This window comes from Bradyrhizobium sp. UFLA06-06 (genome assembly GCF_054820065.1).
On sequence record NZ_JADFUD010000005.1, the window covers coordinates 1 to 55,771 of the forward strand.

The 55,771-nt window shown below is 65.4% G+C and carries 55 protein-coding genes and 1 riboswitch (1 of these 56 cut by a window edge); of the genes, 30 read left to right on the forward strand and 25 right to left on the reverse strand.

Features of this window, described 5'->3' with window-relative positions:
• Window positions 1-95 precede the first annotated feature (95 nt).
• Both IF803_RS05565 and queF read left to right on the forward strand, forming a co-directional pair.
• The gene (locus tag IF803_RS05565) at window positions 96-1,079 is read left to right on the forward strand and encodes a Vgb family protein (RefSeq protein WP_028339706.1); all 984 of its coding nucleotides are present in this window, start codon (window positions 96-98) and stop codon (window positions 1,077-1,079) included.
• Window positions 1,080-1,148: 69 nt separating this feature from the next.
• A complete protein-coding gene (queF, locus tag IF803_RS05570; protein WP_155258392.1) occupies window positions 1,149-1,610 on the forward strand; it encodes a preQ(1) synthase in 462 nt (153 codons plus the stop codon).
• Window positions 1,611-1,640: 30 nt separating this feature from the next.
• On the opposite strand, the gene IF803_RS05575 is transcribed toward queF, so the two are convergent.
• The 3 genes from IF803_RS05575 to kdsA form a co-directional block, all read right to left on the reverse strand.
• The gene (locus IF803_RS05575) at window positions 1,641-2,180 is read right to left on the reverse strand and encodes a hypothetical protein (RefSeq protein ID WP_461191542.1); all 540 of its coding nucleotides are present in this window, start codon (window positions 2,178-2,180) and stop codon (window positions 1,641-1,643) included.
• Between the two features lie 67 nt (window positions 2,181-2,247).
• Window positions 2,248-3,456 (reverse strand): MFS transporter, encoded by a 1,209-nt coding sequence (locus IF803_RS05580; protein WP_461191543.1) that lies wholly within the window; start codon window positions 3,454-3,456, stop codon window positions 2,248-2,250.
• Between the two features lie 15 nt (window positions 3,457-3,471).
• On the reverse strand, window positions 3,472-4,329 hold the full coding sequence (gene kdsA / locus IF803_RS05585) for a 3-deoxy-8-phosphooctulonate synthase (RefSeq protein ID WP_461191544.1): 858 nt from the start codon (window positions 4,327-4,329) through the stop codon (window positions 3,472-3,474).
• 166 nt (window positions 4,330-4,495) lie between these two features.
• Here kdsA and IF803_RS05590 point away from each other — a divergent pair, with 166 nt between their 5' ends.
• Window positions 4,496-4,831, forward strand: coding sequence for a PAAR domain-containing protein (locus IF803_RS05590; RefSeq protein WP_461191545.1), 336 nt, complete (start codon window positions 4,496-4,498; stop codon window positions 4,829-4,831).
• A 58-nt stretch (window positions 4,832-4,889) separates the two neighbouring features.
• Here the strand turns inward: IF803_RS05590 and IF803_RS05595 are convergent, their stop codons facing one another.
• Complete coding sequence (locus IF803_RS05595) at window positions 4,890-5,216, reverse strand: NIPSNAP family protein (protein WP_018271819.1); 327 nt, start codon at window positions 5,214-5,216, stop codon at window positions 4,890-4,892.
• A 169-nt stretch (window positions 5,217-5,385) separates the two neighbouring features.
• Here IF803_RS05595 and IF803_RS05600 point away from each other — a divergent pair, with 169 nt between their 5' ends.
• From IF803_RS05600 to IF803_RS05610, 3 genes are all read left to right on the forward strand, one after another.
• Window positions 5,386-6,060 carry a response regulator gene (locus IF803_RS05600; protein WP_304495503.1) on the forward strand — a complete coding sequence of 225 codons (675 nt, stop codon included), beginning with the start codon at window positions 5,386-5,388 and terminating at the stop codon, window positions 6,058-6,060.
• Window positions 6,057-7,436 (forward strand): sensor histidine kinase, encoded by a 1,380-nt coding sequence (locus IF803_RS05605; RefSeq protein ID WP_461191546.1) that lies wholly within the window; start codon window positions 6,057-6,059, stop codon window positions 7,434-7,436. Before IF803_RS05600 ends, IF803_RS05605 begins: the two co-directional genes overlap by 4 nt.
• Window positions 7,437-7,652: 216 nt before the next feature.
• Window positions 7,653-8,315, forward strand: a complete 663-nt coding sequence (locus IF803_RS05610) for a class I SAM-dependent methyltransferase (protein ID WP_461191547.1) — start codon at window positions 7,653-7,655, stop codon at window positions 8,313-8,315.
• Window positions 8,316-8,338: 23 nt separating this feature from the next.
• Here the strand turns inward: IF803_RS05610 and IF803_RS05615 are convergent, their stop codons facing one another.
• A complete protein-coding gene (locus IF803_RS05615) occupies window positions 8,339-9,970 on the reverse strand; it encodes a CTP synthase (protein ID WP_057016524.1) in 1,632 nt (543 codons plus the stop codon).
• Window positions 9,971-10,137: 167 nt separating this feature from the next.
• Window positions 10,138-10,527, reverse strand: coding sequence for a preprotein translocase subunit SecG (secG, locus tag IF803_RS05620; RefSeq protein ID WP_461191548.1), 390 nt, complete (start codon window positions 10,525-10,527; stop codon window positions 10,138-10,140).
• Between the two features lie 205 nt (window positions 10,528-10,732).
• Here secG and IF803_RS05625 point away from each other — a divergent pair, with 205 nt between their 5' ends.
• Together IF803_RS05625 and IF803_RS05630 are read left to right on the forward strand one after the other, a co-directional pair.
• On the forward strand, window positions 10,733-11,299 hold the full coding sequence (locus IF803_RS05625; RefSeq protein WP_461191549.1) for a helix-turn-helix domain-containing protein: 567 nt from the start codon (window positions 10,733-10,735) through the stop codon (window positions 11,297-11,299).
• Between the two features lie 3 nt (window positions 11,300-11,302).
• Window positions 11,303-11,833, forward strand: a complete 531-nt coding sequence (locus tag IF803_RS05630; protein WP_461191550.1) for a GNAT family N-acetyltransferase — start codon at window positions 11,303-11,305, stop codon at window positions 11,831-11,833.
• Between the two features lie 239 nt (window positions 11,834-12,072).
• Here IF803_RS05630 and tpiA read toward each other — a convergent pair whose 3' ends face one another.
• Entirely contained in the window at window positions 12,073-12,825 is a 753-nt protein-coding gene (tpiA, locus tag IF803_RS05635; RefSeq protein ID WP_461191551.1) for a triose-phosphate isomerase, read from the reverse strand.
• A 241-nt stretch (window positions 12,826-13,066) separates the two neighbouring features.
• On the opposite strand from tpiA, the gene IF803_RS05640 reads away from it, so the two are divergent.
• The 5 genes from IF803_RS05640 to IF803_RS05660 all read left to right on the forward strand — a co-directional run bounded on the left by IF803_RS05640 (window position 13,067) and on the right by IF803_RS05660 (window position 20,310).
• Entirely contained in the window at window positions 13,067-14,968 is a 1,902-nt protein-coding gene (locus IF803_RS05640; protein ID WP_461191552.1) for a peptidylprolyl isomerase, read from the forward strand.
• 70 nt (window positions 14,969-15,038) lie between these two features.
• The gene (gene trpD, locus IF803_RS05645) at window positions 15,039-16,052 is read left to right on the forward strand and encodes an anthranilate phosphoribosyltransferase (RefSeq protein ID WP_461191553.1); all 1,014 of its coding nucleotides are present in this window, start codon (window positions 15,039-15,041) and stop codon (window positions 16,050-16,052) included.
• 11 nt (window positions 16,053-16,063) lie between these two features.
• Window positions 16,064-16,885, forward strand: a complete 822-nt coding sequence (trpC, locus tag IF803_RS05650) for an indole-3-glycerol phosphate synthase TrpC (RefSeq protein WP_461191554.1) — start codon at window positions 16,064-16,066, stop codon at window positions 16,883-16,885.
• Window positions 16,886-16,889: 4 nt separating this feature from the next.
• Window positions 16,890-17,417: a cyclic pyranopterin monophosphate synthase MoaC gene (gene moaC, locus IF803_RS05655; protein WP_461191555.1), complete on the forward strand. Its 528-nt coding sequence runs from the start codon at window positions 16,890-16,892 to the stop codon at window positions 17,415-17,417.
• Between the two features lie 160 nt (window positions 17,418-17,577).
• The gene (locus IF803_RS05660) at window positions 17,578-20,310 is read left to right on the forward strand and encodes a bifunctional diguanylate cyclase/phosphodiesterase (protein ID WP_461191556.1); all 2,733 of its coding nucleotides are present in this window, start codon (window positions 17,578-17,580) and stop codon (window positions 20,308-20,310) included.
• 187 nt (window positions 20,311-20,497) lie between these two features.
• Here the strand turns inward: IF803_RS05660 and IF803_RS05665 are convergent, their stop codons facing one another.
• A complete protein-coding gene (locus IF803_RS05665; RefSeq protein ID WP_461191557.1) occupies window positions 20,498-21,856 on the reverse strand; it encodes a S41 family peptidase in 1,359 nt (452 codons plus the stop codon).
• Window positions 21,857-22,009: 153 nt separating this feature from the next.
• Window positions 22,010-23,203, reverse strand: coding sequence for an NADH:flavin oxidoreductase/NADH oxidase (locus IF803_RS05670; protein WP_461191558.1), 1,194 nt, complete (start codon window positions 23,201-23,203; stop codon window positions 22,010-22,012).
• 257 nt (window positions 23,204-23,460) lie between these two features.
• On the opposite strand from IF803_RS05670, the gene IF803_RS05675 reads away from it, so the two are divergent.
• Entirely contained in the window at window positions 23,461-23,865 is a 405-nt protein-coding gene (locus IF803_RS05675; protein WP_461191559.1) for a hypothetical protein, read from the forward strand.
• 87 nt (window positions 23,866-23,952) lie between these two features.
• Here IF803_RS05675 and IF803_RS05680 read toward each other — a convergent pair whose 3' ends face one another.
• The 4 genes from IF803_RS05680 to IF803_RS05695 all read right to left on the reverse strand — a co-directional run bounded on the left by IF803_RS05680 (window position 23,953) and on the right by IF803_RS05695 (window position 27,803).
• Window positions 23,953-24,102 (reverse strand): hypothetical protein, encoded by a 150-nt coding sequence (locus IF803_RS05680; protein ID WP_018271828.1) that lies wholly within the window; start codon window positions 24,100-24,102, stop codon window positions 23,953-23,955.
• A 439-nt stretch (window positions 24,103-24,541) separates the two neighbouring features.
• A complete protein-coding gene (locus tag IF803_RS05685) occupies window positions 24,542-25,558 on the reverse strand; it encodes an ABC transporter substrate-binding protein (protein WP_244435814.1) in 1,017 nt (338 codons plus the stop codon).
• A gap of 260 nt (window positions 25,559-25,818) precedes the next feature.
• On the reverse strand, window positions 25,819-26,730 hold the full coding sequence (locus IF803_RS05690; protein ID WP_461191560.1) for an amino acid ABC transporter substrate-binding protein: 912 nt from the start codon (window positions 26,728-26,730) through the stop codon (window positions 25,819-25,821).
• A 137-nt stretch (window positions 26,731-26,867) separates the two neighbouring features.
• Window positions 26,868-27,803 carry a DUF3280 domain-containing protein gene (locus tag IF803_RS05695; protein ID WP_461191561.1) on the reverse strand — a complete coding sequence of 312 codons (936 nt, stop codon included), beginning with the start codon at window positions 27,801-27,803 and terminating at the stop codon, window positions 26,868-26,870.
• 226 nt (window positions 27,804-28,029) lie between these two features.
• Between IF803_RS05695 and IF803_RS05700 the strand changes: the two genes are divergently transcribed.
• The 11 genes from IF803_RS05700 (at window position 28,030) to IF803_RS05750 (ending at window position 37,673) form a co-directional block, all read left to right on the forward strand.
• Entirely contained in the window at window positions 28,030-29,448 is a 1,419-nt protein-coding gene (locus tag IF803_RS05700) for a sensor histidine kinase (protein ID WP_411782609.1), read from the forward strand.
• Entirely contained in the window at window positions 29,445-30,107 is a 663-nt protein-coding gene (locus IF803_RS05705) for a response regulator (RefSeq protein ID WP_461191562.1), read from the forward strand. Before IF803_RS05700 ends, IF803_RS05705 begins: the two co-directional genes overlap by 4 nt.
• 213 nt (window positions 30,108-30,320) lie before the next feature.
• Complete coding sequence (locus IF803_RS05710; RefSeq protein ID WP_028339681.1) at window positions 30,321-31,013, forward strand: winged helix-turn-helix transcriptional regulator; 693 nt, start codon at window positions 30,321-30,323, stop codon at window positions 31,011-31,013.
• Window positions 31,014-31,120: 107 nt separating this feature from the next.
• Window positions 31,121-31,567, forward strand: a complete 447-nt coding sequence (locus tag IF803_RS05715) for a YybH family protein (protein WP_461191563.1) — start codon at window positions 31,121-31,123, stop codon at window positions 31,565-31,567.
• Between the two features lie 131 nt (window positions 31,568-31,698).
• Window positions 31,699-31,784, forward strand: a riboswitch (ZMP/ZTP riboswitch).
• 36 nt (window positions 31,785-31,820) lie between these two features.
• Window positions 31,821-33,092, forward strand: a complete 1,272-nt coding sequence (locus IF803_RS05720) for a serine hydroxymethyltransferase (RefSeq protein WP_461191564.1) — start codon at window positions 31,821-31,823, stop codon at window positions 33,090-33,092.
• Window positions 33,093-33,200: 108 nt separating this feature from the next.
• The gene (locus tag IF803_RS05725; protein WP_168855882.1) at window positions 33,201-33,356 is read left to right on the forward strand and encodes a hypothetical protein; all 156 of its coding nucleotides are present in this window, start codon (window positions 33,201-33,203) and stop codon (window positions 33,354-33,356) included.
• A 441-nt stretch (window positions 33,357-33,797) separates the two neighbouring features.
• Window positions 33,798-34,424, forward strand: coding sequence for an HAD family hydrolase (locus IF803_RS05730; RefSeq protein ID WP_461191565.1), 627 nt, complete (start codon window positions 33,798-33,800; stop codon window positions 34,422-34,424).
• A gap of 26 nt (window positions 34,425-34,450) precedes the next feature.
• Complete coding sequence (locus IF803_RS05735; RefSeq protein ID WP_461191566.1) at window positions 34,451-35,665, forward strand: molybdopterin molybdotransferase MoeA; 1,215 nt, start codon at window positions 34,451-34,453, stop codon at window positions 35,663-35,665.
• A 244-nt stretch (window positions 35,666-35,909) separates the two neighbouring features.
• Complete coding sequence (gene lexA / locus IF803_RS05740) at window positions 35,910-36,614, forward strand: transcriptional repressor LexA (protein WP_016841600.1); 705 nt, start codon at window positions 35,910-35,912, stop codon at window positions 36,612-36,614.
• Window positions 36,615-36,871: 257 nt separating this feature from the next.
• Window positions 36,872-37,300, forward strand: a complete 429-nt coding sequence (locus tag IF803_RS05745) for a hypothetical protein (protein WP_411782555.1) — start codon at window positions 36,872-36,874, stop codon at window positions 37,298-37,300.
• Between the two features lie 145 nt (window positions 37,301-37,445).
• Complete coding sequence (locus IF803_RS05750; protein WP_028339676.1) at window positions 37,446-37,673, forward strand: hypothetical protein; 228 nt, start codon at window positions 37,446-37,448, stop codon at window positions 37,671-37,673.
• Here the strand turns inward: IF803_RS05750 and IF803_RS05755 are convergent.
• A complete protein-coding gene (locus IF803_RS05755; RefSeq protein ID WP_461191567.1) occupies window positions 37,670-39,955 on the reverse strand; it encodes a ComEC/Rec2 family competence protein in 2,286 nt (761 codons plus the stop codon). The genes IF803_RS05750 and IF803_RS05755 overlap by 4 nt on opposite strands.
• A 434-nt stretch (window positions 39,956-40,389) precedes the next feature.
• Here IF803_RS05755 and IF803_RS05760 point away from each other — a divergent pair, with 434 nt between their 5' ends.
• Complete coding sequence (locus IF803_RS05760; protein WP_461191568.1) at window positions 40,390-41,718, forward strand: MFS transporter; 1,329 nt, start codon at window positions 40,390-40,392, stop codon at window positions 41,716-41,718.
• Window positions 41,719-42,051: 333 nt separating this feature from the next.
• On the opposite strand, the gene IF803_RS05765 is transcribed toward IF803_RS05760, so the two are convergent.
• Window positions 42,052-42,414 carry an SPW repeat domain-containing protein gene (locus IF803_RS05765; RefSeq protein ID WP_461191569.1) on the reverse strand — a complete coding sequence of 121 codons (363 nt, stop codon included), beginning with the start codon at window positions 42,412-42,414 and terminating at the stop codon, window positions 42,052-42,054.
• 456 nt (window positions 42,415-42,870) lie between these two features.
• Here IF803_RS05765 and glnA point away from each other — a divergent pair, with 456 nt between their 5' ends.
• A complete protein-coding gene (glnA, locus tag IF803_RS05770) occupies window positions 42,871-44,301 on the forward strand; it encodes a type I glutamate--ammonia ligase (protein ID WP_304500315.1) in 1,431 nt (476 codons plus the stop codon).
• On the opposite strand, the gene IF803_RS05775 is transcribed toward glnA, so the two are convergent.
• Together IF803_RS05775 and IF803_RS05780 are read right to left on the reverse strand one after the other, a co-directional pair.
• Window positions 44,298-44,684: a YybH family protein gene (locus tag IF803_RS05775; protein ID WP_461191570.1), complete on the reverse strand. Its 387-nt coding sequence runs from the start codon at window positions 44,682-44,684 to the stop codon at window positions 44,298-44,300. The genes glnA and IF803_RS05775 overlap by 4 nt on opposite strands.
• A 35-nt stretch (window positions 44,685-44,719) precedes the next feature.
• Window positions 44,720-46,399, reverse strand: coding sequence for a glutamine--tRNA ligase/YqeY domain fusion protein (locus tag IF803_RS05780; protein WP_028339669.1), 1,680 nt, complete (start codon window positions 46,397-46,399; stop codon window positions 44,720-44,722).
• 178 nt (window positions 46,400-46,577) lie between these two features.
• Here IF803_RS05780 and gltX point away from each other — a divergent pair, with 178 nt between their 5' ends.
• Together gltX and gltA are read left to right on the forward strand one after the other, a co-directional pair.
• Entirely contained in the window at window positions 46,578-47,999 is a 1,422-nt protein-coding gene (gene gltX / locus IF803_RS05785; RefSeq protein ID WP_304495525.1) for a glutamate--tRNA ligase, read from the forward strand.
• Between the two features lie 160 nt (window positions 48,000-48,159).
• On the forward strand, window positions 48,160-49,461 hold the full coding sequence (gene gltA, locus IF803_RS05790; RefSeq protein WP_028339667.1) for a citrate synthase: 1,302 nt from the start codon (window positions 48,160-48,162) through the stop codon (window positions 49,459-49,461).
• 34 nt (window positions 49,462-49,495) lie between these two features.
• On the opposite strand, the gene IF803_RS05795 is transcribed toward gltA, so the two are convergent.
• The 5 genes from IF803_RS05795 to lpxA form a co-directional block, all read right to left on the reverse strand.
• Window positions 49,496-49,864 carry an ArsR/SmtB family transcription factor gene (locus IF803_RS05795; protein ID WP_283061296.1) on the reverse strand — a complete coding sequence of 123 codons (369 nt, stop codon included), beginning with the start codon at window positions 49,862-49,864 and terminating at the stop codon, window positions 49,496-49,498.
• A gap of 93 nt (window positions 49,865-49,957) precedes the next feature.
• Window positions 49,958-50,617: an SRPBCC family protein gene (locus tag IF803_RS05800; protein ID WP_461191571.1), complete on the reverse strand. Its 660-nt coding sequence runs from the start codon at window positions 50,615-50,617 to the stop codon at window positions 49,958-49,960.
• 114 nt (window positions 50,618-50,731) lie between these two features.
• Window positions 50,732-51,910, reverse strand: a complete 1,179-nt coding sequence (lpxB, locus tag IF803_RS05805) for a lipid-A-disaccharide synthase (RefSeq protein WP_461191572.1) — start codon at window positions 51,908-51,910, stop codon at window positions 50,732-50,734.
• Window positions 51,910-52,767 carry an LpxI family protein gene (locus IF803_RS05810; protein WP_461191573.1) on the reverse strand — a complete coding sequence of 286 codons (858 nt, stop codon included), beginning with the start codon at window positions 52,765-52,767 and terminating at the stop codon, window positions 51,910-51,912. The genes lpxB and IF803_RS05810 overlap by 1 nt, the downstream gene beginning before the upstream one ends.
• Window positions 52,768-52,786: 19 nt before the next feature.
• Entirely contained in the window at window positions 52,787-53,581 is a 795-nt protein-coding gene (lpxA, locus tag IF803_RS05815; RefSeq protein WP_461191574.1) for an acyl-ACP--UDP-N-acetylglucosamine O-acyltransferase, read from the reverse strand.
• A 148-nt stretch (window positions 53,582-53,729) separates the two neighbouring features.
• Between lpxA and IF803_RS05820 the strand changes: the two genes are divergently transcribed.
• Window positions 53,730-54,053 (forward strand): KTSC domain-containing protein, encoded by a 324-nt coding sequence (locus IF803_RS05820; RefSeq protein WP_411782546.1) that lies wholly within the window; start codon window positions 53,730-53,732, stop codon window positions 54,051-54,053.
• 12 nt (window positions 54,054-54,065) lie between these two features.
• Here the strand turns inward: IF803_RS05820 and fabZ are convergent, their stop codons facing one another.
• The 3 genes in view from fabZ to bamA are tightly spaced (at most 32 nt apart) and all read right to left on the reverse strand, a layout consistent with a single transcriptional unit that may run on beyond the window.
• Window positions 54,066-54,524: a 3-hydroxyacyl-ACP dehydratase FabZ gene (fabZ, locus tag IF803_RS05825; protein ID WP_016841580.1), complete on the reverse strand. Its 459-nt coding sequence runs from the start codon at window positions 54,522-54,524 to the stop codon at window positions 54,066-54,068.
• Window positions 54,524-55,585: a UDP-3-O-(3-hydroxymyristoyl)glucosamine N-acyltransferase gene (lpxD, locus tag IF803_RS05830; protein ID WP_461191575.1), complete on the reverse strand. Its 1,062-nt coding sequence runs from the start codon at window positions 55,583-55,585 to the stop codon at window positions 54,524-54,526. Before lpxD ends, fabZ begins: the two co-directional genes overlap by 1 nt.
• Before the next feature lie 32 nt (window positions 55,586-55,617).
• Window positions 55,618-55,771, reverse strand: partial view of an outer membrane protein assembly factor BamA gene (bamA, locus tag IF803_RS05835; protein ID WP_304495532.1) — the 3' end only. The gene runs 2,387 nt beyond the window's last position; 154 of the gene's 2,541 nt are visible here — the last part of the coding sequence; its start codon lies beyond the right edge, outside the window; the stop codon is at window positions 55,618-55,620.

The window sequence follows — 55,771 nt, forward strand, 5'->3', positions numbered from 1 at the left end:
ATGTGTATAAGAGACAGGTGCAATGTGGTGGGTTTATGCTGTCAGGGATTACCTTCGCGTGCTGGCCCATTGTTTCACGAAGCCGGGATAACGCAATGAACCGTCGCCAGTTTCTCGCCTCCACCACTGCCGCGATTTTGACCACGAGAGCGCAGGCGCAGGATGCCCAGACGCCGTTCCGGGTGAAATATTTCAACGTCGACGCCGGGACCGGCCTGCACGATGTCACTCCGGCGCCCGATGGCACCGTCTGGTTCACGGGCCAGCGCAGCGGTGCGCTGGGCCGGCTCAATCCGCGCGACAGTGCGTTCAAGCTGGTCAGCCTCGGCAAGGGTGCGGCCCCGCACGGCGTCACGATCGGCCCCGACGGCGCGCCGTGGGTAACCGAGGGCGGGCAGAATGCGATCGCCCGCGTCGACCCCGGCGACCACAAGGTGACGCTGTTCCGCCTGCCTGAGAAAGCCGCTGACGCCAATCTCAATACCGGCGTGTTCGACAAGCGCGGCGTCTACTGGTTCACCGGCCAGTCCGGTTTCTACGGCCGGCTCGATCCGAAATCCGGTGAGATGAAGGTGTTCGAGGCACCGCGCGGCGTCGGCCCCTACGGCATCACCGTGACCCCAAACGGCGACATCTGGTACGCCTCGCTTGCCGGCAGCTATATCGCACGGATTGACCTTGCGACCGGCAACGCCAGCGTGGTCCAGCCGCCGACGCCGAAACAGGGCGCGCGACGGGTGTGGTCGGATTCGCGGGGGCGGATCTGGGTCAGCGAGTGGAACAGCGGCAACGTGTCAGTGCACGATCCCGCCGACGGGACGTGGAGGGCCTGGAAGCTGCCCGGCAGCAATCCACGGACCTATGCCGTCTATGTCGACGACAAGGACAAGGTCTGGCTCACCGATTTCTCGGCCAACGCGATCATGCGCTTCGATCCGGTGGGCGCGACCTTCAACGCCTTTCCGAGCGACCGCGCCGGCGCGAATGTCCGGCAACTCGATGGCCGGCCCGGCGAGGTCTGGGGCTGTGAATCCGGCCAAGACCGCTTGGTCCTGATCCAGACTGCCGCGCCCGCGTAGCACCCTGCCCCCGCACGCGGACGGTTGACGAACCGCCCGCTTCCGTTCATTTCGGCCGCTCCCAAAAGGATGAGGCCCATGGCGAAGAAAACCCTGCAACTCGGCCGTGCCGTCGCGTGGCCGGATAGCCCGGACAAGGCGGTGCTCGACCGCGTCCCCAATCCGCAGGCCGGCACGGATTATCTGGTGCGCTTCGCTATCCCGGAATTCACCTCGGTCTGCCCGATCACCGGCCAGCCGGACTTCGCCCATCTGGTGCTCGACTATGTGCCGGGCCGGTGGCTCCTGGAATCTAAGTCGCTGAAACTCTATGCGGCGAGCTTCCGCAATCACGGCGCCTTCCACGAGGATTGCACCGTCATGATCGGGAAGCGCATCGTCGGGGAAATCAAACCGAAATGGCTGCGGATCGGCGGTTACTGGTATCCGCGCGGCGGCATCCCGATCGACGTGTTCTTCCAGACCGGCCGGCTGCCGAAGGGCGTCTGGGTTCCCGATCAGGGCGTCGCGCCCTATCGCGGGCGGGGTTAGTGGGGTCGATGGAACGCCGCTGCCTGGAAGCTAAGTACCGCCTTTGGGATGGATGCGACGAACTTCCAGCTCTTCCCAACGTGTCATGACTTTCTCGTTGAAGCGCCGCTGGTGAAACCTGACCTGACCGTCGTCCTGAATCAGAAAGATATCGTCCTGGGACGCGACCGCGTCCAGAAAGTGAGGCGATCGACTGTGAAGATAGACCTCCCCGCGGAATTCAGAAGGACTATGCAGCACCTCGAAAGAGGACATTGCAACGCAATAGTTGTCGAAAGTTTCGAATTTCGAGAAGTCGGCAACGGAGCATTCATCCAAAGTCATCACGGGATAGAAATTCGGCCCCCACAGGCCGCGCGTTGGTTGGAGAATCCTGAGAACACCGAGTTGCTCCAGCACACCACCCGGCCACTCCCAGTTACTTGAGAATTCATGATGGAAGGCCTCGCGTAGCGTGCCATTTTCATCAGGGAGCGACCTGATGTTCCCGCGCTTTCGGTCGAGATCCATCTTCCGATAAACCTCGAACAGAAATTCGTACGCAAGCGCGGCCACTGACGCGTTTTGCATTCCTCAGCCTCTCGATACCCGCGTCCCTGAAGAGGCGACGCTTATATTCATCAAATATGTACCATCACTACGGCTCGACGTCCGGCCGCGCGGCGGCATCCGCCGGCCGCGTCTGCTTCAGGAATCTCGCGCAGATAAAGCCGAGCACCACCATCACGGCAGCGGCCGAGACCAGCGTCGCGGTCTTGCCGGCGTGTTGCAGCCCAAAACCGTAGGCGATCGGGCCGACGGTCTGGCCCATGAAGAAGAAGAACGAGTGCAGCGACAGCGCGGTGGCGCGCGCTTCGACCGACAGTTCGCTGGCGAACACCTGCAGGCAGCCGTGGATCATGTAGAAGCCGAGGCCCATCACCAGCAGGCCCGCCATCTGCAGCTTCCAGTGCGGCCCGAAGGCGACGCCAACCAGCTGGATCGCGACCAGCGTCGCGCCGACGACCATCATGCCCCGCACACCCATCCACGGCAGCAGGCGCGACACCGTCAGCGTGTAGAGCAATCCGCCGATCGCAAAGCCCGCGATCACGATGCCGGCGATCGACAGCGAGGTCTCGCCGAGCTCGAACAGGAACGAGGCAATGAAGGGAAACAGCCCGAGCACGCAGCAGCCTTCGACGAAGACCGCCGAATAGCAGATGCGCGCATTCGGATTGGTGAAGATGGTGCGATAGCCGTGGCGAAGCGCCTTCAGGCTGGTGCGCGGCGGACGGTCCAGCGCGGCGCCGCGGAAACCGGCCGCGACCGCCAGCGCGACGATGATCACGAGGCCGCCGAGCACCGCGAGCACGCCGCGCCAGCCGAGGAAGTCGCCGATCAGGCCGGATGCCGTCGCACCAAGCAGATTGCCGGTCATCGACCCCGCGAGGGTTCGCCCGATCGCGAGCTGCCGCTTGTCCGGGCCGACCAGATCGCTGGTCAGCGACAGCGCCACCGGAAACACGCCGCCCGAGCCGATGCCGGCGAGGATGCGGGTCACGAACAGCATCGGGAACGAGGTCGACAGCGCGCCGAGGATGTTGGCGACGCCGAGCAGTCCGAGGCAGATCGTCATCAGCCGCGCCTTGCCGAACAGGTCGGCGGCGGCGCCGATTGCCGGCTGCACCGCGGCAAAGGTGAAGGCGAACACTGCGGCAAAGCTCGCCGCGGTCGCGATGCTGACGCCGAAATCCTCGGCGACATGCGGCAGCACCGGATCGAGCGCGCGGACCGACAGGCTCGCCGCGAAGGTCGCCAGCGTGATCACGTTGAGGGCCGGCGGCATGCCGCTGGTTGCGGTCATGTCGTTGTCCGCCGGTCAGGCTGCCGTCTTCGCCAGCGCGTCGAACTGCATCAGCCGCCTGACGAGCGACTCGAAGTCACGGAGCGGCACCATGTTGGGGCCATCGGACGGCGCGTGATCCGGATCTGGATGGGTCTCGATGAACACGCCGGCGACGCCGACCGCGACCGCGGCCCGCGCCAGCACCGGCACGAATTCACGCTCGCCGCCCGACGACGTACCCTTACCGCCCGGCTGCTGCACCGAATGGGTGGCGTCGAAGATGACAGGCGCGCCGGTGGTGCGCGAAAGAATCGGCAGCGCGCGCATGTCCGAGACCAGCGTGTTGTAGCCGAACGACGCACCGCGCTCGGTGACCAGCACATTGGCGTTGCCGGCGCCGGTGATCTTGCTGACCACATTGGCCATGTCCCACGGCGCCAGGAACTGGCCCTTCTTGACATTGACGACCTTGCCGGTCGCGGCCGCGGCCAGCAGGAGATCGGTCTGCCGGCACAGGAAGGCCGGGATCTGCAGCACGTCGACCGCCTGTGCCACATCGGCGCACTGGGTCGCCTCATGCACGTCGGTGAGCACGGGCAGCCCGAGCGAAGACCGGATCTCGGCGAAGATCGGCAGCGCCTGCGCCAAGCCGATGCCGCGCGCCGCCGTCGCGCTGGTGCGGTTCGCCTTGTCGAACGAGGTCTTGTACACCAGACCGATCTTGAGCCGCGCTGCGATCTCCTTCAGCGCGGACGCTACTTCAAGCGCATGCGCGCGGCTCTCGAGCTGGCAGGGACCGGCGATGATCGAGATGGGCAAGGCATTGCCGAATTTGGCCGATCCGATGGCAACGATCGGCGCGGCGGCTGGCGCGGAAACCTGATTGGTCAAAATTGCTGCATCCTTTTGCCGGCGACCATGCAGTCCCGCGCGGGACGGATCAAGCCATCCCGCACGATGAGGGGGTTGCGCTGACGCCGTGGGTGCGCTGTGCTAACACAATCCCGCCCAAACAGCGCCTATAAACTGGCGCGGAACAGATTCCCATGAGGAAGACATGCGCATCCCGCTGATGATCGGAGCCGTCGCCGCCCTGTCGGCGATGTCGAGCCTCGCCTACGGCCAGACCAGCAGCCAGCCCGGGGTCGTCACCAGCGGCGCCACCGGCGTGACCGTCAATGGCAAGCCGGCGGCGCGCAGCGGCGACACCACCAGCAATGGCGGCGCGCTCGTCGAGGGCGTGCCCAATGTCCTTATCAACGGCAAGCCGGCGGTGGTCATGGGCGATCGCACGCATTGCGGCGGCAAGACGACCTCCGGCAGCCACGGCGTCTTCATCAACGGCAAGCCGATGGTGACCCAGGGCGATCAGACGTCCGGCTGCCCGCAATAGCCGCGCCGGTTATAGGGCGCGACGAAGTCGCGTCATCGCGCCCCCTGCGGCCACCGCGTCACTTGACCGACGAAAACGCCGTCGGCACCAGAAGCTGGTTGACGATGTTGAGAACGATTTGGCCGTCCTCCTCGGTCTTGGCACGCGCGGTGATCCACTCCGGATCGGTCTGGAATGCGGTCCACTTCTTCTCGCGCTCGGCGAGCGATTCCCAGGCCAGCAGATAGGTCAGCTCCTGGTTGGATTCCCCGACCAGCGTCGTGAAGAAGCCGGCCTGCCTGATGCCGTGCTTGTCCCAGAGCTTCAGCGTGATGGTCTCGAAGCGCTTGAGCAGCGCCGGCAGGCGTCCCGGCAGGCAGCGATAGACGCGGGTCTCGTAGATCATTGGCAGTCCTCCCAGATTTGTGTGCGGGCGGTTATAGCCAGCGCCTTCCGGACTGTCTTGAGGGGGTGACAACATGGCACCCCTGCTCGCCACAGGCGGCCATTTCCGCAATGTTGTTGCAATGTTACTTGCCCTAGAACCTGCCTTCAGGAGTTGGACCTACAAGGACATGCGGATACTGCTGGTTGAGGACGAGGCCGAAATGGCGGCGGCGCTGTCGCAGGCGCTGAAGGGCTACGACATGGTGGTCGACCACGTGCCGAACCTTGCCGAGGCCGAGGAAGCGATCTGTGCCGACGTGCATGGCGCGGTCCTGCTCGACCGCCAGCTTCCGGACGGCGACGGTCTCACCCTGATCCCGAAGCTGCGCGCCAAGGCCGACGGCGTTCCGATCATCGTGCTGACCGCGCGCGGCGACCTCACCGACCGCATCACCGGCCTCGACAGTGGCGCCGACGACTACCTGGCCAAGCCGTTCGCCGTCGAGGAGCTGCTGGCGCGGCTGCGCGCCGTGCTGCGCCGCCCCGCCGGACTGCAGCTCGAGATCATCAGGGCCGGCCGCGTGGCGTTCGATTGCAGCCATCGCGAGGCCAGCGTCGACGGCCATCCGCTCGAGCTGCCGCGGCGCGAGCTGCTGGTGCTGGAGACGCTGCTGCGCCGCATGGGCCGCACCGTGCTGCGCGCGACGCTGGAGGAAGCGGTCTATAATTTTGAGGACGAGATCCAGTCCAACGCGCTCGACGCCCACGTCTCGCGGCTGCGCCGCAAACTCGCGGACGCCAACGCCGGCGTCGAGATCCACAGCATCCGCGGCGTCGGCTATCTCTTGAAGCAAACGTCATGAGCGAACAGGCCGAGCACTATTGCCTGCGCTCGCAACTGAGCTGGCGGCTGGTGACGCTGCAGGCGCTGCTGCTTGCCATGCTGATCGTCTGCCTGATCAGCGCGTTGTGTGCCACCGGCTTCCTGATCGTTCCGCGCGATGAGGATCATGTGATTTCCATCGTGCAGGGCGCGGTCGCACGCGACGGCAAGGGCGAGCTGATCTTGCGCCCGACCGCCGAACTGCAAAAGCTTCGTGACGACACGCCCGACCTCTGGTTCCTGGTGCGCGACCGGCAAGGCCGTTCGCTGACGGAAGGCGCGGTGCCGCCGGAATTCGCCAGGATCGGTGGCGCGCTCGACCAGATCAGCCAGGCGCGGCTCGGCTGGCAGATGTTCGAGGATGATCCGCGCAAGCCGCCGGCGCGGCTGAAGCGCGTCAATTCCGATGCCGGCCCCGTGCAGGTGCTCACCGCGACGCAAGGGCCGATGTCGAGCGTCAAGACCGCGCTCGCCACGACGCTGGCGTTCCTCGCCATTGCCCTGCCCGGCCTTTTCCTGATGGCATGCGCCACCTTCATCGCGACGCCGATGGTGGTGAAGCGCGCCTTCGCCGGTCTCGATACCACCGCCGACGAAGCGCGCCGGATCGATTTCCGCCAGCGCGGCAGCCGGCTGTCGGCGGATCATCTGCCGCTCGAGGTGGCGCCGCTGGTAACCGCCATCAACGATGCGCTGAAGCGGCTCGACGACGGCTATTCCCGGCACCAGCGCTTCGTCGCCGACGCGGCACATGAATTGCGCACGCCGATCGCGATCCTCAACACGCGGCTGGAGTCGCTGCCGCCGGGCCCGGAGAAAACCCGCCTGCTCGAGGACTCGGCGCGGCTTGCGACATTGGCCGAGCAACTGCTCGACATCCAGCGCTTCGACCAGTGCCGCAATCCGTTCGTCCGCGTCGATCTCGTCGCGGTCGCACGCAATGTCGCGGCCGACCTTGCGCCGCTGGCGATCGCGGCCGGCTACGAGCTGTCGCTCGATACTTCGGTCGATCGCGTCGAAACCTCCGGCGATCGCGCCGCGCTGGAGCGCGCGCTCACCAATCTGGTGCAGAACGCCATCCAGCATGGCGGCCGCCGCGGCACCATCACCATCCATGTCGGCAGCGCCGCGACGATCGACGTATCGGATGAAGGCGACGGCATTCCCCAGGACCAGCGCACGCGGATCTTCGACCCGTTCTATCGGCTCGCGCCGCTCGACCGCGGCGCCGGCCTCGGCCTCAACATGGTGCGCGAGATCGCAAGGCTGCACGGCGGTCACGTCTCCGTGCTCGATGGTCCGAAGGGCGGCGCGTGCTTCCGCCTCACATTACCGCCGGCGCCGTTCGCGCCGTGATGCCAGAGCGTTTTCGAGCGAAGCCTGTCCTGCACTCGATGCGGGATGGGCACCGGTTCGCGTGAAGAAAACGCGTCAAACTAGAGTTGAGAGCCCCGTTCCGATTCAATCGGAACGGGGCTCTCGCGCAATGTTGTCGCAATGCAGCTCCCGCAAACAAGGCGTCACGCTTCGCATCTTGAGTCGAAGCGCCGCGACACTTTGCTGGGAATCCCAATGTCACATGATCTGCTGTCTTTCTTCACGGCGTGGATGGCGGCCCCCGGCCGCGTCGGCGCCATCGCGCCGTCGGGCGCCGCGCTCGCCGAACTCATCACGCGCGACATCAGCGCCGACACCGGCCCGGTGCTCGAACTCGGTCCGGGCACCGGCGCGTTCACTTATCAGCTGTTGAAGCGCGGCGTGCGCCAGCAGGATCTTACGCTGATCGAGTACGGCTCGGATTTCATGCGGCTGTTGCAGCTCCGTTTTCCCGGCGCGCGCGTGCTGTGGATGGACGCAGCGCGCCTCGCCTCGGAACGGCTGTATGAGGGCGCGCCAGTCGGCGCCGTCGTCAGCGGACTGCCGCTGCTCAACATGTCGCCGCGCAAGGTCATCTCGATCGTCGGCGGCGCGTTCAGCTATCTGCGTCCCGGCGGCGCGTTCTATCAATTCACCTACGGCATGCGCTGCCCGGTGCCGCGGCCGATCCTCGACCGGCTCGGCCTGCGCGCCACGCTGGTCGATCGCGCCATCCTCAACGTGCCGCCGGCCGCGGTCTACCGGCTGACGCGCCGTCCGCAATACAAGCTGATGACGCGCGACGGCACGCCGGCGGCTGGTGCAAACGTTTCACCGATCAAGAAAGAACGCCGGGCCAACGAGGACTGCGCCGTGTAGCGGCGCAGCGGACGGCCGCTTGGTTAGACCAGCCGGCTCTGCTTCGCTGCGGCCTCGATGAACGAGGCAAACAGCGGATGCGGCTCGAACGGCCGCGACTTCAGCTCGGGATGGAACTGGACGCCGATGAACCAGGGATGGTCCTCGTACTCCACGATCTCCGGCAGCACGCCGTCGGGCGACATGCCGGAGAAGCGCAGGCCGTGCTGCTCGAGGCGGTCCTTGTAGGCGGTGTTGACCTCGTAGCGATGGCGGTGCCGCTCGGAGATCTCGGTCGCGCCGCCATAGACCTGCGAGACGCGGCTGCCGCGGTTGAGCGCCGCGGGATAGGCCCCGAGCCGCATCGTGCCGCCGAGATCGCCGCTCTGCGAGCGCTTCTCGAGCTCGTTGCCGCGCAGCCATTCCGTCATCAGGCCGACCAGCGGCTCCTTGGTCGGGCCGAACTCGGTCGAGTTGGCGTCCTCGATGCCGACCAGATTGCGCGCCGCCTCGATCACCGCCATCTGCATGCCGAAGCAGATGCCGAAATACGGCACGTCGCGCTCACGCGCGAACTGCGCCGCGCGGATCTTGCCCTCGGCGCCGCGCTGGCCGAAGCCGCCGGGCACCAGGATGCCGTTGACGTGCTCGAGGAACGGCGCCGGGTCCTCGTTCTCGAACACCTCGCTCTCGATCCAGTCGAGATTGACCTTCACCTTGTTGGCGATGCCGCCGTGCGACAGCGCCTCGATCAGCGATTTGTAGGCGTCCTTCATGCCGGTGTATTTGCCGACGATGGCGATCGTCACCGCACCTTCCGGATTGCGGACGCGCTCGTTGATGACGTGCCAGCTCTGCAGCGCCGGCGGAATCTTCGCGGTGATGCCGAACGCGGCCAGCACCTCGTCGTCGAGGCCGGCGGCGTGATAGGCCTCCGGCACGGCGTAGATGTTGTCGACGTCGCGCGCCTCGATCACGGCGCTCTCGCGCACGTTACAGAACAGGCCGAGCTTGCGCCGCTCCTCCTTGGGAATCTCGCGGTCGGTGCGGCACAGCAGGATGTCCGGCTGGATGCCGATCGAGCGCAGCTCCTTCACCGAGTGCTGCGTCGGCTTTGTCTTGAGTTCGCCGGCACTTGGAATGTACGGCAGAAGCGTCAGGTGAATGTAGACGGCATGATCGCGCGGCAGCTCGTTCTTGAGCTGGCGGATCGCCTCGAAGAACGGCAGGCCCTCGATGTCGCCGACGGTGCCGCCGATCTCGACCAGCACGAAATCGAACTCGTCGTTACCCGACAGCACGAACTCCTTGATCGCGTTGGTGACGTGCGGGACCACCTGGATGGTGGCGCCGAGATAGTCGCCGCGGCGCTCCTTGGTGATGATGTCCTGGTAGATTCGCCCGGTCGTGATGTTGTCGGCCTTGGTGGCCGGACGACCGGTGAAGCGCTCGTAATGGCCGAGATCGAGATCGGTCTCGGCGCCGTCGTCGGTCACGAACACTTCGCCGTGCTGATACGGCGACATCGTTCCGGGATCGAGGTTGAGATAGGGATCGAGCTTGCGAAGGCGGACTTTGTAGCCCCTGGCCTGCAGCAGAGCGCCGAGCGCCGCTGAAGCCAGACCCTTGCCGAGCGAGGAGACCACGCCGCCGGTGATGAATATGTACCGCGCCATGGGACTTTACCTTTAATCCGACTCCGGCGATTCGCAAAACGAATCGGCTGTTCCCGGCAAACAATTCGCCGGGCTGTGGGTTGCATCAAACTGGAAGCGATTTCAAAGCATTGATGGGGGTTTCTGATGCAGGATGCCAGCGGTGCATCTTGCATGGCCACCCTGCTTTATTGCGACCGTGGCGCCTGCGGGCCGCTCGGGGCCTGCTGGCCCTGCTGCTCGTCGGCCTTCTTCAGCGAATCGAGGATACCGCCCGAGGTCGGCGCGTTCATCGGCGTGCCTCCGGCCGGCTGCGTCTGCGCCGGCGCGCCGGTGCCGATGATCGAGCTCGGCTTGCGGTCGTAGCCTGCGTACCAGGACAGGAACAGGCTGGTCAGGAAGAAGCCCACCGCGAGGATCGCCGTGGTCCGCGTCAGCAAATTGGCGGTGCCGCGGCTCGACATGAAGCCGGCGCCGCCACCCATGCCAAGGCCGCCGCCTTCGGATTTCTGCAGCAGCACCGCGCCGATCATGACGCTGATGATCATGAGATGAATAATGATAACGACAGTCTGCATCGCAAGCCTTCCGTCACAAGCCGCCAAGCGGCCAGACAAACGGCGCTATCGGCTTTACGGGTTTTCGTGAAGTCGCGCCCTGTTACACGATTGCACCGGGCATTGTCACCCCCGAGATAGTCGCACTGTCGATGATCACAAGCCGCGCCGATCGCGGCCCGGCCGGGCCTTGCCCGGAACCGGCGACTTCTATTATAATAGACACATGGATACTTTGGTAGACGATCTGAGCCAACGACTGGCACAGCGGATCAGGCTCGAACGCGATAGCCGCGGCTGGTCGCTGGCCGACCTCGCCGAACGTGCAGGCGTCTCGAAGGCCACGATCAGCAAGATCGAGCGCGCCGAGGTCAGCCCCACCGCGGTGGTGCTGGTGCGCCTCGCCTCGGCTTTCGATCTCACTTTGGCCGGGCTGATGTTGCGCGCCGAAGGCCAGGGCGAACGGCTGTCGCGCGCCGCCGCGCAACCGGTCTGGCGCGATCCGGAAACCGGTTATCTGCGCCGCCAGGTGTTCAGCCGTCCCGACCATCCGGTCGAGCTGGTGCGGGTCGAGCTGCCGCCGAAGCAGACCGTGACCCTGCCCGCCTCCTCCTACGCGCATATCCGCCAACTGGTCTGGGTGCTTAGCGGCAGCCTCGTCATCACCGAAGGCGGCGCACGCCACGTGCTCGCCGCCGGCGATTGCCTCGGTTTTGGCCCGCCGGCCGAGACGACCTTCGCCAACGAGACCAACGCCTCCTGCACCTATGTGGTCACCCTGGCCCGGAGCTGATGCATGTCGCACCTTGCCATCAAGCCGCTCGAGGATGCGCCTGCGATTCGCAGCGCGCTTCGCGAGCTGTTGATCGAGACCGTCGCCGGCGGCGGCTCGGTGAGCTTCATGCATCCGCTGTCGCCGGATGACGCCGATGCGTTCTGGCAGGACTCGCTCGGCGCCGCCGCGCGCGGCGAACGCGTTGTGCTCGGCGCATTCACTGGCAATGATCTGGTCGGCACCGTGACGCTTCTGCTCAAACTGCCGCCGAACCAGCCGCATCGGGCGGAGATTGCAAAGATGATGACGCGCCTCGCCCATCGCCATCGCGGCGTGGCGACCGAATTGATGCGCGCGGCTGAGCAGCTTGCGATCGCGCGCGGACGCACACTACTCGTGCTCGACACCGCCGAAGAGGATGGCGCCGCGCCGCTCTATGAACGACTGGGATTTCAGCTCACCGGTATTATCCCGGACTACGCGCTGAAGCCGCATGGCGGCCTCACCGGGACGATGGTCTACTGGAAGCGGATCGGCGCCGCCGCGGCCTGAATCCGTAGCCAAGCAGAGATGCCGATGGCAGCTGTCTGCGCAACACTGCCAATCCCGTCACCCCCGCGCAAAGGCGAAGCCTTTGTCGCTGGAGGAGCGCGTAGCGCGTCTCGAAGGCTGCACGGCCACCAGCCGGGCCGTCGACCCTTCGAGGCTCGCCCAGCGGCGCAATTGCGCCGCAAGGCTCGCACCTCAGGGTGACGGTAAGCGAGCCCAATTCGAGGCACGGCCGCGGCCGCCTAACACCCCGCGGCGATCGCCAAAAAGTCCGACGCCTTCAGGCTGGCGCCGCCGACCAGCGCGCCGTTGACATTGGCGACGGCCATCAGCTCGGCCGCGTTCGACGGCTTGACCGAGCCGCCATAGAGGATCCTGATCCTGTTTCCCTCGTCCTTGAAGCGATCGGTGAGCTGACCTCGGATAAACCTGTGAACTTCCTCGACATCCTTGGCCGTCGGGGTCAGGCCGGTGCCGATCGCCCAGACCGGCTCATAGGCCACGACGAGGTTGGCCGCAGTCGAGCCGTCGGGCAGCGAGCCCGCAAGCTGGGTGCCGCAGACATCGAGCGTCTTGCCGGCGTCGCGCTGCTCGCGTGTCTCGCCGATGCAGACGATCGCGGTCAACCCGGCGCGCCGGGCGGCCTCCGCCTTCTGCCGAATCAAGGCGTCGGTCTCGCCGTGGTCGGCGCGCCGCTCGGAATGGCCGACGATGATCGCGACCGCGCCGAGATCCTTGAACATCTCCGCCGAGAGATCGCCGGTGTGGGCACCCGATGCCTTGGGGTGGCAATCCTGGGCGCCGACCGCGACCTTCGAGCCGCGCGCCCTGTCGGCAAAGGCCCCGACCAGCGTCGCCGGCGGACAGACCAGGAGATCGGCCTTTCCGGCCACATCGCCCGCGCCCGCCAGCATCGCGTCGAACTCGACAAAAGAGGATTTCAGGCCGTTCATTTTCCAGTTGCCGGCGATCAGCGGCCGGATGGCGTCGGTCATGTCGGATGTCCCATCGTTCAAGCGTGTCCCTGCGCTATCAGAGCCGGGCGGCGACTTCCAGAGCGCGGCTTCGCGCCCACCGTGCGACGCTTCCACCCGCGCGGCCAAGGTTGCGGGGGCGCTTCGGCCACTTTATGATGGGTTTTCAATCCGGTGACGCCCTGCTGCGGGACAAAAGCCTCGACTTTTAGCTCCCCATTGGGCACGACCCGGTTCCCCTCCTGTAAAACAAGTTGGACCCATGCTTCGAGGAATGCGGAAAGCCTCATCAAACTGGCTCGGCAAGACGATTATGGCCGTGGTGATGGGCGTTTTGATCGTCAGTTTCGGAATTTGGGGCATTGCCGACATTTTCAAGGGGTTTGGCCAGTCGACCTTCGCCAAGGTGGGCGGGACCGAGATTTCGGCCGAGCAGTTCCGCCAGATCTATACCGACCGCCTGCAGCAACTTGGCCGTCAGTTCGGCCGTCCGCTGACGCCGGACCAGGCGCGCGCCTTCGGCATCGACCGCCAGGTGCTGCAGCAGACGCTCGCGGAAGCCGCACTGGACGAGGAAGCGCGCCGCATGGGCCTCAATGTGTCCGACGCCGAGGTGCTGCGCGCGATCTACAACGATCCGAACTTCAAGGGCCTCAACAACCAGTTCGACCCGCAGCGCTTCCAGGCCGTGATCCGCAACTATGGCTATACCGAAGGCCGCTACATCGCCGAGCAGCGCCGCGTTGGCCTCAGGCGGCAGATCGCAGGCACCATCTCGTCCGGGATCGAGCCACCGAAATCGCTGGTCGAGGCGCTGACCCGGTTCCAGAACGAGCAGCGTTCGATCGACTACATCACGCTCGGCGCCGCGCAGGCCGGCACTATCGATCCGCCCTCGCCCGAGGCGCTCGCCGCCTATTTCGAGGACCACAAGGTCCAGTTCCGCGCGCCCGAATACCGCAAGATCTCCTTCGTCGCGATCACGCCCGAGGAGATCGGCAAGTGGGAAACGGTGTCGGACGAGGACGCCAGGAAGATCTTCGAGGAGCGCAAGGACCGGCTCAGCACGCCGGAGAAGCGCGAGGTCTCGCAGATCGTGTTTCCGGACGCCGGCGAGGCGCAGGCCGCGCGCGGGCGGATTGGGTCGGGCGCGTCGTTCGACGACATCGCCAAGGAGCGCAACCTCAATCTGGCCGACGTCAATCTCGGCCTGGTCGCGAAGTCGGCGATCCTCGATCCGGCCGTCGCCGATGCCGCCTTCTCGCTGGCCGCAGGCGAAGTCAGCCAGCCGGTGCAGGGCCGCTTCGGCGTCGCGCTGGTCAAGGTCGGCAAGGTCGAGCCCGGCGTGACCCCGAGCTATGAGAGCCTCGCCCAGCAGGTGAAGAACGAGATCGCCTCCGAGCGCGCCCGCACCAAGGTCGCCGAGCTGCGCGACAAGATGGAAGACGAGCGCGGCGGCGGCGCCAGCGTCGTCGAAGCCGCACAGAAGCTGAAGCTGACGCCCGTCACCATCGACGCGGTCGATCGCTCCGGGCGGCTGCCGAACGGCCAGGTCGCGACCAACATCCCGCGCGGTCTCGACGTGGTGTCGCAGGCCTTCAACAGCGACGTCGGCGTCGACAACGACCCGATCCAGTTCAACGGCGGCTATGTCTGGTACGATGTGCTCGGCATCACGCCGTCGCGCGAGCGCAGCCTCGACGAGGTTCGCGACCAGGTCGAGGCCAAGTGGCGCGAGGACCAGATCTCCAGCAAGCTGCGCGCCAAGGCGACCGAGATCGTCCAGAAGCTCGACAGCGGCGCCAAGCTCGCCGACGAAGCCGCCGCTGTCGGCGTCAAGGTCGAAAGCGCGGCGAATTTCAACCGCGAGGCCTCGCTGCCTGCCGTGCCGGCAGGCGTGATTGCGGCCGCATTCCGGGCCGCCAAGGACGGCGACGGACAGACCTCCGTCGCCGGCGGCAGCCAGTGGGTGGTCTTCCGCGTCACCAACGTGACGGTGCCGCCGGTCGACTTCGCGTCGGATGCGGCCAAGCAGCTCACCGAGGCGCTGCGGCGGTCGCTCAGCGACGAGCAGGTCGCGCAATATGTCACAAAGATCGAGTCCGATATCGGCGTGACCATCAACCAGGCAGCCTTCGCACAAGTGACAGGCGCAAATAATTGAGCATGATCGGGACAGCGCGACGACGCGCTGCGCGGCGATCAAGCTCCAACAACAGACCCTGAGCCAGCGAATGGACGACCTGAAATCGATCATCGGAAAAGTCGCCACCGGCGCCACGCTGACGCGTGAAGAGGCCGCGTCCGCCTTCGACAGCATGATGTCGGGCGAAGCCACGCCCTCGCAGATGGGCGGACTGCTGATGGCGCTGCGGGTGCGCGGCGAGACCGTCGAGGAGATCACCGGCGCCGTCACTGCGATGCGCGGCAAGATGCTGCCGGTCACGGCGCCGGCGGAGGCCGTCGACATCGTCGGCACCGGCGGCGACGGCTCCGGCTCGGTCAACGTCTCGACCTGCGCGGCCTTTATCGTGGCCGGCGCCGGCGTGCCCGTGGCGAAGCACGGCAACCGCGCATTGTCGTCGCGCTCGGGCGCCGCCGACGTGCTGGCCTCGCTCGGCGTCAAGCTCGATTTGACGCCCCAACAAGTCGGGCGCTGCGTCAAGGAAGCCGGCATCGGCTTCATGTTCGCGCCCGCGCATCATCCGGCGATGAAGAATGTCGGTCCGACCCGGGTCGAGCTCGCCACCCGCACCATCTTCAACCTGCTCGGGCCGCTGTCGAACCCGGCCGGCGTCAAGCGGCAGATGGTCGGCGTGTTCTCGCGGCAATGGGTGCAGCCGCTGGCGCAGGTGCTGAAGAACCTCGGCTCGGACAAGGTCTGGGTCGTGCACGGCTCCGATGGCCTCGACGAGATCACCCTCACCGGCCCGACCTTCGTTGCGACGCTCGAGAACGGCGAGATCAGGACATCTGAGGTGACGCCCGAGGACGCCGGCCTTGGCCGCGTCGGCGGCGAGGCGCTGAAGGGCGGTGACGCCGATGCCAATGCGATCGCGCTCTCCAGCGTGCTGCAGGGCAAGCCGAGCGCCTATCGCGACGTCGCGCTGCTCAACGCCGCCGCCGCGCTGATCGTGGCCGGCCGCGCCAAGGACCTCAAGGAAGGCGTCGCGATCGGCACGCAGTCGCTCGACAGCGGCGCCGCCGCCGCGCGGTTGAAGCATCTGGTCGCGGTTTCCAACGGCTGAGAGCGCGAAACATGTCCGACATCCTGACCAAGATCGAGGCCTACAAGCGCGAGGAGATCGCCGCCGCGAAGCGTGCCAAACCGCTCGCCGAGGTCGAGGCGCAGGCCAGATCGGCCTCGGCCCCGCGCGGCTTCGTCCGCGCCCTCAAGGACAAGCATGCGCGCGGCGACTACGCGCTGATCGCGGAAGTGAAGAAGGCCTCGCCCTCGAAGGGATTGATCCGTGCCGATTTCGATCCGCCCGCGCTCGCGAAAGCCTATGAGGCCGGCGGCGCGGCCTGCCTGTCGGTGCTGACCGACGCGCCCTCGTTCCAGGGCCATCTCGACTTCATGGTTGCGGCCCGCGCGGCGACCAGCCTGCCGGTGCTGCGCAAGGATTTCATGTTCGACACCTACCAGGTGGCGGAAGCGCGCGCCCATGGCGCCGACTGCATCCTGATCATCATGGCCGCGCTCGACGACGCGGCGGCCGGTGAGATCGAGGACGCCGCTCTCGGCTACGGCATGGACGTGCTGGTCGAGATCCATGATCGCGCCGAGCTTGACCGTGCCTTGAAACTTCGCTCGCCGATGATCGGCGTCAACAACCGTAATCTGCGTACCTTCGAGACCACGCTCGCGACCAGCGAGGCGCTGGCGCCGCTGATCCCGCGCGACCGCCTGATGGTCGGCGAGAGCGGCATCTTCACGCCTGACGATCTCGCCCGGCTCGAACGGGTCGGGATGTCGACCTTCCTGGTCGGCGAAAGCCTGATGCGCCAGCAGGACGTCACCGCGGCCACCCGCACCTTGCTGACGCGGCAGGCCGCCCCGCGCGCCACCGGCACGCGCTGACCCGATGGCGCGGAAGAGCAAGGGCAAGACCAAGGCCGAGCAGTCCGGCCCCGGCACCGCCCTCACCCACATCGACGCCAAGGGCGAGGCGCGCATGGTCGACGTGTCGGCCAAGCCCGCGACCGAACGGACCGCCGTCGCCGAAGGCCGCGTCGTGATGAGCAAGGCGACGCTGGCGCTGATCGAGACCGGCCAGGCCAAGAAGGGCGACGTGCTGGCGACCGCGCGGATATCCGGCATCATGGCCGCGAAGCGGACCTCGGAATTGATCCCGCTCTGCCATCCGCTGGCGCTGACCAAGGTCACGATCGACATCACACCCGACCGCAAGGTGCCCGGCTGCATCGTCCGCGCCAGCGTCAAGGTGACGGGGCCGACCGGCGTCGAAATGGAGGCGCTGACCGCGGTCTCGGTCGCATGCCTGACGATCTACGACATGGTCAAGGCGGTCGACCGCGGCATCCGCATCGAGGGCATCCACCTCGTCGAGAAGATCGGCGGCAAGTCCGGGCACTATCGCGCCGGCGCGTGATCGCGACCGATGCACAAGCGACGGCCTGCCGCGACCGTCCGCAAGATTTCGTTAACCAATCTCGCTAACCCGCGCTCCATTTCGATTGGATACGACTTTCGCGGGCCGGGGGTGCACGAAACCTACTTCCGGGTGAAACGCCTGGAAGCGATTGCGGCACATGAATCCAAACGGCAGCGCCTCGTTCAACATCACCTCGGTGATCGGCAGCGGTCCGATCCGCTGGCTGATCCTCGGCGGCGCCGTCTTGATGGCCGCGATCGCGATCGGCGCCACGCTGATGGCGGAGAATTTCCGCGATCGCGCCCTGCACAACAGCGAGCGCGAGCTCGAGAACACCGTGCTGCTGCTGGCGCGGCATTTCGACCAGCAGCTCGACGATCTCGAGGTCGTCCAGCGCGACCTGATCGCGTTCATGCGCGACAACGCAATCGCGACACTGGAGAATTACAAGCGCCGGATGTCGGCCGCCGACATCCATGCGATGCTCAAATCCAAGATGGAGGCGCTGTCCAATGTCGGCAGCCTCAACGTGTTCGACGCCGACGGCGTTCTGATCAACAGCTCGGGCGCCTGGCCCCTGCCGCAGGCCAGCATTGCCGACCGCGCCTACTTCCAGATCTTCAAGTCGAGCCCCTATTCGCCCGACATGCAGGTCGCGCCGGTGGTCAGCCGCATCACCGGAAACTGGACCACCGTTATCGTCCGCAAGGTGACCGGTCCGCATGGCGAATTCCTCGGTGTGGTCGGCCGCGGCATCGAGCCGGCGGCCTTCGAGAAGTTCTTCTCCACGGTGGCGCTCGGCGACGGCGCCGCGATCTCGATGCATCATCGCGACGGCACGCTGCTGGCGCGCTACCCCCATGTCGAGGAGCTGATCGGAAGGAATTTCCGCAACGGTCCGGTCAATCAGCAGCAGGTGTTCGAGCTGCCGCAGAGCACGACGCGGCTCGCCAGCCCGGTCGACGGCAAGGACCGCCTGGTGTCGTCGCGCGCGCTGACCAAATTCCCGATCGTCGTCGTCGCGACGAGCACCACGGAGGCGGCGCTCGCCAACTGGCGCGAGCAGATCGGCATCCTGATCGCGGTGACCAGCATCTCGGTGCTGGCGATCGCGATCCTGCTGACGCTGGTGGTGCGCAAGCTGTTGCAGCAGCATCGCGCCCAGCAGCAGCGCCTGACGCTGGAGAAGCTGCGGCTCGACACCGCCGTCAACAACATGACGCAGGGGCTGTTGCTGTTCGATGCCGCGCAGCGCCTGGTGATCTGCAACAGGCGCTATATCGAGATGTACGGCTTGTCGGCCGACATCATCAGGCCCGGCTGCAGCTTCCGCGACGTCATCGTGCACCGTCACCGGACCGGCTCGTTCCAGGGCGACGTCGAGCGCTACGTCAATCTCGTGCTGCGCGACGTCGGCATCCGCAACACCATGGTGATCACGACGCCCGACGGGCGCTCGATCCAGGTCGTCAACGAGCCGCTGGCCGATGGCGGCTGGCTTGCGACCCACGAGGACGTCACCGAGCGCCGCCGCGCCGAGGAGCGCATCACGCATCTCGCCCACTACGATGCTCTCACCGACCTGCCGAACCGCGCGCTGTTCCACGAGGAGATCAGGCGCGAGCTGCCGCATGTCACGCCCGACAGCCAGCTTGCGGTGCTCTATATCGACATCGACGAATTCAAGGGCGTCAACGACTCGCTCGGCCACATGGTGGGCGACGAGCTTCTCAAGTCCGTGGCGCGGACACTGAGCGGCGTGATCGGCGACGGCGATTTCGTCGCCCGCCTCGGCGGCGACGAGTTCGCGATCGTGCAGACCGGGGTGAAGAGCGAGGCCGAGGTCACCGACCTCGTCGCGCGCATCTACGAGGTGATCCGCGCGCCCTATCAATGCCTCGGCCATCAGGTCACGACCGACGCCAGCATCGGCATCGCGCTGGCGCCGAAGGACGGCACCGATCTCGACCAGATCATGAAGAACGCCGATCTTGCGATGTATGCAGCGAAGTCGGCCGGCCGGCGCGTCTTCCGCTTCTTCGAGCCGGCGATGGATGCCGACGCCCGCGCCCGCCGCGAGCTCGAGATGGAGCTGCGGCAGACGATCGCCGCCGGCAGCGGGCTCGAAGTGCATTACCAGCCCTGCGTCGATCTGCGCAGCAACGAGATCACCGGCTGCGAGGCGCTGGTGCGCTGGCGTCATCCACAGCGCGGCATGATCTCGCCGGCCGAATTCGTGCCGATTGCAGAAGAGACCGGCCTAATCAACCAGCTCGGCGAATGGGTGCTGATGACGGCCTGCAAGGAAGCCGTGAACTGGCCCGACCACGTCAGGCTCGCCGTCAACGTCTCGCCGGTGCAGTTCCGCAGCGGCACGCTGGCGCTCAAGGTGATCGCGGCGCTTGCATCGTCGGGGCTGTCAGCGAGCCGGCTCGAGCTCGAGATCACCGAGGCGGTGCTGATCCGCGACGACGAGACGGCGCTGGCCGCGCTGCACCAGCTGCGCGCCATCGGGATCAGGATCGCGCTCGACGATTTCGGCACCGGCTATTCGTCGCTGAGCTACCTGAAGCGGTTCCCGTTCGACAAGATCAAGATCGACCGCTGCTTCGTCACCGACATCGCCGATCCGCAAGGCTCGGCCGGCATCGTCGAGGCGGTCGTCAACATCGCCGCCGAGCGCAGCATGACGACGACGGCGGAAGGCGTCGAGACCGCGCAGCAGCAGCAATTGCTGCGCGAGCTCGGCTGCTCGGAAATGCAGGGCTATCTGTTCAGCCCGCCGAAGCCCGCCGCCCAGATCCGCGAGCTGCTGGCTAGGCATCGCCGCGGCCCCGCTGCGGGCGCGAGCACCACGCGCCGGCGCAAACCCGTCGCTGGCGCGGCGTAAGGCTGCTCGGAAGTCACGAGCCCGAGGGGGGGCGTCTGCACAATTTCGGAATATTAGAAGAATACCCTGAAATTGCCCGACGTGTCAAATTGGTCGAGCGCCAGCCACCGCGGGCTCCTTTGCATGGGGTTGTTTTCGATATTTTGGCAGCTGCGTAGCCCGGATGGAGCCATCCGGGCTACCGGTTCTAGTTCGGCACCGGCCGCTTCTGCGCGGCCTTGGTGTCGGCGTTCTTGGCATCGGCATTGACGGTGACACCGCGCAGCTGGTTGAAGGCGGCAGCCAGCGCCTTGTCATTCTTCTCGTCCGGCGGGACGTAGGACTGCGAGCCGGTCTGCTCGGCGCCCTCGGCGGAGAGATGGCCGCGCATCGAGGCCTCGCCCTTGATTTCCGAGCGGGTCTTGAACTCGTCCGGCACGTCCTGCAGCACCTCGATGTCGGGCTTGATGCCAAGCGCCTGGATCGAATGGCCCGACGGCGTGAAATAGCGCGCCGTGGTCAGCGCCAGCGCGCCGTTGCCGGTGCCGAGCGGAATGATGGTCTGCACCGAGCCCTTGCCGAACGAGCGGGTGCCGATCAGGGTCGCGCGCTTGTGGTCGTGCAGCGCACCGGCGACGATCTCGGAGGCCGAGGCCGAGCCGCCGTTGATCAGCACGACGAGCGGCTTGCCCTTGGTCATGTCGCCGCCATGCGCGGTGAAGCGCTGGGTTTCCTCGGGATTGCGGCCGCGGGTCGAGACCACCTCGCCGCGCTGCATCAGGGTCGAGGTCACCGAGACCGCCTGGTCGAGCAGGCCGCCGGGATTGTTGCGGAGGTCGACGACGTAGCCGGCGAGCTTGTCCTGCGGGACCTGCTTCTGGATATCGCCGATCGCCTTGCGCAGCCCTTCGGTGGTCTGCTCGTTGAACGAGGTGATCCTGATATAGCCGATGTCGCCGCCCTCGACGTGATACTTCACCGGACGCACGCGGATGATCTCTCTGACGATCGAGACCTCGATCGGCTTGTCGGCGTCCTTGCGGATGATCTTCAGCCGGATCGAGCTGTTGGGCGCGCCCTTCATCTTGTTGACGGCCTGATCGAGCGTCATGCCCTGGATCTGGTCGTCGTCGATCGAGGTGATCACGTCGCCCGACATGATGCCGGCGCGCGAGGCCGGCGTGTCGTCGATCGGCGCTACCACCTTGACGAAGCCGTCCTCCATCGTGACCTCGATGCCGAGCCCGCCGAACTCGCCATGCGTGGTCTCCTGCATCTCCGCCCAGCCCTTCTCGTTCATGTAGCGGGAGTGCGGATCGAGCGAGGAGATCATGCCGTTGATCGCGCCCTCGACGAGCTTGGAGTCCTCGGGCTTCTCGACGTAGTCGGTCTTGACCTTCTCGAACACCTCGCCGAACAGATTGAGCTGCGAATAGGTGTTGCTGTTGTCGGAATGCGCGGCGGCGTTGGCGACGGCGAACAGATGCGCGCCCTGCGGCGAGGCCACGAGCAGGGTGAGACACGCGCCCGCGACCGTCCCGAGCAAGAAGCCAACATGTTTGCGCATTATCCGTGATCCCTTCGCTAACGGCCGGCAACGTTTCGCAACATTCGGCCCCACCCCGACGCGGGGCACCACACAACGGCTTTTTGGTCGGATCAAGGCCGCCCTGTCACCGGACCATTACGGTCCTGTCACGGTGCCCGGATCGGCCTCTTGTCAGCCCCCTGTCAGCCTTTCGTCGGCCTTTGGCCCAGTCTCCCGCAACCCGTTCTGCCAGGTCGACGGCTGGGTGCCGAATCCCCGCTTGGCCCGCGTGCCCAGCCAATAGCCGAACTGCGGAGGAACATTGCGGAACGGCCCCTCGACGCCTAGCTTGAGCGCGGCGTCCATCGGCCAGTTCGGGTTATTGAGGATTTCCCGGCCGACGGCGATCAAATCTGCTTGTTTATCACGCAGGATTTGTTCGGCCTGGTCCCCGTGGATGATCAGGCCGACCGCCATGGTCATGATATCGGCATGGGCGCGGACATATTCCGCGAGCGGCACCTGATAGTTGTATTTGATCTCCTTGCCCAGGATCGGCGCCATCTCGCTGATTCCGCCCGATGAGCAGTCGATCACATCGACGCCCTTCGCTTTCAGGATCCTGGCGAGCCGCGCGCTCTGCTCAGGGCCCCAGCCGGCATTGTCCTCGACCGACAGCCGCACGAACAGCGGCTTGTGATCCGGCCAGTGCGCCCGCACCGCCTCGGTGACCTCGGTCAGGAAGCGCATCCGGTTGGCTTCCGAGCCGCCATATTCGTCGCTGCGCTGGTTGGAGCGCCCGGAGAGGAATTCGTGCACGAGATAGCCATGGGCGCCGTGCAGTTCCAGCACCTCGAACCCTGCCTGATGCGCGCGTCGTGCCGCCTGCCCCCAGGCCGCGACGAGGTCCTTCACCTCATGCGTGTCCAGCGCGCGCGGCACCGGCCAGCGCTCGCTATGGGCGATCGCGCTCGGCGCCACCGGCGTCCAGGCATCCCAATCCTCGATCTCGGCGGTGCGTTCGAGCGGACGATCGCCCTCCCAGGGCCGGCTCGCACGCGCCTTGCGCCCGGAATGGCCGAGCTGGATGCCGGCGACCGCGTTCTGCTGCTTGATGAAGCCGACGAGGCGGCTGAGCGGCGCGATGAACTTGTCGTCCCAGATGCCGAGATCGCCGATCGTGCCGCAGCCGCGCCGCTCGACCTTGGTCGATTCGACGATCACGAGACCGGCGCCGCCGGCGGCGAACTTGCCGGCATTCATCAGATGCCAGTCGGTCGGAAAGCCCTTCTCGGCGGAATATTGGTGCATCGGCGGCACCACGATGCGGTTCTTCAGCGTGACGCCGCGGATGGTCATTGGCGAAAACAGCAGCATGTCGGACATCGCTTCCTCATTATGCGTCGTTACCCGGCGCGCGGGACCGATCTTGTGTTTGGCGCGGACGATATACGCACCGCGCGATGGCCGATAGAGGCACGCCGGCGGCCGCAATTGGCCGCTCGAACGGATCGCGCCCTAGCATCGCCGAAGCGGGCCGCGGCACGTTCGCCATGCCTGTTCCCTCGCGGCGATTTTTCGCGCGCATAGGAAATGATGATCGCAATGCGTGTTGTCCCCGGCAACCCAGAGGAGGGACACTCATGAGGACCCGCACGATCGCACTGCTCATCGCCGGTGCCATGGCAACCGGCCCGATCCTGGCGCAACACGCCGCTGCCCAGAACCTGCAAAACGAGGCCGACAAGGGCGCCAAGACCCGCAACTCCGGTGAATCCGGTTATGTCGGCGATCAGGACAGGCCCGGCGCGGCCGCAACGCCTCCCGGACGCCCCGATACGGCCGCCGGTTCCCCAGATGCCGCGACGTCTCCGAGCGCTCAGAGTTCCGGAACCGGGATCGCCGGCGCGCCGGGCAACAAGAGCGGGCCGCCCGCCAAGCAAGGCACGGTCGGCTCGAACTCGCAAAACCTGCATGTCCAGGAACAGGATTCGTCGAACATCAAGGGACAGCCCGGCAACAAGAGCGGCCCACCTGCAAAGCGCTAGGCGGCGCGCCATAACCCGGATGGCGCCGGCAACGTTCGCTGATCGGCGCGGGTTCGACGCGAGCCGTCGAGCGAAGGTGTTCCGATCCTATTGAGCGGCCTTGCGGCTCGCGGAGAGGTCAGTCGGGCAATTTGCTCCGCATTCAATCGACTTCTTCTGGTCGGCAACGCGCCATACCAGCAACGCGACCAGGACAATGATGGTGACGGTGAGCTTGGCCAATGCGTCGTGGTTCAATGTCGGCTCCGCAGAACAATCGGCATAACGGAAAAAATCAGCTGCAAGCGGAAATGTGACCCCGGCACCCTTTGGGGCCGAGAGCCGACGCTGGGGGGCGTCCACCGGGCCCGCATTCGATTCGGGCCGGCCGACGTCATGATGGTACGGTCCTGGCGCGGTCCGCAAGCTTCTCAGTCTGCATGGCAGCATGGCACGGCTGGCCGCAGCCTGTTGGAACATTGTCATCGGTGTGCGGTTCAGTGGCTGTCCTCTGATTCATTGCCCCAGAGGCACACACCACCTCCTGCGGCCCCAGCCGTCACGCTGGGGCCGTAAATCATTGGAGGTGCACGCGGACTGCTGTTGGTCGCGGTGTGAGTGAACGATGTCCGAGAACCACAATCGATTTGCGCGGGCGCGCCCGCAAATGACGTAGCCTATACAGGCCAGATCGCGGTCAGAGCTTCGCGAGCCTCGCCGCGCCCGCCGCGATTGCTTCGTTGAAGCTGGTGTCCCAGAATTTTCCAACCTCCGCGCGCGCGTCGAGCACGCCGAGCTTGAGGAAGGTGTCGGCGACCTTCTGGTGCGTCTCCGGCACGTCAGGCGTCACCCCGGCGAGCGCGAAGTCGTCGCTGCGACGGGCGAACTGGTCGAGGATGTCCTGCAACGGCAGATGCGTCTCCGCCACCTGCGCGGCCGCATACACCGGAAAATTCTTGTTGGCGAACGCATAAGCGCGCTGGATCCGCAGCAGCAGATCGCTCACGGCCGCGTGACGCAGCGGATCGTCGACGGCCTTCGGATTGGCGTAGATCGGGAAATTCCCCGAGAGATAGCCGGCGCCGGTCTTGAGCAGCCGCGCGCCCTGCTTGGCGATCGCGAGTTGCCCGTTATAACCGTAGATCGCCCAGGCATCGAGCTTGCCGGAGGCGAACGCCGAATAACCGTCGGACGGCGTCAGATTGATGGCCTCGATATCGCCAAACGCAAGGCCGGCTTCCTCGAGCTGCTTGGCGAGGAAATAATGCGCCGTGGTCGCGCGCACATAGCCGACGCGCTTTCCCTTGAGATCAGCGATCGAATGGATCGGCGCATCTTTCGCCGCCACCGTGACCTGGATGTTGAGATCCTCATGGGTGACGGCGACGAAGCGCACCTTGGCATTCTGGCGCGCCGCGAACATCGCCGGAATCTCGCTGCCCGAACCGATGTCGAGCGCGTCGCCGTTCAAGGCCTCGATGTGGAGCACACCGTTGTTGAGCTCCTTCCACTCGATCCTGTACGGCGTCTTGTCCTCGCCCGCGGCCTGCAGCAGCTGGCGCCAGCCGCCCTTGTAGTAGGCAACGCGCAATGTAACGCCGCTGAGATCGGTGCCGCCCCCCGCCCCGGTTTCCGCGCGCGCACCACCGGTGATTAGACTTCCGGCAAGCACGCCGAGCGCAGAACGTCGCGAAAGCGAAAATGGCGTAGTCACCGGCTTGAGCTCCTGAACAACAGTCACAACTGCTGCGAGCTTAAGAGAAAACCGCCCGATGTATATGAGACGCTATTTCGTTTTTCGCCATGCGCGCGAAAAGCCGTTCCATGGATTGATGGCTGGACGCGGCGATCTGTTTTCCGCCGCCCTGTCGGCCAATTGTAGCCCGGATGAGCGAGCGCGATATCCGGGGTCCCGCCATCGATTCAAGCTGGACCTTACCCGCATGTCGCTTTGCTCATGCGGGCTACTTTCTGTTACTTGCCGACCTCGTACACATCGGGATCGAAGCTCGAGCTCGGATTGGCGAAGGCGTGGCGCAGCGCCGGCGATATCGGCACGTTGTAATTGATGCCTTTCGGCGGGGTCGGCGCCTCCAGCCACTTCCTGTACATGACCTCGATCTCGGGGCTCTTGTAGAGCTCCGCCGTGGCGCGGTCGGCGAGCGTCTTGAAGGGGGTGTCCTCTCTGCGCAGCATGATTCCGAACGGCTCTGCCTTCGAGAACGTCTCCTCGCTGATCATGTAGAGCGCCGGCTGCTTCGATCGCGCGATCGCAACCGCAAGCTGGACGTCGTCGAGCGCGTAGGCCTGGGCGCGATCGGTCTCCAGCATCAAAAACGCCTCGGCCTGGTCCTTTGCGGGGAGGACGTTGATGCCGAGCTTGCGTTCGGTGTTGACCTTGATGAGCTGCGTGAGGTTCACCGAGCCCGCAACGGCGGTGACGGACTTCCCCTTGAGATCGTCGATCGTGTTGATGCCTGCGGATTTCTTGGCGGCAAAGCGTGTCGCGCTGAGAAAGTGCGTGTTGGTGAAGGTCACCTGCTTCTGGCGGTCCGCGCTGTTGGTGGTCGCCGAGCAATGCAGATCGATCGTGCCGTTGACCATCAACGGAATGCGGTTCGACGAGGTCACCGGGAGGTAGTCGACGGCGAAGTCAGATACGCGGAGCTCCTTCTTCACGGCATCGACGATCTTCAGGCAGATGTCGAGCGCAAAGCCGATCGGCCGCTGATTGTCGTCGAGATAGCTGAAGGGAACGGAAGCCTCCTGAAAGCCGAGCGTGACCTTCTTCGTTTCCTTGATCTTTTGCAGCGTGCCCGACAGCTCCTCCGCTGCCGCGGGGCTTGCGGCGAGCGTGAGAGCGATGAGGATGGCGGGCAAACGCATCGGCGGCTCCTGTGCGGTGATCAGACGGCGGTGATAGCGCACGCATGAGCCCGGAGCCAGATGACGGTGTGTCTAGCAGCTATCGCACTTTGCTATGGTCCGCCTGCCAGAGTTGCAGCCGCGGCCGCGACGCATCCCTAGCGCTGCGCCCCGCCCTCGAGCAGGCGGTCGCCGACCAGGCGGACCGCGCCACGGGTCCAGGAATAATCGGCGCCCATCCGCAGGCCGCTGTCGCCGCGAGAGACGACCGCGCCGCTGCGGGCGTCGCGCAGCTGGAAGCCGACCGTGTATTCGGTCCGGCTGACCCGCCTGATCACGCCGATCAGCGATTGATCGGCGCCGAGCTGCTGCGCGATCGCGGCCTCGCAGCCGTCGCAGTCGCGCAGCGCATGTGCCTTGACGGGCTCCGCGGTCGCGCCGCCGGTATCGACCAGGCGGTAGCGGCCCGACTGCGCAAGCCGGTCACGCACGCTCTTCGTGACATCGGCGAGATAGGCTGCATCGGAGCCGGCAAGGCCGGCCGCGGTTGCCGCCGAGGTGTCCTCAAGCTCGAATTCGAACACCGCAAGCCCGATCGGCGCCGCAGCGGCGGTCTGCGCCGGCGGCAGCGCGGCCGCAAGGGCGCGGCGCATCTCGCGCGACACGAACATCGCCGCGTGGTCCCATGCCTCGTCCGTGTCGCCACGAAACGTGTAGAGCTTCTCGTAGAGCACCTGGCTCTGGCTGACGTCGATGACCGCCACCTTGGCCCACTGGATCAGCGTGCTCATCTTCTGCACGCCGCCGATAACCTTGATCCGGGCCTCGCCCGCGGGCGCCGTCGATGGCACCAGGCGATAGTGCGGCTCCGCGGCGACATCGGCGCGCAGCGTCCGCATCAACGCATCCAGCCGCCTCTGGTGCGCAGCGGTCTGGTCGATCACCTCGCCCGACGTATCAACATAGCCGAAATCGTCGATGCTGACGCCAACCGGGAGCACTGTCGCGGCGCCGGTCTCGGCGCGCAGAGGACAGATTCCGGCCAGCAGGCCGATCAAAGCAACAGAGAGCACAACGAGACGGGGCTGACGCATGATTGGGGCCTTTCAGCTGCTGGTGCGGACGGGTCGGTCGCAGCCTAGGCCGGCGGGCCTCCACGCCGCAGCGGAGTGCCTCCCGCCCGGTGCCGGGAAAATTTCACGACGATGGTCCGCGCCCATAGCGGCGCTTTTCGGCGCCTCCGTTCTGCCGTTTAATGTGCATGACGGCCCTGCCCGCGATCGCGCACTGAGGCTCGTCTGCGATCTTGAGGATACGCCAATGTGGAATTGGTCCGGAAGCGATCTGAAACTGCGGCTGACGTTGCGCGTGGCGATCGTTTCGACGCTCTGCTTTGCCGTCATCTCCGGCTATTTCCTGATCGAGGCCGACCGCTCGGTGCGCGGGCGGATCGCGGCCGTTGCCGATGTCGCCGCCAAGACGCTGGAGCTGCAGCAGAGCAAGATCCAGTGGCTGAACAATGCGCGTTCCGACTTTCCCGATCTCGACAGCGTTGCCGCTACGGTCATGACGCCGGGACTGTGCATCGCCTTTCGCAGCAATAGCGGCGAGATCAGCCAACGCTTCTGCGGCGGCGCGCAGACTGACACGGCCGCGCCGCCGCTAGCCTTCGCGGCGCTCTATCGCCGCCTGTTCGATCCCGGCCGCGAGGCGGTGCGGCAGGTGGTTTCGCGCGGCAACGCCATTGGCGAGGCGGTGGCCTGGATCGATCCGGCGGTGCCGACCGCCGAGGCCTGGCACGATGCCGGCCGGCTGATGGCGGTGTTCATGATCGCGCTGCCGCTGCTCTGCGCCCTGGTCTATGCGGCGCTGGCGCGCGCGCTGCGTCCGACGCGGCAGATCCGCGACGGGCTCGAGCGGATCGCCGCAGGCGACCTCGCCGCGCGCCTGCCGGCGTTCGATCTCGCCGAACTGTCGGCGATCGGCGACGTCTTCAACCAGCTCGCCGAGCGCCTCGCCGCCGCACTCTCCGACCGCAACGCGCTGACGCAAAAACTGATCCTGGTGCAGGACGAGGAGCGCCGGCACCTCGCGCGCGAGCTGCATGACGAGTTCGGGCAGTCGCTGGCCGCCATCCGTGCGCTCGCCGCCTCGGCGCGCCAGACCGCGGCGGCGGATTGCCCGCCTTTGCTCGCCGAATGCGACGGCATCGCGCGGACCGCGACCGACATGATGGAGACGTTGCGCGGCGCCCTCTTCCGGCTCCGCCCGCCCGATGTCGACGAACTCGGACTTGCGGCCAGCCTCGAGGGTCTGGTCGCCGGCTGGAACGGCCGCAGCCGGGGGCAGCCGCGGTTCGAGATCATCATATCGGGATCGTTCGAGCGCCTTGCGGCCTCCGTCAGCGCCAATCTCTACCGCATCGTGCAGGAGGCGCTCACCAACGCCGCCAAGCACGCCGGCGCGACGCGCGTGATGCTGCGGCTTGAGATGCGCGAGGCGCCGCCCGGCGGCGGCAGCGCGATCGCGCTCGCGATCGACGATGACGGCCAGCCCGGCGATCCACAAGGCGATCCCCAGCTCAAGTCCGGCCTCGGCCTGCTCGGCATGCGCGAACGGGTCGCTGCGCTGGGCGGGCGGCTCAGCTTCGAGACCGGACAGCCCAGCGGCTCCTCGCTCCGCGTCATCGTTCCCGTCGCGGCCAGCCGAGAGGCCGCACCGGTGGAGCGCGCGGCATGAGCCAAGCCGCGCGAACTATCATGCTGGTCGACGACCACGCCGTCGTCCGGGAGGGCTACCGGGCGATGCTGCAGAAGCAGCCGGGCCTCTGCGTCGTCGCCGAAGCCTCCGACGGCGTCGAGGCCTACCGCCTCTACAAGGAGACCGGGCCCGACCTCGTCATCATGGACCTGTCGATGCCCGGCATCGGCGGCATCGAGGCCATCCGCCGCCTCCGGCAGTGGGACAGGCGCGCAAAAATCCTGGTGTTCACCATGCACCAGAACGCGGCCTTTGCCGTGCAGGCGATCCGCGCCGGCGCGATCGGCTATGTCACCAAGACCAGCCCGCCGGAGACGCTGGTGCACGCCGTGATGGATGCGCTGTCGGGCAAGATCGCGATCAGCCCGGATATCGACCACGAGCTCGCGCTCAGCCACCTTGCCGGCGAGAGGAAGGCTGCCGACCTCCTGACCGCGCGGGAATTCGAGGTGCTGCGGATGCTGCTCGCGGAGAACACCACCGAGGAGATCGCCGAGGCGCTGCACCTCAGCCCGAAGACGGTCGCGAACCTGCATTCCCTGATCAAGGACAAGCTCGGCGTCGGCACGGATATCGAGCTGGTCCGCCTCGCGTTGCGGCAGGGTATCCTGACGCAGACCGACCTCGGCGAACGCTGAGCCTCCGTGGCGGCGCCAGCGAGGCCGCGTACCGGTAAATCGAGCCGCATTTGCCTCCGGGCAAACCGAACATCGAGCCGCATCGTCGAATGGCCGAGTCCCGAGAAAGTCGCGTACCAGGCGTAACAGGAGAGCCTCGATACTGGCGCGCCTGGGACCATAGTCCAGAGACTGGACTACCTTGGTGGCCCTCGTGATGCTAAAGTTCTCGTCATGAAAGGCTATGGATCATTTTGCCCCGTAGCCAAAGCTGCGGAAATTCTCACGGAGCGGTGGACCCCGCTCTTGCTCCGCGAACTGCTGCTGGGGTCCCGCCACTTCAACCAGCTTCGCCGCGGCATTCCACAGATGTCGCCGACCCTCCTCTCCAAGCGCCTGCAAACTCTAGAAGAGGCCGGGCTAGTCTCACGCCAACCAGGCGACAACGGGCATTGGGAGTACCATCCAACCCAGGCGGCCAGGGAAGCCAGGCCAATTATCGATGCAATGGGCTATTGGGGCCACAAATGGGCTCGCAGCCAGCTCACACCGAACGAACTCCACGCGGGCCGGCTCATGTGGAATATGCGCCGTTCGTTCGATCTAAGGCACATTCCATGCGACTTCGTGCTGTACATTGAGATTGCGGACGCTCGGCCGAAGCGCTGGTGGTTTGTTGTGAAGAAGGAGGAAGCCGATCTCTGCTGGGATGACCCCGGCTTCAAGGTCGATATCAGCCTCTATGCGAGTCTGCTGACGCTTGTGCAGATTTTCGTAGACGAGATGCCGCTGCTACGGGCGCGTGAGCTCGGCAAAATCGAGATCGACGGTCCTAAGCATCTTGTGAACAGCATGCGGGCTTGGTTTCCACGTAGCAAATATGCCAGTGAGGCGTCTGCGGCCGCAGGGCAAGTCTTAGCTAGCTGAAAGACACCTCTCCCAGTCCACTTTTTGGACTAGTGACCCTGCTTCCCCCAGCTGTAGCGTTTGCGAATGCGCTCATGCGCTGAGCATCTCAGCTAAAGGAGGCAAGGATGAGCCGCCCTTCTCTTCTTTCATACGCCCTGCTTTTGATCTTCACTTGTGCTTGCGTTGGTCATGCAGCAGCAGACCCACTTGCCGACGAACTTTCCTCTGTGGCTGCCAAGTGGGATGCCGCCATCAACAACGCAGACTTCGATGCCCTGCTTCCATTGTATACCGCTGACGGCAGATTGATGCCGCCCGGTGCGCAGCCGCTCACCGGCCCTTTGGCAATCCGTAGTTTCTTTGCCGGGCGGGGAAGAAGCGTCAGAGAGCACAAGGTTGAGCTGGTCGATGTGTTGTCCATGGGAAACTACGCCTACACCACCTCGCATTTCACGGCCACGCTAGTGGTAAATGAGAAGGCGGCGCCAATTTCTGGCAGCACCGTGAGACTGCTTGAACGCCAACCCGACGGGCAGTGGAAGATAAAGTCCCACATTTTCGTCAAGGAATAGATTCGCGGGTGCTACTGCTACGCAGTCAGCCTCCCGGCGACGCCAGCTATGGAACCCTGCCTGCTATGGAACCCTTGCGGGACCGCCGAGGATTGAATAGCCTGCTGCTCGCGATGAGCTGCAGGCTCATTCGCCCCTCGCGCGACTGGCGAGCTTACGTGGAATTGACCACGGTGAAGCGCGAAGGGTTCTAACGCCGTTCGCCTGGGCAACCCGTTCAGCTGATGATCCAGCGTCTTAGGGAGCCCGGACCATGCCGTCATTCCGCAATGAACTCCACCTCAACGATTCGGAAGTTGCCCTTGCGCTCGAGGGCGAAGAGCGCCGCCAGCAAGACGGCGTCGAGCTGATTCCGTCGGAGAACTACACATATCCCGAGGTTCTTGAGCTGCTTGGATCGGTGTTCACCAACAAGTATTCCGAGGGCTATCCGGGACGCCGCTATTACGGCGGCCAGGAATTTACGGACCAGATAGAGAACCTTGCCCGACAGCGAGCGTGTGCGCTGTTCCGCGCCGAACATGCCAACGTTCAGCCTCTGTCCGGGTCGCCAATGAACCAGGCCGTGTATCTCGGCCTGCTGCAGCCCGGCGATACGATATTGGCGATGGACCTGTCACACGGCGGCCATCTCACCCACGGCGCGCCCGTGTCGCACATGGGGCGGCTCTTCAACTTCGCCCGTTACAAGACGCAGCCGTCAAACGGCGGCGCCATCGATTTCGATGAGCTCCGCGCCATGGCCCGGCACGTCCGTCCGAAGCTGGTGCTGTGCGGCTACAGCTCCTATCCGCGCGATCTGGATTATGCGTCCTTCAAGAGCATCGCCGATGAGGTGGGTGCACTGACCATGGCCGACGTCAGCCATTACGGCGGCCTGATCGCCGGCAACGCCTTGCGCAATCCGCTCGATGCGGGTTTCGACGTGATGACGACGACATCGCACAAAACGCTTCGCGGGCCGCGTGGCGGCATCGTTCTTTGTCGCCGGGAGTTCGCCGGCAAGATTGACGCGTCGGTGTTCCCGGGATTGCAGGGCGGTCCGCACATGAACGTTGTGGCCGGAACCGCGGTCACGCTGAAGAAGGCATCGACGTCCGATTTTCAGGCCTATGCAAGGCTGGTCATGCGCAACGCGAAGGTCCTGGCCGAAGCGTTGATGGAACGCGGCATGACGTTGATCACCGGCGGAACCGACAATCACATGATGGTCGTGGATACGGTGGCCAGCGTCGGCCTGGACGGCGGCGCGGCCGAGAACATCCTCGACGCCGTCGGGATCACCGCAAACAAGCAGATCATTCCCGACGATCCGCGTCCGCCGCTCAAGCCGAGCGGCATTCGCCTCGGGACGCCGGCGGCGACCACGCGCGGCATGGGCGAGCCCGAAATGCGCCTCATCGCCGAACTCATTGCGGAATCCCTCCGGTCGAAGGGAGATGCAGCGGTCGTCAAACGACTGAGGTCGAACAGCGTCGAGATGTGCCGCGCTTTCCCCGTTCCGGGGATCGCGCCGCCCTCATAGGCAGCCGACCTGCGTTCCTGTTCCGCGTTCGTCGCGTCGCTCGTCCGGGCGTGCGGCCTGCATGGGCACGTCGTGAAGGTTCCCCGGGAAAGACCGGAACGGAAATCGATGCTGTTCGTTGGACCGCATGATCTCGAAGACGGAGCGTCCAACGCCGTGACCCGGAAAACCTTGCAAGCACGCTCGGAGCAGGCGCTCGTCGTCATCATTCTCAGCACCGGTGCGCTGATCGGTTACCTCGGCCTGGCGCTGTCCAGGCTGTGAGCGCGACGCCCGGCGGGCACCAAGCCGCCGGCAGGCGTCGAGCCGCTTGCTGCCCTGAAAGCTCGCGCGCGCGTGCCACTGAGTTGCCCGACGTGGCTAGCCCCGCAGCAAAAATATAGAAAAATATAGGGTGAAACGAAGAGCAAAGCTCGGACAAATCATGTCGCGAGAATGCGGATGTTTGACGCACAAGCGACAACACATCCGGCGTCGTCCCGGCGAAGGCCGGGACCCATTACCACGAATGGGAATTGTTGCGCGACGCTGGGGCCACAGCCTCCTCTCAACAACCCAACCCTGTGGTTATGGGTCCCGGCCTTCGCCGGGACGACGGTGGTGTGCGCGGGAACAGTCTCGCGATGAATGCAACGCCACGTACACCCGTCACTGAAATCGAGGACATTGCCGCCTGCCCGCAATTCTCGTACACGGTTTCACGCAATGACCTCGCAATTCTCTCCCAACTCCGTCGACGTGCTGCTGTTCGATATCGGCCGCGTCGTGCTCGACATCAACTTTGACAAGGTGGTGGCGCACTGGGCGCAGCATGCCGGCTGCGCGCCCGCCGAGCTCGCCACGCGCTTTGTCGTCGACGACAGTTTCAAGCATCACGAGATCGGCCGGATCGACGACGCGGCGTTCTTCGAAAGCCTGCGCCGGACGCTCGGCATCGACATCACGGACGCCCAGTTCCTCGAAGGCTGGAACGCGATCTTCACCGGCGAGATGCCGGGCATCGCCCCGCTGCTCGCGGCGGCCGCCGAGCGGATGCCGCTCTACGCCTTCTCCAACACCAATCCGGCCCATGTCGCGCATTTCTCGGTCACCCACGCCGAGCTGCTCAGCCATTTCCGCAACGTCTTCCTGTCCTCGAGCATCGGCTTCCGCAAACCCGACGCCGAGGCCTATGATCATGTGGTAAAAGCCATCGGCGTGCCGGCGTCGCGGATCCTGTTTTTCGACGACCTGGCCGCCAATATCGAAGGTGCGCGGGCGCGCGGCCTTCATGCTATCCACGTGACGTCGACGGATGACGTGGCAAGGGCTTTGACCGCACTTGGTATTTGAACATTGGGAATTGAGGAGCTCTGAGCGTGGCCCTGATGCCGGTTGCCGATGCCCTGTCCGCCGTCCTCGCCGGCGCCGAACCGCTGCCGGAGGAGATGGTCGCGCTCGATGCCGCCTACCACCGCACGCTGGCGCACGACCTCGCGGCGCTGCGCACCCAGCCGCCGCAGCCGATGTCGGCGATGGACGGCTATGCGGTGCGCGCCGCCGATGCGGCTGATCTAAAGGCCCGGCTCAAGGTGATCGGCGAAGTCGCCGCCGGCCGGCCGTTCGAGCGGACGGTCGGCGCCGGCGAGGCGGTGCGGATCTTCACCGGCGGCGTGATCCCCAATGGCGCCGACGCGGTGATCATCCAGGAAGACACCGCCGTCGACGGCGGCGACCACATCACGATCACGGAGACCGCCAGCGTCGGACGGCACATCCGCCCGGCCGGGGTCGACTTCCGTGCCGGCGAGGTGCTGCTCAGCGGCGGCAGCCGCCTGTCCGACCGCGCGCTGTCGCTGGCGGCCGCCATGAACTATCCGGAACTTGCGGTGCGCCGCCGCCCGAAGGTCGCGGTGCTGGCGACCGGCGACGAGCTGGTGATGCCGGGCTCGCAGCCCGGGCCCGGCCAGATCGTCTATTCCAACGGCTACGCGCTGCGGGCGCTGGCGCGCGCCGAGGGCGCCGAGACCGTCGACCTCGGCGTTGCCGCCGACACGGTGGAGGCGACCACGGCCGGCATCCGCCGGGCGCGCGAGGCCGGCGCCGATGTCCTCATCACGACAGGCGGCGCCTCGGTCGGCGACCACGATCTCGTCAAACGGTCGCTGGAAGCCGAGGGCGTCGACATGACGTTCTGGCGGATTGCGATGCGGCCCGGCAAGCCGATGATGCATGGCCGGCTCGGCGCGATGCGGGTGATCGGCCTGCCCGGCAATCCGGTGTCGTCCTATGTCTGCGCCTTCCTGTTCCTGGTGCCGTTGATTCGGGCGCTGAACGGCCGGAAAGTGATTCATCATCGCCGCACGAGCGCCCTGCTCGGCCGCGACCTCGCCGCCAACGACCAGCGCGAGGACTATCTGCGTGCATGGCTCGAAGCGCGCGAGGACGGCACGCTGATCGCGACGCCGGTGACGCAGCAGGACTCGTCGCTGCTCAGGAATCTCGCTGCGGCACGGGCACTTCTCGTGCGTCCGCCGTTCGCGGCTGCGGCCGTCAAAGGCAGCGAATGCGAGATCCTGACACTGCCCGAATAAGGTTTTTCGCGCCCCGCCGATTGTGCGTTGCCTGATCCGTTCACCGGAAATTAAGTGGTTGCGGAACACATATCGAACATATAGTGTCCGTTCATGATTTGTTTCGAGTACTGGTGTCTACAATCGGGAAGCCGCGTGGAAGCAGGTGCAACGAGCACATGCTCCTGAGGTCAGGTCCCGCCTGCAGGCCCTGCCAGAAGAGTCTCGGAATCGAACGACGCTATCAACCGGGGGAATACTCGAGATGCTCACGCGCAAACAGTACGAACTTCTGCGTTTCATCAATGAACGTCTGAAAGAGGCCGGCGTACCGCCCTCCTTCGACGAGATGAAGGATGCGCTCGACCTGCGCTCGAAGTCCGGTATCCACCGCCTGATCACTGCGCTGGAGGAGCGCGGCTTCATCCGCCGCCTGCCGAACCGCGCCCGCGCCATCGAGGTCATCAAGCTGCCCGAACTGTCGGCCGGCGGCGGCAACGGCCGCCGCGGCTTCACGCCCAGCGTCATCGAAGGCACCCTCGGCCGGCGCGCCAGCACGCCGCCGATCGCCGAGGACGACGGCAACCGTCCGGTCGCGGTCCCCGTGATGGGCCGGATCGCCGCCGGTACGCCGATCGAGGCGCTGCAGACCCGCAGCCACACCATCAGCGTGCCGCCCGACATGCTCGGCGCCGGCGAGCACTATGCGCTCGAGGTGCGCGGCGACTCGATGGTCGATGCCGGCATCCTCGACGGCGACATGGCGCTGATCCAGCGCAACGACGTCGCCAATACCGGCGACATCGTGGTGGCGCTGATCGACGAGGAGGAAGCCACCCTGAAGCGCTTCCGCCGCCGCGGCGCATCGATCGCGCTCGAGCCGGCCAACACCGCCTATGAAGTGCGCATCCTGCCGCCGAACCGGGTCCGCATCCAAGGCAAGCTGATCGGGCTTTATCGCAAATACTGAATTGCAAATACTTGCGGCGGCCGGGAACGAGCAACACGTCGGATCGTTCCTTGCATGATAGTGTAGCGTACGGCCTGCCCGATGCGCTCCGATACCTCTCGCGCAGCGTCGCGTGTTTGTGATCGGAGGCGGTCTCGGACCAGTCGTACAATCGCCCAGAAACGAGCAGAAGCTCGTTCGCTATCGTCCACTCTGGTAGAGGCCCTAATGCCTCAAGGAGAGGCACGGGTCGCTACCTCGAAATGAGGAGCCATCCGATGTGTGACTATAGTCTGCACGCCGTGGCATCGCGCCCCGCCATTGTCGGAGAGACGCTGATCACGACGACGTTCCGCGGCACGTCGACCCGCGGCTTTGCTTCGGAGAACGATCCCACTGTCGCGGTCTGCATGCTGCCGGGCACCGAGCTCGCTTTCGCCGAGAACGTTCGCTACGACAGCCGCTGGATCTGGACCAAGACGCTGAACTATCGCGTCGGCGTATTCAACGAAGTCGAGCCCGACGTGCCCGATCGGCATCATGACGCGGTCGAATTCCCCGACGGCAGCCATGTCCTGGTGACCCAGCTGGTCGAGGGACAGCGCGTCAGCGTGCTGCAATTGCCGGCGCTGCATCCGCCGGTCGAGCACAAGCCGAAGGTCGTCGAGCGGCGGCCCTCCGCATTCGCAACGCTGTTTTTGGGTTGAGCGCATCGTCGCCGCGGAATGAGCTGTTCGGCGGCGGATGACCTAAGCAATTTCGGGCGACCCCGGACTTCCGCTTCCGGGGCGCATGGGGAGATTTGCGTCGGCCGGCGCCTTGGCGCATCATCGGGCACGGAGGACGTGCGCGGTGGTCGATAAGGTCACATGGCAAAAGGCTGGACGCGTCACGGAACCGGGCCGCTACATGTTCCGGTTCGGTTGGCTGACGGTGACGGCCGACGACCTGAAAGTCTGGGAGCAATTTCCCGAGGCTTCCTTTACCCTCGTCAAGAAGCCCGACGCCGGCCCCGATTCCGACGAATACCATCTCGGCCTGTTCGAGCTTCCGAGCGGCCCCTCGCCGGACCACCGCTAATCATCGCCCTGCAGATCGGTCTCGGCCGGCGTCGCGTCCACGGCGGGCCGCGGCGCAGCGGCCGGCGCACGCAGCGTCGTTTCGCTCTCGCCGTCGCCCGGAACCGCCGGCGACCACGGCCGGTCGATCCCGCCGGGCTTGACCGCATCGACGGCGTAGCCGTCCCTGATCCGCCGCAGCACCAGCGCGCCGTGGCGGCGCAGCCGCTCGGCATCGATCACCGACGCCGCGCAGCCCTGCGGCGCCGGCCGCGCCGTTACGATCAGGCCCGCGCGCTCGCAGTCGTCCGCCAGCGCCTCCGGCCGGGTCGCGAGCGCGACGAAGGCGCCGCCAGGTCCCTGGGCCACGCAACCGCCGGCATCGCAGGAGACGCCCTCGCCCAGCGACGCATCGGTGGCGGTCCGCGCGTCGGCGTCCGCCGCCAACCACTCCTTGACCAGGAACGCATCCTTGGCGCTGTGCATCAAATGCAGCCGCCCGTCACCGCCGCGCACCGCGACGTTGCGCCCGTCGCCGGAGACCAGCACGTCCGGCTGCGGCACCCTGAGCGCCCAGACCGAGGCCATCACGAGCAGCACGGCGCCAGACCAGCGCAACGGCGTGCGCAGCAGCCCGAGCAGGATGATGCCGGCGCTCGCTGCGATCAACGGCCCGATGCCGAACGCCGCCATGCGGCCGACCGCGCCCGGGAGTGCGGCGACCCATTGCGTCACCAGGATCATCCAGTCGATGCCAAGACCCATGATCGCCCAGAACACGCCGTCGAAGCCGAACGGCATGGCGAGGAGCCCCAGCAGGCCGGCCGGCATCACGACCGCCGACACGACAGGCATTGCCGCGAGGTTGGCGAGCAACCCGTAGGGCGTCACGCGGTGGAAATGGAAGGCGGCGTAGGGCGTCGTCGCAAGCCCTGCCACCAGCGAGGCCAGCATCAGCATCGTGAGCTCACGTCCGCCCCACAGCGCGACGCGCGCGGTCGCCGAATGGTCGGGCGACGCGAATAGGTTCGGCAGCCCGATCTGCACCAGCGCCACCAGCCCGAGCGTCGCGGCAAACGACATCTGGAAACTGGGATGCACCAGCGCTTCCGGCGCGATCGCGAGCACGATCAGCGCTGCCACCGCCAGCGTACGGAAGGTGATCGCGCGGCGGTCGACGATCACGGCGAGCAGCACCACGGCGGTCATGAAGAACGACCGTTGCGTCGCGACCTCCGCGCCCGACAGCAACAGATAGAAGGCCGCGGCGAGCAGCGCGGCCGCCGCGGCCCATTTCTTGATCGGATGCCCCGCCGTCAGCGCCGGAAACAGCGCGAGCAGCGCGCGCACCGCGAAGAACACGACGCCGGCGACCACGGCCATATGGTAGCCGGAAATCGACAGCACATGGCCGAGCCCCGAGATGAACATCGCATCGTTGACCGGCGTCGAGATCGCATCGCGCCGGCCGGTGAGCAGCGCGGTTGCGATCGCGCGCTGGTCGCCGTCGAGCGTGGTGCGAATACGCGCGTCGATGGCGTCGCGCAGGCCTTGCATGAAGGCGGCGTAGCGCAGCGCAAAGCCGCCGGTCGCAGGCGGCTCCCTGGTCTTGACCGCGCCCATCACGAAGCCGGAGGCGCCGATGCTCTGGAAATACAGGTCGCGTCCGAAATCATAGGAGCCCGGGCGCTGCGGCCCGAGCGGCGGCAACAGCCGCGCCTTCAACTCAACGAAGCTGCCGACATCGGGCGCGGTGCCCTTCTTCACCGAGAGCCGGACACGATCGAGCTTCGTCATGTCGCGCGGGCTCTCCATCGAAACCACGCGCAGCACGAAACGATCGGTCTTCTCGCGGATGTCGCGCGTCTCGACGAAGCCGGTCAGCGCCACCGAGAACATCGGCCGCGCCAGCACCGTGTGGGCAACGCGCGCCGTCTTCCAGGTCGCCGTCGCAAAGCCCGCGGCCACCGCGGCCAGCATCGCGATGACGGGAAACACGCTGCGCCGCCGCAGCAGCAGCGCCAGCAGGCAGAGCAGGATTGCGACGGTGGCCGCGACCGACAGCACCGGCTCGTGCTCGGCCGCAAAATAGAAGGCGATACCGGTGCCGAACGCCACCGGCACCCAGGGCAACAACCGGCCCGCCCCCGCCTCCGCGCGCGCCCATTGCCGCAACGTCTCGACGAAAGGCTTCCAGATGCTGACGCGCGTCGGGAGATAGCCGCCGACCGGCGCAGCCGCGCGCGGCGGCCACGTCCCCGCGTAGCCGCGTTTGCCGCCCGGCGTCGTGCCCTGCTCCGCCATTCCGCTTGCGATCCCTGCCGGGCGGCAGGCTAGCGGATGGCCCCGTCACCCGACTAGCGGAACGGATGCAGAATACCGACCCGGCAACGCCCGGGTAGCTGGATCGTCCTGCGCCTTGCCGACCTCGCGCCGGGCCACAGCTGCCGCCTGCGTCAAATCGATCGAGCCGAAAGTCTCATAAGATACCGATCCCGTTGGGATTAGACTGTCCTGATGCCTCCACTCCCAAAGAGACAGGGATGAGGCAGTGACGGCTCGCGGCACTTGAAGGCCGCTGGAGCTCCTCTCAGGTGGCCAAAACTCCCCTGAGATCAGGCGTCGCGGACGAACTCGCAAAATCTCGCCTGTAACGCCGTGCACCATGCGCACTCCGCGAGCGGATAGATCGCTGAAAAAACGCGAGGCGTAGCGTTTGCATTTGAGAGGAGCAGCACATGGCAATTCAAGTACCGAGTGATTTTCGTCGCGTGATTGTTGCTGCATCAGTGGGAAACATCATTGAATGGTACGACTTTTATATTTTTGGCAGCCTGGCCGCGGTTCTGTCGGTCAAGTTCTTTGAGCAATCCCACCCCGTCGCAGCCCTGCTGAGCACGATCGCGCTGTTCACTGCGGGATTCCTGATCCGCCCGCTGGGGGCCTTCCTGTTCGGATGGATGGGCGATCGGGTCGGCCGCAAATATACATTCCTTGTTACCTTGAGCGGAATGGGCCTGGGAACGGGCGCGATCGGACTCATCCCAACCTATGAATCGATCGGCCTGACGGCCGCATTCGTTCTGTTCGGCTTGCGGATGATCCAGGGTCTCTGCCTGGGCGGCGAATATGGCGGCGCCATCACCTACGTCGCCGAGCATGTTCCGGATGACCACCGCGGCTACTACACAGGCTGGCTACAAACCTCGCCGACGCTCGGAATCGTGGTGTCGCTGGCCGTAATCGTTCTGACCCGAACCTGGGCCGGCAATCAGGCCTTTGACGCATGGGCGTGGCGCGTGCCGTTCCTGGTCTCGTTCCTGCTGGTGGCCATCGCCATCTACATCCGCCTGCAACTCCAGGAGACGCCGATTTTCCAGGAGATCAAGGCACGCGGACAGATGACCAGGAATCCCTGGCGGGAAGCCTTCCTCAGCTCCAACATCAAGTACATCCTGATCGCGATCGTCGTCCTGATTGGACAGGGCGTGGTCTGGTACAGTGGTCAATTCTGGGCACTGTACTTCCTGCAGCAGGTCTCCAAGGTCGACGCGGTGACCTCGGCCTATATCGTGGGAACCGCACTGCTGATCGCAACGCCGAGCCTGATCTTCTTTGGTTGGCTGTCGGATCAGATCGGTCGCAAATCCGTGATCCTCGGAGGCATGCTGCTTGCCGCAATCACCTACTATCCGCTGTATCTGTGGCTCGGCATGGTCACGCAGCCGGGACACATCAACTATCCGGTCGCCGTCTTCATCATCTTCATCCTCGTCTGCTATGTCGGGATGGTGTACGGGCCGGTCGGCGCGTTCTTGGCGGAGTTTTTCCCGGCCAGGATCAGGTACACCTCGGTCTCGGTGCCGTATCATATCGGCAATGGTTGGGGCGGCGGATTGGTGCCGTTCGTCACATCGGCCGCCTTCGCAGCGACCGGCAGCATCGGCTACGCGCTGATCTACCCGATCGTCGTTCCCGCAGTGTGCTTCGTGATCGCCGTCTTCATCATGCCCGAGACACGCAAGACCAGAATTTGGGAGCAGATCGAGGCGAAAGCCGCATCGTGACGGAGTCACCTTGCTGACGGACGACTGGAGCCCCGTTCCGATGGAATCGGAACGGGGCTCCAGAATCTTGTTTTGACGCGTTTTCTTTACGTGAACCGGTATCCACTTCGCTCGAAACACTCTCACCCTGCAGCAGGAGCCGTGGCCGCCGTCCAGCGCGTGCGGGACGACGCTTCTGGTTCGTCCCGTACTCGCCGTCTCGGGCATATGTCTTCGTCGAACCTGCATCCGCGTTACGCCGATGCGGCACGGAGGGGATCCGGCGCTGCGCAGTTCCAACCTCTCCGGCCGCCTTGGGTTGGCGGTCAGGCCAACGTCTCAATCAGCTGCCTCTCAGCCAGCTCGGTGATGCCAGCGATCGTGCCACCAGGTGGCGAAATCACGATCCATCGCCAGCTCCCAGCACGCGAGCACGATCACCACGACGCCGGCGAGCACGCTGCTCGTCGTGACCGATCCCTGCTGGTAGCTAAACGTCCAGGGTGCGACCACCAGAGCCAACCCCATCAGCATCTCGCCCCATTCCTCCAGATAGGACGGAATGATGAATGCCTCCAGGGCGAACAGCACGACGCCCAATCCGAGCGCGATGGAGATCCAGAGAGCTGCCCCGGAAAAGCCCAGTGCAAACGGCGATGCGACCAGCCAGGCGCCTACCAACAGGCTGGCAGCATCCTGCCAGTGTTGAATGCGCATGATCCTCACCTCCTTCTTCCGAAGACATGGTGCGGCGCGGACAAAAAAGCATCTGTCCGACCTGCGATGTGTTGCCGCTGCTGATCCGCGAGCCGACGACCATGCTGCGGTCCGGGCGCCCGGAAAGCGCTCTTGCAATCGCGCCGCAGCAAGATGCACACTGTGGGCGCTTGACCAGGTGTCAACGTCTGCGGTTCGCGGCCCGACCGGTATTTGCGGTTGCGCTCAGGACGAGAGGAGTATGACGCCATGCGAGAAATCGAAATCCACAACTATGCGCGGCAGTTGCTCGAGGCACATGGCGCCAAGGCCTGTCTCTTATACACATCGTTCGTCGGCAGCGTCAGATGTGTATAAGAGACAGACGTGGAGCAGGATCTTCCTCAAGCCGCCTCGCAGGGGCTGAACGGCAGCACAATCTCAACGACGCGGCTCTCCAATAACAGGAGTGAAGCCATGTTTCCGACATGCGCAACAGCCGAAGATCTCGTGAAGGCAATCAAGGACGAGAAAGTGCAGATGATCGATCTGCGCTTCACCGACCTGCCGGGGGTATGGCAACATTTTTCCGTCCCGCCGAGCGCGGCGAGCGCAGACGCCCTCAGCGAAGGGATTGGATTCGACGGCTCATCGATCCGCGGCTTTCAGGAAATCCAGGAAAGCGACATGCTGGTCGTCCCGGACCCGACCACGGCTTTCCTCGACCCGTATTCCCCTTCATCCACCCTGGTATTGATCTGCAACATCCGCGACCCCGTGACCGGTCAATCCTATAGCCGCGATGCCCGCTACATCGCCCAAAAAGCTGAAACCCACCTGAAGGCCACGGGCCACGCCGATACCAGCTACTTCGGTCCAGAGGCCGAGTTCTTCGTGTTCGACAGCGTGCGCTACGGACAGGGCATCAACTACGCTTTCCACGACATCGATTCCGGTGAAGGCAGCTGGAACACGGGCACAAACGAAGCGCCCAACCTGGGACACAAGCCACGCCCGAAAGAGGGATACTTTCCAGTGCCCCCGACGGACAGCATGCAGGCGCTCCGTACCGAAATGGTGTTGACCATGGAACAGCTGGGCATCCAGATCGAAGCCCATCACCATGAAGTCGCGACCGGTGGGCAGAACGAAATCGACATGCGCTTCACCACGCTCACGCGCATGGCGGACAATCTGATGATCTACAAATACGTGGTGAAGAACACCGCCCGCCAGAACGGCATGACCGCAACGTTCATGCCGAAACCGCTGTTCGAGGACAACGCTTCCGGAATGCACGTTCATCAGTCGTTGTGGAAGGGCGAGACCAATCTGTTCTACGACAGGGGCGACTATGCCGAACTGAGCCAGCTCGCCCGCCACTATATCGGCGGCCTGTTGACCCATGCCTGGGCATTGTGCGGGCTTTGCGCCCCGACCACGAACTCCTATCGGCGTCTGGTGCCGGGCTATGAGGCTCCGATCAACCTGGTCTATTCCCAGCGCAACCGTTCAGCCTGCTGCCGCATTCCGATGTATTCGCCGAACCCGAAGGCCAAGCGTGTCGAATTTCGTTCGCCGGATCCCTCCTGCAATCCCTATCTGGCTTTCGCCGCGATGCTGATGGCCGGCCTCGACGGAATTCGCAACAAGATCGACCCGGGCAGCCCGATCGACAAGAACCTCTACGACCTGCCGCCCGCCGAGGCGAAGGAGGTGAAGTCGACGCCGGGGTCGCTGGATCAGGCGCTGGACGCGCTCGAACGCGATCACGCATTCCTGCTGCGCAACGATGTCTTCACCGCCGACGTGATCGAAACATGGCTCGACTACAAGCGGAAGAAGGAGGTCGATCCCATCAGATTGCGACCTCATCCCTACGAGTTCCATTTGTACTACGACATCTAGATCAGCGGCGTCTGCGACGAGACGTGGTGGCAGACGATCTTCCAGTCGCCGTCCTCGCGCGCGATCACCCAGGTGATCTTGACGGCGAGCGAGGGCGCATCGCCGTCGAGGAAGAACGACGCGATGCCCGCCATGTTGACGAGTTCGGCATTGACCCGTCCTGCCCTGACATCGCTGAACTGAACGCGCGGCGCGCGCCAACGCGGCAGACCGTCAAAATAGGCTTTGACGCCGTCGCGGCCGCGATACAGCGTCGGGTTCGAGCCGAAGAAGAACGCGCTCCTCGAATAGAGCGCGCTTAACGCATCCGCATCGAGCCTGCTGAAACCCGCCGACCATCTGGCGATGATGGCGGAGGCGATCTCGTCGGATTCATCAGGCATCGATCCCCCCGTCTGCTCATCCGCGCGGAACTGCGCTAGCCCTTGCCGCCGACTTCCTTGGCGAAGGTGTCGCGCAGGCCGATGGTGCGGTTGAACACCAGCCGGTCCGGCGTCGAATCCGCATCGCGCACGAAATAGCCCTGCCGCTCGAATTGCATCGGGTCGGGCGAATTGCTCTCGGCGATCGCCGGCTCGACGCGCGCATCCTTCAGCACTTCGAGCGACTGTGGATTGAGGTCGGCGGCGAAATCGGCCGCGTTCGGGCTCGGATTGGCGAACAGCTGGTTGTAGATGCGGATCTCCGCCGGCTTCGACTGCGCCGCCGGCAACCAGTGCATCGTCGCCTTGACCTTGCGGCCGTCGGGCGCGTTGCCGCCCTTGGTTAAGGGATCGTAGGTCGCGCGGAGTTCGACGATCTCGCCGGCGTCGTCCTTCACCACGCCGGTGCACTTGATGAAGTAGGCATAGCGCAGCCGCACCTCATTGCCGGGCGAGAGGCGGTAGAACTTCTTCGGCGGATTCTCCATGAAGTCGTCGCGCTCGATATAGAGCTCGCGGCCGAACGCGATCTTGCGGGTGCCGGCTTCCGGATTGTCGGGATGGTTGATCGCCTCGATCTCCTCGACCTGCCCTTCCGGATAGTTCTCGATCACCACCTTGAGCGGCCGCAGCACCGCCATGCGGCGCAGCGCCGTGCGGTTCAGTTCCTCGCGGATGCAGAATTCGAGCATGCCGACATCGACCACGCTGTTGGCCTTGGCGACGCCGATGCGCTTGATGAATTCGCGCACCGCCGCCGGCGGCACGCCGCGCCGCTTCAAGCCGGCAATGGTCGGCATGCGCGGATCGTCCCAGCCCGAGACGTGGCCGTCGCGGACGAGCTGGGTCAGCACGCGCTTGGACAGCAGCGTATAGGTCAGGTTCAGCCGTGCCATTTCGTACTGGCGCGGCTTCGAGGGCACCGGCAGCTTGTCGAGCAGCCACTCATAGAGCGGGCGGTGATCCTCGAACTCCAGCGTACAGATCGAATGGGTGATTCCCTCGATCGCGTCCGACTGGCCGTGCGCGTAGTCGTAGCTCGGATAGATCGACCATTTGTCGCCGGTGCGCGGATGGTGGGCGTGCAGGATGCGGTAGAGCACGGGGTCGCGCAGGTTGATGTTGCCGGCGGCCATGTCGATCTTGGCGCGCAGCACGCGGGCGCCATTCGAGAACTCTCCCGCCTTCATGCGGCGGAACAGGTCGAGGTTCTCCTCGACCGAGCGGTCGCGGAACGGCGAGTTCTTGCCGGGCTCGGTCAGCGTGCCACGGGACGTGCGGATCTCCTCCTGCGACTGATCGTCGACATAGGCATAGCCGGCCTTGATCAGGCCCTCGGCCCAATCGTACAGGCGCTCGAAATAGTCCGACGCAAAGAACAGGTTGGCTCCCCAGTCGTAGCCGAGCCAATGGACGTCGGCCTGGATGGAGTCGATGTACTCCTGCTCCTCCTTGGTCGGATTGGTGTCGTCGAAGCGCAAATTGCACTGGCCGCCGAACTCCTGCGCGATGCCGAAATTCAGGGCGATCGACTTGGCGTGGCCGATATGCAGGTAGCCGTTCGGCTCCGGCGGGAAACGGGTCACGATCCGGTTGTGCTTGTGGGAGGAGAGATCGGCCTGGACGATGTCGCGGATGAAGTCGCGCCCTGCCTCTGCCGTCGTGTCAGTCGTCATCAAAGGGTTCCCTGGAGGAGTCAGCTCAACCTTCTGCCAAATTCGCGCCGTCCGGCCAAGCCTGGTTTCAAGCCCCGGTTTCAAGTCTGGTTTGGCGGGCAAAAGGTCAACCGGGGCTTTAGTTATGTCCGGTTCCTGTTATACACCACGGCCGTTCCCGCATACGTCTCGCTCGATCATGACCAAACCCGTCGTTACCCGCTTCGCCCCCTCACCGACCGGCTTCCTCCATATCGGAGGTGCCCGTACCGCGCTGTTCAACTGGCTCTATGCCAGGAAGCTCGGCGGCAAGATGCTGCTCCGGATCGAGGACACCGACCGTGAACGCTCGACCAAGGAGGCGATCGACGCCATCCTGGACGGCCTGAAGTGGCTCGAGCTCGATTGGGACGGCGAGGTCATCTACCAGTTCAGCCGCGCCGCCCGCCATCGCGAGGTCGCCGAAAGCCTGCTCGCCGCCGGGCGCGCCTATTACTGCTATGCCTCGCCGGAAGAGCTCACCGCGATGCGCGAGAAGGCGCGCGCCGAGGGCCGCACCCGCCTCTATGACGGCCTGTGGCGTGACCGCGATCCGGCCTCCGCGCCCGGTGGCATCAAGCCGACCATCCGGCTCAAGGCGCCGCAGACCGGCGAAACCGTGATCGAGGACCAGGTGCAGGGCCGCGTGGTCTGGCAGAACGAGAACCTCGACGACCTCGTCCTGCTCCGCGGCGACGGCACTCCGACCTACATGCTCGCGGTCGTGGTCGACGACCACGATATGGGCGTCACTCACATCATCCGTGGCGACGACCACCTGATCAACGCCGCGCGTCAGAAGCAGATCTACGACGCGCTGGAGTGGGAACTGCCGAGCATGTCCCACATTCCGCTGATCCACGGTCCCGACGGCTCGAAACTGTCGAAGCGCCATGGCGCGCTCGGCGTCGATGCCTACCGCGCGCTCGGCTACCTGCCGGCCGCCTTGCGCAACTACCTCGTCCGGCTCGGCTGGAGCCATGGCGACCAGGAGATCTTCTCGACCCAGGAGATGATCGACGCGTTCGACCTCTCGGGCATCGGCCGTTCTGCGGCGCGGTTCGATTTCGCCAAGCTCGAGAACCTCAACGGTCACTATATCCGGCAGAGCGACGATCAATCCCTCGTGACCCAGTTCGAGAGCGTGCTGGATTATGTTCCCGAGGGCGCCGCGCTGAAGGCCAAGCTCAACGACACCACCCGTGCGCAATTGCTGCGGGCGATGCCGAGCCTGAAGGAGCGCGCCAAGACGCTGATCGAGCTGATCGCGGGCGCCTACTTCATCTTCGCCGATCGTCCGCTCGCGCTCGATCCGAAAGCGGCGGCGCTGCTGACGCCGGAAACGCGCGCGTTGATCGGCCGCCTGCGCACCGCGCTGGAAGCCGTCAACGACTGGACGGCGGAAACCACCGAGACCGCGATGCGGAATTTCGCCGAGCAGAACAACCTGAAACTCGGCGCCGTCGCCCAGCCGCTGCGGGTGGCGCTGACCGGACGTACAACGTCGCCGGGCATATTCGACGTGCTGGCGGTGCTGGGACGCCAGGAGTGCCTTGCCCGCCTCGCCGATCAGGCGGCGTGATCCTGCATGGACCCCCTCCAGGGTCCATCTTGCAGCGCACATGGCAATGAGCTACCCAATCCCGGACGCTTTCTCCACAAGCCGTTCCGCCCCGCCATGGGCCGCAATTTAGCGACTGGGCAAGGTCGGTTTTCGCAACGAATTCATCGGGGATATCACGATGGACGCAAAATCCAGCAAGACAGCCACACTCACCATCGGCAACAAGAACTACGATTTCCCGATCCTGAGCGGCACGGTTGGGCCTGATGTCATCGACATCGCCAAGCTCTACGGCCAGGCCGGGGTGTTCACCTACGACCCCGGCTTCACCTCGACCGGCAGCTGCCAGTCGAAGATCACCTACATCGACGGCGACGCCGGCGTGCTCGAATACCGCGGCTATCCGATCGAGCAGCTCGCCGAGCACGGCGACTTCCTCGAGACCTGCTACCTGCTGCTGTACGGCGATCTTCCGACTCCGGCGCAGAAGAAGGACTTCGACCATCGCGTGATCCATCACACGATGGTGCATGAGCAGATGGCGCGGTTCTTCCAGGGCTTCCGCCGCGACGCTCATCCGATGGCGATCATGGTCGCCGCCGTCGGCGCGCTGGCCGCGTTCTATCACGACTCCACCGACATCAACGATCCGCGTCAGCGCATGATCGCCTCGATGCGCATGATCGCGAAGGTGCCGACGCTGGCGGCGATGGCCTACAAGTACACGGTCGGCCAGCCCTTCGTGTATCCGAAGAACTCGCTCTCGTTTGCCGAGAACTTCCTCAACATGTGCTTCGCGGTGCCCTGCGAGGACTACAAGATCAATCCGGTGCTCGCCGACGCACTCGACAAGATCTTCATCCTGCACGCCGACCACGAGCAGAACGCCTCGACCTCGACGGTGCGCATTGCCGGCTCCTCGGGCGCCAACCCGTTCGCCTGCATCGCGGCCGGCATCGCCTGCCTGTGGGGCCCGGCGCATGGCGGCGCCAACGAGGCCGCGCTCAACATGCTCTACGGCATCGGCAAGGTCGAAAACATCCCGGACTTCATCGCCAAGGTGAAGGACAAGAACAGCGAAGTCCGCCTGATGGGCTTCGGCCATCGCGTCTACAAGAACTACGATCCACGCGCCAAGATCATGCAGAAGATGTGTCACGCGGTGCTGAAGGAGACTGGCCACGGCGACGATCCGATGCTCAAGGTTGCGATGGAGCTCGAGAAGATCGCGCTCAGCGATCCCTATTTCATCGATCGCAAGCTCTATCCGAACGTCGACTTCTATTCGGGCATCACGCTGAAGGCGATGGGCTTCCCGGTCTCGATGTTCACCGTGCTGTTCGCGGTCGCCCGCACCGTCGGCTGGATCAGCCAGTGGAGCGAGATGATCGAGGATCCGCAGCAGAAGATCGGCCGTCCGCGCCAGCTCTACACCGGCGTCGCGCGCCGCGACTATGTGCAGATCGACAAGCGCAAGTAAGCTGCATCGCTCAAGAGAATCCGGGACGGCGCCATCATTCCTGATGGCGCCGTTTTCGTTTGCCCCGCGCGACTTCGGTCGCGATCGCGTCAAGGCGCGGCAGCCAGAACGCCCGGAACCGGTCGAGCCAGTCGTCGACCTCGCGCAGCCGCGCCGGCTCGACCGCGTAGATGCGGCGCGTGCCGTCGGCGCGCACCGACGCGAAACCGGCGTCGCGCAAGATCCGCAATTGCTGCGAGACCGCCGACTGGGTGATGCCGAACTCGCGCTGTACGACCGCAACGACGTCGCCCGAACTGTGCTCGCCGGTCGCCAATAGTTCCAGGATGCGCCTACGGACGGGATCGCCGAGGATGTCGAAGGCGTGCAAGGTCGCTAGAGCGCGATGAGATTGCATCGTCATCCCGCTTTAGCTCTTTGTTTGAGCATGATCTCCGCGCAAACGCTTCGCGTTTGTCGCGAGGGAAAACCGCTTCACACTTTTCCGGATCATGCTCTAGCCTCCGCTCCCCGGCTCCGGCTCGCCGCAATAGGCCGCCGTGGTATTTGCGGCTGCTCTGCGCGCCGCAGCCTCCTCGGTGCCCGCCGCGATCGAGGCCCGGCACCAGTCCTCGCTGGAGCGGCGGATGAATTCCTTGCCGTCGTCGGTGGCTGGCCACGCCGACGCGGCGGCGCGGTCGAACTCCTCGCCGGGCGGCATGGCCAGATAGAGCGCGAGCCCGAGCAGCGCGAGATCCCAGCCGACGCCGACCGCACCGGCTCCGTAGCGGTCCCAGAAGTCGCCCTCGATCACCGAGAGGTGTTCCAATTCCAGGCGCGTGGCGTCAGGGCCATTCTCGGCCAGCGTGACGGTAACCCAGCTGACGGTGCCCATGGACTCCCACGTCACGGCAAGCCGGCGCGGCGGCTCACACGTCGTGATCTCGCCGCCCGCATGGCCCTGGAACTGATAGCGCCCGCCAAGCCTCAGCTCGCCCGAGATCGGCAGGAACCAGCGTGGAATGCGTTCGGGGTTGGTCAGCACATCCCAGAGATCGGCGATGTCGGTGTCGTAGCCGCGGGTCGCGATCACCGCCCGCGCCGGCTTGCCGTCGCGTTCCCGGAAGGCGACTTCGCGAATGACGGCTCCGACATAGGCGACAGGGTCGATCTTCATGGCAGGCTCCGTATCAATATTAGCTAGTGCTAATATTAGTACGGTCTAAATATTCGGCGCAAGCGGGATCGTTGCGGCGGTATGTCGCCACTGAACGCGGATACGACCGATTGGCTAGGCCGAACGGCGGCCCATCTCCGCCAGCACGATGTCGGCGGCGCGGACGCTCGGCGGCTGGTCGCCGGTCGACATCTTCCCGTCCATCGTCGCGAACCCCACGAGCTGCCGCAGACGATCGGGCGAATCCGCAAGCACGTCGCCCAGCGCCGCCGCGAGCTTGTCCGGTGTGCAGTCCTCCTGCAGGAACTCGGGAATGATATCGCTGCCGATCACGAGATTGGCGAGGATCACCGAGGACACTCGGATCGCGCGGCGCAGGATGAACGCCTCGGCGGCGCCGACGCGATAGGCCGTCACCATGGGAATGCCCGACAGCGCGAGCTCCAGTGTCACCGTGCCCGACTTCGCGAGCGCAGCGCGGGCGACGCGGAACGCGGCGCGCTTCTCGGTCTCGCCGATCGCGAGCCGCGGCACCACCGGCCACGACGCGACGCCTTCGCGCACCATCGCCTCGAGATGCGGCATGGTGGGGAGCACGAGCTCGAACGGCGTTTGCTTGCTGAGCTGTCCGAGCGCCGCGCCGAACAGCGCCAGATGATGCCTGATCTCGCTGCGCCGGCTTCCGGGCAACGCCAGCAGCACCGGAGGCTGTGCATCGCGCCGCTTCTGCTCGTCCTCGTTCGGCCGCAGCGAGGCGAGCTGCTCGGTCAGGGGGTGGCCGACATAGCTGCACGGCGGTCCCTGCAGCTTGCGATATTCCTCCGGCTCGAACGGCAACAGCGCCAGCACATGATCGACATAGCGCCGCATCGCGCGCGCCCTGCCCGGCCGCCAGGCCCAGACCGACGGCGACACGTAATCGACGATCGGAATGTTCGGGTTGCGGGCGCGGACACGACGGGCGACGCGGTGGGTGAAATCGGGGCTGTCGATGATGACGAGCATGTCAGGCGCGTCGGCCAGCACGGCATCGGCTGTGCGCCGGATCAATCGCAGGATTTTCGGCAATTGCTTCACAACGGCGGCAAAGCCGATGATCGAAAGTTCCTCGATCGGAAACAGCGGGGCGATGCCCTGAGCAGCCATCGCCTGGCCGCCGACGCCGGAAAACTGCACGGCATCGCCGAGGCGCTGGCGCAGCACCTGCATCAGCGCCGCGCCGAGGCGGTCGCCGGATTCCTCGGTGGCGATGAGGAAGATCTTGCGAGCGGTGCTGGGACTGCGCACCTGCATCAGCCCGCCAGTCCGATGACAAACAGCCCCCTGGCGTCGGCGGCCTCGACCAGGGCCTGCGGCTCGGCGGCCAGCGTATTGCCGGCGATCACGGCGATGCCGGCGATACCGGCGACTGCCGCGCCCTCGACCGTCCGCGGGCCGATGGTCGGCAGATCGAAGCGCAGATCCTGCCTGCTCTTCGGCGCCTTCACCAGCACACCGCGGCCGGCCTTGGCACGAATACGGCCTTCGGTGCGCAGCCGCGCGACGCGCGCGAGCAGCCCATCGGTGCCCTCGATATCCTCGACCGCAACCACATGACCATCGATCACCACGGCCGCCTGACCGATGTCGAACGGGCCGAGCGCGTCGAGCACGCCGCGTCCGCGCGCGATATCGGCGAGCGCCGTGCTGTCGGGCGCCGCGCGCGTCACGGCACCCTCCGGCATCAACAGATCGGGCGCGACGTCCTTGATTCCGACCATGCGGAAGCCCTGCTGCTCGAGGATGCGGCCAATGCTCGACAGCAAATGATCGTCGCCGCCGCGAAATGCGCGAACGACGTGGCCGAGCAGGCGCAGCGTGCCCCAGTCGAGCCGGATCTCCGACAGCGCGGGGCGCACCAGGGTGCCGATGAAGATCAGATCGCGGCAGCCTTCGTCGCGGAACAGCCGGGTCGCCCGCCCGAGCTGGCCGACCGAGATCCAGCGGTGACGAAATCGCTGCGCGCGCGCCGGATCGCAGGCGCCGCGCAGCGCGAACAGCACCGGCGTGATGCCGCGCGCAACCAGGGAGTCGGCGACCGCGAACGGCATGGCGCCGCCGCCGGCGATGACGCCGACCGGCGAGGAAAGCGAGGGAGCCGCTGACGTCATGCTGGCGGCCATCCCCTGCTCAATCGGTATCGGCGGGAAGGCAGAGCGGCCGCAGCTTGCCGCCCTCGATGAAGGCCAGGATTTCCGCAATCGCGGGATCCTCGCCGGCCAGCGGCTGCACCGAGGCCAGCCGCTCGGCGAAGATGCCGGGGCCGTGGAACAGCTTTTGATAGAATGCGCGCACCGTCGCCAGCCGCGCCTTGGTGAACTGGCGGCGCCGCATGCCGATGATGTTGAGTCCTTCGAGCACCGCGTACTGACCGTTGGCCAGTCCGAAGGGGATGATGTCGCCGCGTACGCCGCAGACGCCACCGATCATCACCTGCGAGCCGACGCGGGTGAACTGGTGCACAGCCGACAGGCCGCCGATATAGACGAAGTCGCCGATCTCGCAGTGGCCGCCGAGCGTCGCCGACGTCGCAAAGATCACGCCATTGCCGACCATGCAGTCATGGCCGACATGGCTGTTGTTCATGAAGAAGCCGCGATCGCCGACGCGCGTGAGCCCGCCGCCCTTGACCGTGCCGACATTCATCGTCACGCCCTCGCGGATGGTGCAGGCTTCGCCGACTTCGAGGCGGGTCGGCTCGCCGCGATAGCTGAGATCCTGCGGCGGCCCGCCGAGCGCCGCGAACGGCGAGATGATGCAGCCGGGGCCGATCCTAGTATGCCCGCTGATCGTGACATGCGCGATCAGCTTGCAGTTCTCGCCGAGCACGACATTGGGGCCGATGATGCAGTACGGACCGATCTCGGTGCCGGCCCCGATCACAGCGCCATCGGCAATCCGCGCAGTCGGGTCGATCATGCTCATGAAGTTTCGGTCCGGAATTCGTTAATGGCGCCAAGGTGCTATCGAGGCGCTAGGCTGTCGATTGGGGCGGTCGTTAGCGCGACTTTGCCCGCCCTGTCCAGTGACGTATCATGACCGCCTGTTGCAAACGAGAAGGTCGCAACCAATCATGGTCCGGGCCGCCGCGCTGATCCTCAGCCTGCTCTCTGCGCCAGTCGGCCCGGAGACGGTCGATCTCGGCAACAGCACGACGGTCGATCTCTCGAGCTTCGAATGCCGCGACATCAACCGCAGCACGATCGTCCAGCGGGTCTGCTACAGGGCGGATCAGCGCGCGCTGCTGGTCGCGGTCAGAGGCAGCTACCAGCACTATTGCGGCGTCCCTGCCGAAACCTACGACGCGCTGATGAACGCGCCGTCGATGGGCGTCTTCCTCAATCGCGTCCTGCGGATCGCGGGCGCGGACGGCCGCTACACCTGCACAACGTCGTGAGCCCGGCGCGGCCTAATCCGTCAGCATCGCACCGACATCGGCCTCGGCGACGACCTGGCCGTTGACCTTGGCATCGCCGTGAAACCACCACATCGTCTTGCGCCGGCCGAGCGAGCGCATGTGGTACTCGATGGTGTCGCCGGGCATCACCGGCTTCCTGAACTTGCACTTGTCGATGGTGAGAAAATACACCGCGCGCGGCTTCTCGGTGCCCTCGACCGACTTGATGCCGATGACGCCGGCGGTCTGGGCCATCGCCTCGATCATCATGACGCCGGGGTAGACCGGGCGGTCCGGGAAATGCCCCTGGAACGGCGGCTCGTTGAAGGTGACGTTCTTGATGCCGATGCCGCTGTAGTCGGTGCGGATCTTGATCACCCGGTCGATCAGCAACATCGGAAAGCGATGCGGGAGCGTCTTCAGGATATCGTTGATATCCACCAGCTCGAATTTGACCGGTGCCTCCTCCATCACTCCTGTTCCTTGCCTTTGGCTTCGTTGTCGCGCACCAGACGCTCCACTGCGATAATTTCCCTGAACCACTGCTTGGTCGGCTTGGCGAAATGCCCGCCCCAGCGACCGTTGGCCGGGATGTCGTCCTTGACCGCGCTCATCGCCGTCACCTGGGCACCGTCGCCGATCTTGAGGTGGTTGTTGATGCCCACCTTGGCGCCGAGCGCGACATTGTCGCCGATCGTCAGGCTGCCGGCGAGCCCGATCTGGGCTGCGAGCAGGCAGTGCCGGCCGATCGTCACATTGTGGCCGATCTGGACCTGGTTGTCGATTTTGGTGCCCTCGCCGATCACGGTGTCGCGCAGGGAACCGCGGTCGATGGTCGAGGCGGCGCCGACCTCGACATTGTTCTGGATCACCACGCGGCCGGTCTGCGGCACCTTCACATGGCCGGCCGGCCCGAAGAAGATGAAGCCGTAGCCGTCCTGGCCGATATTGCAGCCGGGATGGATCAGGACGTTGTTGCCGATCAGCGCGAACTGGATGGTGGTCTTGGCGCCGACATTGCAGTCGCGGCCGATCTTGACGTCGGCCCCGATCACCGCGCCGGCGCCGATGATGGTGCCCGAGCCGATCTCGACCCGTGGGCCGATCACGACCAGCGGATCGACAATGACGCCGTCCTCGAGGCGCGCGGTGGGATCGATGATCGCCGACGGCGCGATGCCCTCAGTGTCGAACCAGGATTGCGGCCGCAGGGCATCGGCGTGCCATTGCCGGGCGAGCTCGACGAACGCCTGGAACGGCTTCGCCGCCCGCAGCACGGCAGTGCCCTTCGGCACCTGTGCCTCGAAGCGCGGGCTGACCAGACACGCGCCGGCCTTGGTCGCGGCAAGCTGTTCGGCGTATTTCAGATTGTCGAAAAAGGCGAGATGCATCGGACCGGCCTCGTCGAGCGAGGCCAGCCCCCTGATCTGAAGCGCGCCCCTCTCGGGGTCGACCAGTTGCGCCTTCGTCAGCGCGGCTATTTCAGCCAGCGATGACGAAGGAGGACTCTTGAAGAAGATCGGCTGCGCCATTCCATCCGTCGCAGTCCGGTTGGCAATCGGTCTTAGAACGTCGTACCGCCGCCAAACCGGAATTCTTGCGTGCGGTCAAACGCACCCTTGGTCAGCGGCACCGCGTAGTCGAAGCGCAGCGGACCGAACGGTGACTGCCAGATCAGGCCGACGCCGACCGAGGTACGGACAACCTTGCTGTCGTCG

Bases quoted from the DNA above. Each gene is read 5' to 3' on its own strand.
- IF803_RS05565 (WP_028339706.1), top strand. From the start codon at position 96: ATGAACCGTCGCCAGTTTCTCGCCTCCACCACTGCCGCGATTTTGACC.
- queF (WP_155258392.1), top strand. From the start codon at position 1,149: ATGAGGCCCATGGCGAAGAAAACCCTGCAACTCGGCCGTGCCGTCGCG.
- IF803_RS05575 (WP_461191542.1), bottom strand. From the start codon at position 2,180: ATGCAAAACGCGTCAGTGGCCGCGCTTGCGTACGAATTTCTGTTCGAG.
- IF803_RS05580 (WP_461191543.1), bottom strand. From the start codon at position 3,456: ATGACCGCAACCAGCGGCATGCCGCCGGCCCTCAACGTGATCACGCTG.
- IF803_RS05590 (WP_461191545.1), top strand. From the start codon at position 4,496: ATGCGCATCCCGCTGATGATCGGAGCCGTCGCCGCCCTGTCGGCGATG.
- IF803_RS05595 (WP_018271819.1), bottom strand. From the start codon at position 5,216: ATGATCTACGAGACCCGCGTCTATCGCTGCCTGCCGGGACGCCTGCCG.
- IF803_RS05600 (WP_304495503.1), top strand. From the start codon at position 5,386: ATGCGGATACTGCTGGTTGAGGACGAGGCCGAAATGGCGGCGGCGCTG.
- IF803_RS05605 (WP_461191546.1), top strand. From the start codon at position 6,057: ATGAGCGAACAGGCCGAGCACTATTGCCTGCGCTCGCAACTGAGCTGG.
- IF803_RS05610 (WP_461191547.1), top strand. From the start codon at position 7,653: ATGTCACATGATCTGCTGTCTTTCTTCACGGCGTGGATGGCGGCCCCC.
- IF803_RS05615 (WP_057016524.1), bottom strand. From the start codon at position 9,970: ATGGCGCGGTACATATTCATCACCGGCGGCGTGGTCTCCTCGCTCGGC.
- secG (WP_461191548.1), bottom strand. From the start codon at position 10,527: ATGCAGACTGTCGTTATCATTATTCATCTCATGATCATCAGCGTCATG.
- IF803_RS05625 (WP_461191549.1), top strand. From the start codon at position 10,733: ATGGATACTTTGGTAGACGATCTGAGCCAACGACTGGCACAGCGGATC.
- IF803_RS05630 (WP_461191550.1), top strand. From the start codon at position 11,303: ATGTCGCACCTTGCCATCAAGCCGCTCGAGGATGCGCCTGCGATTCGC.
- tpiA (WP_461191551.1), bottom strand. From the start codon at position 12,825: ATGACCGACGCCATCCGGCCGCTGATCGCCGGCAACTGGAAAATGAAC.
- IF803_RS05640 (WP_461191552.1), top strand. From the start codon at position 13,067: ATGCTTCGAGGAATGCGGAAAGCCTCATCAAACTGGCTCGGCAAGACG.
- trpD (WP_461191553.1), top strand. From the start codon at position 15,039: ATGGACGACCTGAAATCGATCATCGGAAAAGTCGCCACCGGCGCCACG.
- trpC (WP_461191554.1), top strand. From the start codon at position 16,064: ATGTCCGACATCCTGACCAAGATCGAGGCCTACAAGCGCGAGGAGATC.
- moaC (WP_461191555.1), top strand. From the start codon at position 16,890: ATGGCGCGGAAGAGCAAGGGCAAGACCAAGGCCGAGCAGTCCGGCCCC.
- IF803_RS05660 (WP_461191556.1), top strand. From the start codon at position 17,578: ATGAATCCAAACGGCAGCGCCTCGTTCAACATCACCTCGGTGATCGGC.
- IF803_RS05665 (WP_461191557.1), bottom strand. From the start codon at position 21,856: ATGCGCAAACATGTTGGCTTCTTGCTCGGGACGGTCGCGGGCGCGTGT.
- IF803_RS05670 (WP_461191558.1), bottom strand. From the start codon at position 23,203: ATGTCCGACATGCTGCTGTTTTCGCCAATGACCATCCGCGGCGTCACG.
- IF803_RS05675 (WP_461191559.1), top strand. From the start codon at position 23,461: ATGAGGACCCGCACGATCGCACTGCTCATCGCCGGTGCCATGGCAACC.
- IF803_RS05690 (WP_461191560.1), bottom strand. From the start codon at position 26,730: ATGCGTTTGCCCGCCATCCTCATCGCTCTCACGCTCGCCGCAAGCCCC.
- IF803_RS05695 (WP_461191561.1), bottom strand. From the start codon at position 27,803: ATGCGTCAGCCCCGTCTCGTTGTGCTCTCTGTTGCTTTGATCGGCCTG.
- IF803_RS05700 (WP_411782609.1), top strand. From the start codon at position 28,030: ATGTGGAATTGGTCCGGAAGCGATCTGAAACTGCGGCTGACGTTGCGC.
- IF803_RS05705 (WP_461191562.1), top strand. From the start codon at position 29,445: ATGAGCCAAGCCGCGCGAACTATCATGCTGGTCGACGACCACGCCGTC.
- IF803_RS05710 (WP_028339681.1), top strand. From the start codon at position 30,321: ATGAAAGGCTATGGATCATTTTGCCCCGTAGCCAAAGCTGCGGAAATT.
- IF803_RS05715 (WP_461191563.1), top strand. From the start codon at position 31,121: ATGAGCCGCCCTTCTCTTCTTTCATACGCCCTGCTTTTGATCTTCACT.
- IF803_RS05720 (WP_461191564.1), top strand. From the start codon at position 31,821: ATGCCGTCATTCCGCAATGAACTCCACCTCAACGATTCGGAAGTTGCC.
- IF803_RS05725 (WP_168855882.1), top strand. From the start codon at position 33,201: ATGCTGTTCGTTGGACCGCATGATCTCGAAGACGGAGCGTCCAACGCC.
- IF803_RS05730 (WP_461191565.1), top strand. From the start codon at position 33,798: ATGACCTCGCAATTCTCTCCCAACTCCGTCGACGTGCTGCTGTTCGAT.
- lexA (WP_016841600.1), top strand. From the start codon at position 35,910: ATGCTCACGCGCAAACAGTACGAACTTCTGCGTTTCATCAATGAACGT.
- IF803_RS05745 (WP_411782555.1), top strand. From the start codon at position 36,872: ATGTGTGACTATAGTCTGCACGCCGTGGCATCGCGCCCCGCCATTGTC.
- IF803_RS05755 (WP_461191567.1), bottom strand. From the start codon at position 39,955: ATGGCGGAGCAGGGCACGACGCCGGGCGGCAAACGCGGCTACGCGGGG.
- IF803_RS05760 (WP_461191568.1), top strand. From the start codon at position 40,390: ATGGCAATTCAAGTACCGAGTGATTTTCGTCGCGTGATTGTTGCTGCA.
- IF803_RS05765 (WP_461191569.1), bottom strand. From the start codon at position 42,414: ATGCGCATTCAACACTGGCAGGATGCTGCCAGCCTGTTGGTAGGCGCC.
- glnA (WP_304500315.1), top strand. From the start codon at position 42,871: ATGTTTCCGACATGCGCAACAGCCGAAGATCTCGTGAAGGCAATCAAG.
- IF803_RS05775 (WP_461191570.1), bottom strand. From the start codon at position 44,684: ATGCCTGATGAATCCGACGAGATCGCCTCCGCCATCATCGCCAGATGG.
- IF803_RS05780 (WP_028339669.1), bottom strand. From the start codon at position 46,399: ATGACGACTGACACGACGGCAGAGGCAGGGCGCGACTTCATCCGCGAC.
- gltX (WP_304495525.1), top strand. From the start codon at position 46,578: ATGACCAAACCCGTCGTTACCCGCTTCGCCCCCTCACCGACCGGCTTC.
- gltA (WP_028339667.1), top strand. From the start codon at position 48,160: ATGGACGCAAAATCCAGCAAGACAGCCACACTCACCATCGGCAACAAG.
- IF803_RS05795 (WP_283061296.1), bottom strand. From the start codon at position 49,864: ATGACGATGCAATCTCATCGCGCTCTAGCGACCTTGCACGCCTTCGAC.
- IF803_RS05800 (WP_461191571.1), bottom strand. From the start codon at position 50,617: ATGAAGATCGACCCTGTCGCCTATGTCGGAGCCGTCATTCGCGAAGTC.
- lpxB (WP_461191572.1), bottom strand. From the start codon at position 51,910: ATGCAGGTGCGCAGTCCCAGCACCGCTCGCAAGATCTTCCTCATCGCC.
- IF803_RS05810 (WP_461191573.1), bottom strand. From the start codon at position 52,767: ATGACGTCAGCGGCTCCCTCGCTTTCCTCGCCGGTCGGCGTCATCGCC.
- lpxA (WP_461191574.1), bottom strand. From the start codon at position 53,581: ATGAGCATGATCGACCCGACTGCGCGGATTGCCGATGGCGCTGTGATC.
- IF803_RS05820 (WP_411782546.1), top strand. From the start codon at position 53,730: ATGGTCCGGGCCGCCGCGCTGATCCTCAGCCTGCTCTCTGCGCCAGTC.
- fabZ (WP_016841580.1), bottom strand. From the start codon at position 54,524: ATGGAGGAGGCACCGGTCAAATTCGAGCTGGTGGATATCAACGATATC.
- lpxD (WP_461191575.1), bottom strand. From the start codon at position 55,585: ATGGCGCAGCCGATCTTCTTCAAGAGTCCTCCTTCGTCATCGCTGGCT.